Source organism: Streptomyces sp. NPDC057950, assembly GCF_042887295.1.
GTDB lineage: Bacteria > Actinomycetota > Actinomycetes > Streptomycetales > Streptomycetaceae > Streptomyces > Streptomyces kaempferi.
In genome coordinates this window covers 177948-235618 of the sequence record NZ_JBHVPP010000011.1, presented here as the reverse complement: position 1 = coordinate 235618, position 57671 = coordinate 177948, and the positions used below count along the sequence as shown (strand labels likewise).

Here is a 57671-nt window from a genome sequence, read left to right as displayed (position 1 = left end):
CGGCGGGCTGGGGCTGGGCCTCGCCCAATCTGGTCGGTGCGGCTCTCGCGCTGGCGGGCCTCGGCCTGGCCTTCACCGGCGGGTTCATGGACCGGGGCAGCCCTGGCTCCGTAGTGATCACCTCGTCCGGCGGCGAAGAACCGAAGGCGGCCGGACCGGACTCGGCCCAGGGCGTGGACGTGCCGTCCCCCACCGCCCGGTCAGCGGAGGCTCCCCGGAACCTGGGCTAGGGCGTGTTGCGAGAGTCCCGTCGTCCGCCCGCAGGGCGGGCTTCGCGGCGTCCGGTGCGTGCTCTCGGTGTGCCGGGCGGAAGCCCGCGTACGGGACGTACCCGGGTTTTGGCCCGGTGCGGCGAGTGGGGGCACCTCCCACGCCCTCGAGGCAGTGGGGGAGCGTGCCGGGCGTCGCGAGGCAGGCGGGACACCACCACGTGAACGAGGTCGATCCGGCGTCGTGACCGGGAAGCTCCACCCGCGCGGGTCGGCCTTCGGTAGACCGGTCCAGGACCGGTGTCCCGACGACGGCCTCCACCATATTGCGGGGAGGACCGGCCTCGACGAAGCAGCGGGGCCGGGTCCTACGCCCGCTGCCCCGGCGCCCGGACCGCCAGCCACGCGCACAGCGCGGCCAGCGGCAGCTCGGCGCAGAGCGCCATCGCTGCGGCCGTGGCGAGATCGCTCCCCGCGGCCGCCGTCGTGGTGTCGAACCAGGCGTCGATCACGAGCAGGGTGGCGACCGCGGTGGCCGCCAAGGGATGCCGCCGGTCGCCGCGGGCAGCGAGGACGCCGGTGGCGATCAGGCCGACCGCCTCGAGCGCGTCGAGGCCCACCCACGCGACCGGCCAGTGCGCAGCGGTCGCGGTGTCCGGCAGCCCAGTCGCCAGCACGTACAGCCAGGGCAGCAGAACGAACCCGCACACGACCAGCAGCCACCCGGCCCGGCCGACCAGCCGCGAGCCCGGCTCCGGCCCGTCCTCCGCCCGCTTCGACACATCCGGCCCGGCCTCCGCCCGCTTCGACACCTCCGGCCGGGCACAGCCGTGCGGCGGAGCAGCCTGCGCACACGCGTCGCCTTCTGTTCGGCTGGCAGGAGGACGACGCCGTGTACGCGGGCACCGCGCACCGTGCGGTCCAGCGGCTGTCGAAGGCGACCGGCACGATCGAGGCCACCTACACCTGCGACAGCGCGGTCTACTCGTGCGCCACCTCGCCGAGCGGACGTTTCGTCTTCGCCGGTGACGCGGCGTCGTCCGTCTACTGCTTCGACCGGGACGGGACACGACTGTGGAAGCTCGGCACGGGCGGTGGCTCGGCGCTGTCGATGCAATACCGCGACGAGCGGCTGTATCTCGTGACCACGGACGGCTCGTTGGTGTGCGTGGACGCGAGCGAGTCCGCGGTCGCCGCGGCCCAGCAGGGGACGGTGCCGGTGGCACGGGACGTCAAGCTCGCCGCGGCCCTGCCGGCTTACGCACCGGCCACCGCCGTGGACGCGGTGACCACCGTCACCCATGCCCCGCCCGGGGCGATCGTCGTCGAGTGCGTGAGTACGAGCGGCCGCCTGCGCGTGCACGTGGTGTCCGAGGGCTACGACACGTCCTGGAACGTGCAGTTCCCGCGGACCATACGGGAGCCCGGGGCGCGCTACGTCGTGGACGCCCTGCACACGGCGGCGGGCGGCTTCTACCGCGTCCGCGGAGACATCAGGCGACTGCTGTGACCGGGGCCCGCCGAGTACCTCGGGCGAGCCCCCGTTGTCAGTGGTGCCTGGAATCCTGGGGCGTATGGACAGGGACGAGGAGTTGCTGCGCGGCCGGGTCTACGGCGTGGACCACGACGATCCCCGGCGGGGCCCTCGGCCGGGCCACGTCTACGGCCAGCTGGTCGGCGGTCCGCTGGACGGGCTGCTGCTCGACATCACCGGCTGGACACCGGAGGAGACCGGCACCGGCGTCGCGCTCGAGACGGAGCTGGGGCGGTTCGGTGCCGGCGGGCGCGCGATATACGACCCGCGCCCCGGCGACGGTACCCGCTGGGACTGGTCGGGCGACACTCCCTGACCGCGATGCGGTCTTCGCCCGAGCCGACAGGAGCCCGGCCACGCCCACCCGCGCCCGGCCACGCCCACCCGTGTCTGCCGCGTGGCCAGGCTCCCTCGCGGCCGGGACGGGCGGTGGGGAGCGCCTGTTAGGCTGAAGAGCAGCGAAGGGGAGTAGTCCCGAGAACCGCTGGTCGACACACTGGGAACCCTAGGGAGCCCCGGCCACCGGGCCACCGCACTCAGTGCGGGGCGGACGAGACCTTCGGCCAGGCATGACCAGGCCCGCATCCATGTGGGCCGCTCCGTCGTGCCGGGCCGAGTGGTTCCTCCCGTCGCCCCGTGGGTGCCGTACGAGCCGTCGGCCCGGCCCCCAGCAGAAAGCAAGGGAATGACCTTCGACCCCCTGGCGCTCATCACCGCCTTCGGGCTGATCTTCCTCGCAGAGCTCCCTGACAAGACCATGTTCGCCTCACTGGCCATGGGCACCAGGATGCGGCCCCTGTACGTGTGGTTCGGCACCTCCACCGCCTTCATCGTGCATGTCGCCATCGCCGTCGGCGCCGGCAGTCTGCTCGGCATGCTTCCGGGCATGGCCGTCAAGCTCGTCTCCGCCGCCCTGTTCGCGTTCGGCGCGTTCGTCCTGCTGCGTGGGGGAGACGATGACGACGAGGACGGCAGCGCGAAGACCGTGACCGGCTTCTGGCCCGTCTACACCACCGCCTTCATGGCCGTCTTCATCAGTGAATGGGGAGACCTCACCCAGATCACCACGGCCAACCTGGCCGCCACCAACGGCTGGCTGCCCACCGCCATCGGCTCGGCCCTCGCCCTGATGTCGGTCTCCGCGCTGGCCCTGCTGGTGGGCCGTTTCATCGCCCAGCGCGTCCCCCTGAAGAACGTCCAGCGCGTCGGCGCCGTGTGCATGGCCGGACTCGCCGTCTGGACCCTGGTCGAAGCCTTCACCGGCTGAGACATCCGCCGGACGGGCGAGCGGGACACCGGCCGGGGTTCAGGCGGCCGGTCGTACAGGAGCGGCCGTCCAGGAGGGGGTGCCGTCGGACACGCGTCCCGACCCACCCCCTCTGCCGGAGTCGGCCGGTCGGTCACGGTCGGTCACGACCGCAAGGCGGCCGGTGGAGGCCGCGCGATCGCCTCACAGGACCAGGTGGCGTTGGAGGTCCTGCGGACGGGAGCCTTCGCCGCGCCCCTCGGAGACCTGCCCGCGGGTCACGTCATGCGCGCCCACATCGCGACGTTCCTCGAGTTCCGCGACGGCCTGATCGTCGCCCGGCGCAACTACGACTGCTACGAACCCCTGAACCCGTCGGGCGCGCCCTGACCAGGCACGGGCTCGGGAGGGACCGCGCGGACCTCCCCGCGTCGAGCCCCCGCGGACGCCGGAACGCGCGGGCCGTCGGAAAGGGCCGGGGTTTCCCTGCGCCGAACCGGACGGCGGCTTCCCGGTGACGCCGGGAAGCCCACCGCGCCGCCGACGCCGTACGGCCGCGAGGAGACCTGACGTCGCGCGTTCGCGCCGGGCACAGGCATACTCGGGGCCCTGCGGGCGCATCGGCGTCCGCTGGCAGCAGGAGGTGGGCGATGGTCTCGTCGTCGGTGTCGGGGGAGCCCCGGAAAGTCACGATCCATGACGTCGCCCGGTCCGCCGGGGTGTCCCGGCAGACCGTGTCGAGGGCACTGAACGACAAGGACGAGATCGACGGTTCCACCAAACAGCGCGTCCTCGACGCCGCCCGCGCGCTCGGATACCGGCCGAGCCGGTTCGCCCGTGGTCTGGTCCGGCAGGACACCACCACCATCGGGCTGGTCATACCCGACCTGCTCAACCCCTTCTTCACCGAGGTCGCGGCGGCCGCCCTGGAGGCGGCCCGGGCACGCGGCTGGCACGTGGTCGTGTACGACACGGCGGACAGGGCCGAGGAGGAACGCGGCACACTCCAGGTGATCAGCTCGCAAGTGGACGCGGTCGTCGGATACTTCAGCTGCCCCGAGGACGAACTCCAGTTGTTCACCCGTGGCATGCCGGTGGTGCTCATCGGCCGTGAGCATCACACCGCGCGCTTCAGTTCGATCCGGATCGACGGCGAGGAGGGCGTCCACGCCGCGGTCGCGCATCTGGTCGCGGCGGGTCACACACGGATCGGCATGCTCGACCACCACGGTCGCGTCGACCCCAGCATCCGGCGCGAGTGGTTCACGACCGCCGCGGTATCGCACGGGATCGACGCTGACGTGGTCGTGGGCGCGGACCAGTCGGCCGACGGCGGTGGAGCGGCGCTCAGGGCCCTGCTCTACGCCCATCCCGACGTCACCGCCGTGTTCACCTTCAACGACATCATCGCGATCGGCGTCCTGCGCGAGGCGCGCCGGCTCGGCAGGAGCGTCCCGCAGGATCTGGCCGTGATCGGCTTCGACGGCCTGCAACTGGGCGCGCTCGTCGAACCCCCGCTCGCCAGCGTCGCCCTGGACACGCGCAAGCTCGGCGCGCTCGCCATCGAGCAGGTCGCACGGCTGCTGACCGGAGCGGACCCGCTGGCGGAGGACGAGCTCGTCGTCCGCGCCGAGCTGCGACTCGGCGGTTCCGCTTAACCTGCCGGACTCGTGCGCGACTCGAAAGTCTTGACACTCGAACACGCCGGAGCGCACACTTCCGAACACTTCACCGCGTTCCCGTGAGCGCTCCCGTGAACGTTCACGGGAACGCTCACGGGGCGCGTTGCAAGGTTGCTGAGTCCCACCACGGCGCCCGGCGTTCAGCGTCGACACCGTGATGTCCCACCATTCCAACCAGAAGGCTTCACGCCTGAGGTGTCAACGTCGACCCGCCTAGCGCCGTCGCTAGTCGTTCTCTGGAACGGAAGATATGAGCAACACAGTCACGCGCAACCGCCTCGCCGTCGTCGCTGCGGCAGCCGGTGTCGCCGTACTCGCCGGGTGCTCCTCGCCCGCTCCGTCGAGTGATGCATCCGCGGCCTCCTGCGAGCCCGCGAAGGGCAAGGTCACCCTCCAGTACTGGAACACCGTTCCGGGCATGGACAAGGTCGTCGCCCTGTGGAACAAGAAGAACCCGGACATCCAGGTTCAGATGAAGAACATCTCCAACGACCAGTACGGCACCATCGGCAACGCCCTCAAGGCGGGCAAGGCGCCGGAGCTCGCCCAGGTCGGCTACGACGAACTTCCCTTCCTGCGCACCCAGAACGCCTTCGTGGACGCCTCGGCCTGCTCGGCGGCCACGGCGGCCAAGTCGCAGTTCGTGCCCTGGACCTGGTCCCAGTCCAGCTTCGGCGGCACCGGCGTGTTCGCGTTCCCGCAGGACACCGGCCCGATGGCGCTCTACGTGCGCAGCGACATCTTCAAGAAGCACGGTCTGGACATCCCCAAGACCTGGGACGACTACGCGGCGGACGCGCAGAAGCTGCACAAGGCGGACCCCGGACTCAGCATCACCTTCTTCGATCCGAACAACGCCGAGGCGTTCAACGGACTGCTCTGGCAGAACAGCGCCCAGATGTACAAGTACGCCGGTGACAAGTGGCACGTCTCGGTCGCGTCCGACCAGAGCAAGCAGGTCGCCGACTACTGGCAGAAGCTGATCGACGCCAAGCTCGTGCGCACCGACCTCGCCCACGGTTCGACCCAGATGTACACGGCGTACCAGAAGAACCAGATCGCCAGCTACGTCGGCGCCGCCTGGGGCTACAGCATGTTCCGCGACAACCTGCCCGACCAGGCCGGCAAGTGGTCCATCGTCCCGATGCCGACCTGGGGTGCGAACGCCGCCTCCGGTGACTGGGGCGGTTCCACCGTCGCGTTCATGAAGGGCAACAAGCACCTGTACGAGTCGGTCAAGTTCAACTCCTGGCTGAACACCGACCCGGAGGCCCTCGCACTCGAGAACAAGCTGGGCGGCCTCTACCCGGCGGCCACCGCCGGTTCGAAGCTTCCCGCGCTCTCGCAGGGTGTCCCTTACTACAACAACGAGAAGATCTTCGACGTCTTCGCCGACTCGTCCAAGAACATCGACACCGACTTCTCCTGGGGCCCCACCCAGAAGACGGTGAACCTGTCGCTCCAGGACGCGATGGCCAAGGCGGCGGCGGGCAGCGGCACGCTCGGCGACGCGCTCTCGGCCGCCCAGGCGACGGCGCTGAAGTCGATGAAGGACCAGGCGATCCCGGCGACCGCGGGCAAGTGACCAGGGAATGACTGACATCGCACCTCGCGCGACCCGCGTGGTGGCGTCTACGGGGGGCCGCCGCCGTCACCGCGGCGGCGGCCCCCGGGGCCGCACCATCGCCGCGTTCCTGACCCCGTTCTTCCTCCCGTTCGTGCTCTTCTACCTGGTCCCCGTCGGCTACGCGATCTGGCAGAGCTTCCTTGTCGTGCGCCGCACCGGAGGCCAGTACGGCACGTCGTACACGACCTTCGGCGGCTTCGAGCAGTACACGAAGGTGTTCCAGAACGACGAGTTCTGGTCCAGCATCGGACGCATCGGCCTGTTCGGCATCGTGCAGGTCCCGGTCATGCTGTTCGTCGCGCTGATCATGGCGCTGCTGCTCGACACCCCGTTGCTGAAGCTCAAGTCGTTCTTCCGCATCACGGCGTTCATGCCGTACGCCGTGCCCGGTGTCATCGCGGCGATCATGTGGTCCTATCTGTACTCGCCGCAGATCAGCCCCCTGGTCGACGGGCTGAAGAGCGTCGGTCTCCACCCCGACTTCCTCGGTCCCGGCGCCGTGCTGTGGTCGGCGGCGAACGTCTCCACGTGGCTCTGGACCGGCTACAACATGCTGATCATGTTCTCGGCACTGCAGTCGATCCCGCAGGAGCTGTACGAAGCCGCCAAGCTCGACGGCGCGAGCAACTGGGCGATCGCGTGGCAGATCAAGGTCCCGATCATCGCCCCGTCGATCATCCTCACCACGGTGTTCTCGATCATCGGCACCCTTCAGCTCTACGCCGAGCCGGCCGTCCTGCGGCAGATCTCCTCGAACATCTCCAGCACGTACACACCGAACATGCTCGCGTATGCGGTGGCCTCCGGAAACAACTACCAGCAGGCAGCAGCGATCTCCGTGGTCATCGCCGTCATCACCTTCGTCCTGAGCTTCGGTTTCATGCGACTGACCTCGAAGAAGGCCGGACTGTGAGCAACCAGAACATGATCCGCGAAAGCCGCGCCAGCCGGACCGCCGTCATGGCGCTGATGTTCCTCCTGGCGATCTACTTCCTGCTGCCGGTCTACTTCCTGATCGTCGCGGCGACGAAGCCGCAGCGCGACCTCGCCTCCACCAACGGACTCGCGTTCTCGCACTTCGACCTGTTCAACAACCTGGGCACCCTGTTCAGCCGCAGCGACGGCATCTTCGTGCAGTGGGCCCTGAACAGCGTGATCTACGCGGTGCTGGGCGCCGCCGTCGGAACCCTGATCTCCGCGCTGTGCGGCTACGCGCTCGCCAAGTTCACGTTCCGGGGCCGCGAGTTCCTGTTCTCCGTCATCCTCGGCGGCGTCCTCGTACCCACCACCGCGCTCGCGCTCCCGCTCTTCCTGCTGTTCTCCGCGACCGGGATCGTCAACACCTACCTCGCGGTGTTCCTGCCCAGCATCGTCAGCCCGTTCGGCGTCTACCTCGCCCGCATCTTCGCCTCCGCCTCCGTACCCGAGGAGATCCTCGAATCGGCGCGGCTGGACGGCGCCGGTGAGTTCCGCACCTTCTTCTCGGTGGCGATCAGGCTGATGGCGCCCTCGCTGGTGACCATCTTCCTGTTCCAGTTCGTCGCGATCTGGAACAACTTCTTCCTGCCGATGGTGATGCTGCAGAAGGAGTCGCTCTTCCCGATCACGCTCGGCCTCTACGAGTGGAACGGCCAGACCGCCCGCGCCCCGCTCCTGCAGGAATCCGTGATCACCGGCTCACTGGTCTCGATCGTGCCCGTGATCATCCTCTTCATCCTCCTCCAGCGGTTCTGGCGTACCGGACTCGCCTCCGGCGCCCTCAAGTAACCGCGCCCCCCACTCGCCTCCCCCCTCCGCGTCACCCGCCAAGAGAAGGTCGCTCGCGCTATGCAGAACTCCGCCGACTCTGCCGTTTTCGTGCCCCATTTCCACTGGGACCGGGAATGGTACGAGCCTTTCCAGGTGTTCCGGCACCGCCTCGTCACCGCCCTCGACACCGTGCTGGAGACAGCCGAGGCGAACCCTGACTTCCGGTTCACCGTCGACGGGCAGATGGCCGCGATCGAGGACTACCTGGAGATGCGCCCGGAGAACCGCGACCGCGTCGTGGCCCTGGTCGCCGGCGGTCAACTCGCCATCGGGCCCTGGCTCATCCTGCTCGACGAGTTCCTCTGCTCCGGCGAGACCATCGTGCGCAACCTGCGGATGGGCTGGGAGGCCGCGGCGGACCTCGGCGGCTCGATGCCCATCGGCTATCTGCCCGACATGTTCGGCCACGTCGCGCAGATGCCGCAGATCCTGGCGCGCGCCGGGATCGAGCACGCGGCACTGTGGCGCGGTGTGCCGGGCTCCGTCGACGGCCACGCCTTCCGCTGGCGCGCCCCCGACGGCTCCGAGGTACGCACCGAGTTCCTCTTCGACGGTTACGACAACGGCCTCGACGTCCTGCTGGTACCCGACCAGATCGGGCGCGCGCTGGGCGAGTACGCGGAGATGACGGCCGGGCGGTGGGGCGGCGACCCGCTGCTCGCGATGGCCGGCACCGACCACAACGCACCCGACCCGCAGCTCGCGGCCTGGCTGCGGCGCGCGTCGAGCGAGGAGCGCGCCATCACCATCGCGACGCTCGACGAGTACATCCGCGAGCACGTACGCGACGAGGTGTCCGCCGTCGTCACCGGTGAACTGCGCAGCCATGTACGCGGCAACATCCTCCCGGGCGTGCTCTCCGTGCGGCTCGCGCTCAAGCAGCGGATGGCCGTCGCCGAGCGCACCGTCGACCACGCCGAGCGGATGAACGCCCTGTGGTCCCAGCGGGACGACTCGCCCTTCCTCTCGCTCGCCTGGCACAAGATCATCGAGTCGTCCGCGCACGACTCGGTCGTCGGCTCCGGCACCGACGAGACCTCCGACCAGGTCGAGGCGCGGCTCGCCGAGGCAGCGCAGACCGCCCGCGCCGTCCGCGACGCCGCCCTCGCCGAGCCCGCCGCGCGGGTGCCGAGCGACGGCTACCTGGTCGCCAACCCGCTGCCCTTCCCCCGTACGGCCCTGGCCGAGGTGGACGTCGTGGCCCCGCCCGAGGGAACCGTCCTCGTCGCGACCGCCGACGACGGCTCGGCCCACGCCGTGCAGCTCGTCTCCCAGGCCCCGACCGTGCTCGCCGACGAGCGCATGGACGCCTCGCAGCTCGAACGCGTACTGCGCCGCATCCACCGCCGCGAGCTCTTCGGCCGTCTGATCGACCACTACGAACTCACCCCGGGGTCCTTGGTCTTCCACCTCGCCGAAGTGCCGAGCAGCGGACCGTTCGACCTGCTGATCCTGCGCCGCGAGGTCGCCGCCGCGGCCGCCGCGCACCCGGGGGAGTGGCGGGTGCTGACCCTGGAGGAGGCCCGCGCGACCGCGCTGGTACCCGTGGACGTCCCCGCGTCCGGGCTCACGAGCTTCCGGGTCGCGCCGAGCGACAGCGCCGCCGCGCACCCGACGGCGTCCGCCCCCGCGACGGCGACCGACCGCACCCTGTCGAACGGACTGGTCGAGGTCACGGTCGCCGCCGACGGCACCCTGGACGTGACCGGGGCCGACGGCACGGTACTTCGCGCGGTGGGCCGTCTCGTCGACGGCGGTGACCGGGGCGACAGCTACAACTACGCCCCTCCGGCACAGGACGTACTGGTGTCGGAGCCGACGGAGGTCGCCACCGAACTCCTGGAGGACGGCCCGCTGCGCTCCAGGATCCGCGTCACCCGCGTCTACGAGTGGCCCGCCGCGCTCTCCCGCGAGCGCGACGTACGCGACACCCGCACCGTGCCGACCCCGGTGGAGACCCTCGTGGAGGTGCGCGCGGGCGAACCGTTCGTGCGCGTCTCGACGTCGTTCCTGAACCAGTCCGCCGACCACCGGCTGCGCTTCCACGTGCCGCTGCCCGAGCCGGCGGCCGGGTCCGCGTCCGCCGGACAGTTCGCCGTCACCGAGCGCGGGCTCACCGCCGAGGGAGGCTGGGGCGAGTACCCGATCCCGACCTTCCCCGCGAGCGCGTTCGTGTCGGCCGGCGCCGCCAACGTCCTGCTCGACCACGCCACCGAGTACGAACTCGTCGGCGACGGCTCGGAACTCGCCGTCACGCTGCTGCGCGCGATCGGCTCGATCAGCGTCAACATCCATCCCCTGCGGGACGAGCCCGCGGCGAGCGAGATTCCCGCACCGGGCGCACAGGACCTCGGCGTGCGCGTCGAGAACCGATTCGCCGTCGTACCCTCGGCGACCGGGTGGCAGGGCGCGAACGCGGTCGCCCTCGCCGAGGAGTTCCGCAACGACGTGCTCGTCACCCGCGGGACCGCACCCGCCGAGGACCGGCTTCCGGCCGCCGCGACCGGCGTGCGTGTCGACGGCAGGGACGTCCTCGTGTCGAGCGTCCGCCGCGTCGGCGACGACGACCGCGGACCCGGCACCGAGATGCGGTTGGTGGCCATGAGCGACACGGGATCGGCCGTCCGTGTGACGGGCGCGTTCACCGAAGCCACCACGGTCGACCTGCTCGGCCGCCCGCTGTCCACGACACCGGCCGCGGACGGACTCGAACTCGCCCTCGGCCCCTGGGAGATCCGAACAGTCGTGGTCCGGTAGCCCACGACCGCGTGCGAAGAGGGCGACCAAGCCCCGATCAGCGGAGCCGGCGGACGCCGCCGGCGTTCGGACCCCCAGTCCAGTTCAGCAAGAAAGAGTTGTGACCTCGTGCCCTCCCAGAACTCCGCATACATCTCGGACACCGCCCCGGGGCGTGGCGCGCTGCGTGCGGCGCGCTCGTGGCTGCATTCCGACGCCCCCACTCGCTCGCTGAACGGGGACTGGCGGTTCCGGCTGTCACCGACGGTGCCGGTGGCGGCGGACTTCGCGGCCGAAGGCTTCGACGACGGCGACTGGGACGCCATCCCGGTGCCGTCCCACTGGGTGCTCCAGGGCGACGGAGCCTACGGCCGGCCGATCTACACGAACGTGCAGTACCCGTTCCCGATCGACCCGCCGCACGTCCCGGACGAGAACCCCACGGGCGACTACCGCCGCCACTTCGACATGCCCGCCGACTGGTCGGGGGCCGAGCGCGTCGTCCTGCGGTTCGACGGTGTGGAGTCGCTCTTCAGGCTGTGGGTCAACGGCGAGGAGATAGGCGGCGCGAGCGGCAGCAGGCTCGCCCACGAATTCGACGTGACGTCGGCCGTGCGTCCGGGCGACAACGTCGTCGCCGTGCGCGTGCACCAGTGGTCCGCGGCCAGCTATCTCGAGGACCAGGACCAGTGGTGGCTGCCGGGCATCTTCCGCGACGTCACCTTGATCGCACGGCCGGCCGGAGGCATCGAGGACGTCTGGCTGCGGGCCGGGTACGAGCGCGGGCGGGGCCGGATCGAGGCGGAGATCACCGCCGGCGCGGCCGCGTTCCCGGTCACCGTCCGCCTCCCCGAACTCGGCATCGAGCAGGTCTGGGCCACGCCGGCCGACGTGGTCCCGTTCGACGTCGGCGCGGTGGAACCCTGGTCGGCCGAGCAGCCGCGCCTGTACGACGCCACCGTGTCGAGCGCCGCGGAGAGCATCGCCCTGCGGGTCGGGTTCCGTACGGTCGAGATCCGCGGCGACCGGTTCCTCGTCAACGGCCGGCGCGTCGTGTTCCACGGGATGAACCGCCACGAGACCCACCCCGAGCGCGGCCGTGTCTTCGACGAGGAGCACGCCCGCGAGGACCTGGCCCGCATGAAGCGGTTCAACGTGAACGCGATCCGCACCAGCCACTACCCCCCGCATCCCCGACTGCTCGACCTCGCCGACGAACTCGGCTTCTGGGTCGTCCTCGAATGCGATCTGGAGACGCACGGCTTCGACAAGGTCGACTGGGCCGGCAACCCGAGCGACGACCCGGCGTGGCGCGACGCGTACCTCGACCGCATGCGGCGCACCCTCGAACGGGACAAGAACCACCCCAGCGTCGTGATCTGGTCCCTCGGCAACGAAGCGGGCACCGGCGGCAACCTGGCCGCGATGGCGGCGTGGGTCCACGCCCGCGACACCGGGCGGCCCGTGCACTACGAGGGCGACCACACCGGCGAGTACACCGACCTCTACTCGCGGATGTACGCGTCGGTGCCGGAGACCGAGCGCATCGGAAGCGACGACTCACGGTCGCCGCTGATGAACTGCACTCCCGCACAGAGCGCCCGGCAGCGCACCAAGCCGTTCCTGCTGTGCGAGTACGCCCACGCGATGGGCAACGGGCCGGGAGCGCTCGACCAGTACGAGGCGCTGGTGCACGAGCATCCCCGGCTGCACGGCGGCTTCGTCTGGGAATGGCGCGACCACGGCATCCTGACGACCACCCCCGACGGCACGCCCTACTACGCGTACGGCGGCGACTTCGGAGAGACCGTGCACGACGGCAACTTCGTGATGGACGGAATGCTCCTGAGCGACGATGTCGCGACGCCAAGTCTCCATGAGTACAAGGCGGTGGTGCAGCCGGTCCGCTTCATCTTCGACGCCGAGGCCGGCGAGGTCGCGGTCACCAACCTGCGGCACTCGGCCGACACCTCCGACCTGCGCTTCGTCTGGCGGGTCGAGCACGACGGGACACTCGTCGACTCCGGGGACATGGAGGTTCCCGTCGTCGCGGCGGGCGGGTCGGGGCGGGTGAAGCTTCCCCCGGTCACGGTGGCGCACGACGCGGAGACATGGCTCACCGTCGACGCCGTCCTGGCGGCCGACACCGCCTGGGCGGGCGCCGGGCATGTGATCGCCACCGCCCAGCTCGACCGTTCGGCGCGTCGCCCCGCGCCCGGTGTCCGACCCCGTACCGACTGGCGGCACAGCGACGGAACGCTGACCCTCGGCATCGCCGAATTCGTCGAGGGGTCCCTCGTACGGCTCGCCGGCCGGCCCGTGGCGGGCCCGCGCCTCGAACTGTTCCGCGCCCCGACCGACAACGACGAAGCCGCGTCCGAGGAGGTCGAGGAGAGCGACGCCGCCGTGCCCGGGGTCTCCCAGGCCGCACTGTGGCGTGCCGACGGCCTCGACCGGCTGACCGTACGGCAGGTGTCCGTGGAGCGCACCGCCGAAGCCCTGCGCACGATCTCCAAGGTCTCCGCCGCGAACTCCGGATCGTCGGTGACGGTGGAGACCGTCTGGTCGGTCGAGGGCGACGAACTCGAACTGCGGGTGGAGATCGAGCCCTCGCGCGGTTGGCGGACGGTGTGGCCGCGGATCGGGATCCGCTTCGACCTGCCCGACGGCACGGCGCCCGTCGACGGCGCCGAGTGGTTCGGCCTCGGACCACTGGAGTCCTACCCCGACAGCCTGCGGGCGGTACGCACCGGGCGTTTCTCCTCCGCCCTCCGCGACCTGTCCGTCGACTACGCGCGCCCCCAGGAGACCGGGCACCGCTCCCAGGTGCGACAGCTGACCCTGACGAGTGCCGGCACCGAGGTGCTGCGTCTCGCGACCGTGCCGGACACCCGAGGACGCCGCCCCGGGTTCACGCTCAGCCGCCACACCCCGCAGCAGATCGCCCGAGCCGCACACCCCTTCGAGCTGCCGGATTCGACCACGAGTCACCTGATCGTCGACGCGGCCCAGCACGGACTGGGCTCACGCGCCTGTGGACCGGACGTGTGGCCGGAGTTCGCGCTGCGCCCCGAATCCCGCACCATCAGGCTGCGCCTCTCGGTGGGCTGACGAAGGGGCGCTCGAACAGCGCGCGGACGCCACCGGCGCGGGCGACGGTGGGGCGGGACCGACACGGGCCCGCCCCCGTCGGCCGTGCCGGCGACGGGGGCCGCAACGTGATCAGGGGAGCCCGCGATCCGGAACGGGCCGCCGCCACCGCGCTGGGCACGGGATTCGTCGGATCGACGTCACCGACGACGCGTCCGTGGCCGCCGCGGCGGCCGACGTCGCCGCGCACGAAGGCGTGATCGACGTCCTCGTCGACAACGCCGCCGATCCCGGCCGCACGGCGACCGATCTCAACGGCGGCGGCCCCCCGGACCGCCACCGGAGGCACCGGCGCGATCGTCCGGCCCGTCACCCAAGGACCCTGCGCGGGCTCGGGACGCCTCATCGACCGCACAGGCCCGACCGGCCTGATCCGACTCCGGCATCACGGCCCCGTCAGGTGAACCCGGGGTGAAGTGACGGCGTACACCCCGTACAACCCTTCGCGCCCCTTGCGGGTCAAGGTGGTTGCCGAGTGTGCGCGAAGCACGGCCCACCCTCCAGCCCAAGGGGTTCACCTTGTCCTCTCGAAGATTCCACCGGTCCGCCGCCACCGCGGCCGCGGCCGTCGTCGTCGCCGTGACGGGCGCGAGTCCCGCGGTGTCCTACGGCGAAGCGGCCTTCTCCGGCGCTCCCGCGGCCGGTGCCGCGGGCTCCGTGCGGGCCGACTTCGACGGTGACGGATACACCGACTTCGCGATCGCCGCTCCGGGCGGCACCGTGAACGGCAGGTCCGGAGCCGGATACTTCACCGTCGTCTACGGCATGGCCGACGGCCCCAGGGGCGTCAAACGCCAGGTGATCAGCCAGGACCGCTACGGGATACCCGGTACGGCGGAGACGGGTGACCACTTCGGCAGCGACCTCACGGCGGCCGACCTGGACGGCGACGGCTTCACCGACCTCGTCGTCGGAGCCCCGGGCGAGGACATCGGCGGCGTGCGGGACGCCGGGCGGCACACGGTCCTGTGGGGAAGCGTGGGCGGGCTCATCGACGCCTCCGTCATCGGCGAGGGCCGGTCGGAGACCAGGGCCGGTGACTTCGACGGGGACGGGCATCTCGATCTGGCGACGACCGACCGCATGCGCTACGGGCCCTTCGGCCGCACGGGCGAAGCGGCTCGCACCGGGCCGCTCGTGGACCTGGACGCCCGGCTCTACGGGATGGCGGCGGGCGATGTGGACGGCGACGGCAGGACGGACCTGGTCGTCAGCAGCGGTCCGCGGGACCCGGTCGCCGGGGGCAAGGTCCCGCCGCCGCATCTGCAACTCCTCCGGGGCACCAGGAACGGCCTGGTGGCGGGGCCGGTCATCGCCTCCCCCGACACCGTGTCCGCGGACAGCATCGCCCTCGGCGACGTCAACGGCGACGGTCGCCAGGACGTCGTCTTCGGCCGCAGCACGGCGGCGGGCGGCGGTCTCGTGGGTGTGGTGCGGGGCACGCCGAGCGGGCTCGCGTCGCGGGCCACGCTGATCGGCCAGAACACCGCCGGTGTCCCTGGGACGGGGGAGAGCGGCGACGGTTTCGGCACCGGTGTCTCGGTCGGCGACGTCACCGGCGACGGGTACGCGGACGTCGTCGCGGGGATCCCCGGCGAGGACCTCGCCGGCCGGACCGACGGAGGCACCTTCGCCGTCCTCAAGGGAAGCGCGTCGGGTCTCACCGGGACCGGCGCCCAGGTCTTCAGCCAGAACACGGCCGGTGTGCCCGGTAGCGTCGAGAACGGTGACCGGTTCGGCAGCCGCACCGCCGTCGTCGGCCGGTACGTCGTCGTCTCGGCGCCGCGGGAGAACACCGGTTCCGGCGCGGTGTGGGTCTTCGCCACCAACGCCTCAGGGGTCACCGCGACCGGGTCGGTGAGCTTCGGACCGGGCACACTCGCCGCCCCCGTGCCCGGCGCGCTCCTCGGCTCCGCCTTCCATCACTAAGACAAATACACGGATACGACGAGGCGTCCGATCGCGACCCGCCGCTGTAAGGACGCACGGGTCGCCCCCGGTCGCGGAACGCTCGCGGTGCGGAGCCCCGCACCCGGGGCGCCTTCGACGCCGGTGGCGCACCCGCCGGGGAGCCGGAGGGCGCGCCGGCCACGTCCGCGGGACCACGGGGACGACGGGGGTTCGGCTACTTGCCGGTGCCGGTGCCGGTGCCGGCAGGCGCGTACAGCGCGTCGTGCAGCGTCGCGCCGGCCTGGGCGACGGCCTCCTTGGCGGCCTCGGTGCCCGCCAGCGCGTTGAGCATCATGAAGTCGTGGGTGACGCCGCCGTGGTGGGACGAGGTGACCGGCACACCGGCCGAGCGCAGCTTGGCGGCGTAGGCGTCGGCCGCGTCGAGCAGCACATCGGAATCGGTGATCATCAGGGCGGGCGGCAGTCCGCGCAGCTGGTCGACGGTGGCCCGCAGCGGGGAGGCCAACGGGTTGCCGCGATCGGCCGCGCGCGGCGCGTAGGCGTCCCAGAACCACTTCATGGCCGGCCGGGTGAGCCAGCAGTTCTCGGCGAAACGGTTGTAGGAGGCCGTGCCGAAGTCGGCGTCCGTGACGGGGTAGAGCATGACCTGCTGCCGGAAGTGCGGGCCGCCGCGCTGCTTGGCCATCAGGGTGACAGCCGCGGTCATGTCTCCGCCCACCGAGTCGCCGGCGACCGCCAGGCGGCTGCTGTCCACGCCGATCTCCCGGCCGTGACCGGCCAGCCACTTGGCGACGGCGTAGGCCTGCTCGACCGGTACCGGGAACTGGGCCTCGGGGGAGGGGGTGTAGTCGACGAAGACGACAGCGGCGTGGGCACCGTCGGCCAGCTGCCGGACCAGGCGTTCGTGGGTCGTGAAGTTGCCCAGGACCCATCCGCCGCCATGGATGTAGACGATGCCGGGCAGGTCGCCCTTGACCCCGTCGGGACGGACGACGTGAACGGAGACCGGGCCGGTCGGGCCGCCGGGCACGGTCCGCTCGCTGATGCGCGCGGGCAGCATGTCCACCGGCCCCGCCTGCAGCTTGTTCAGCACTTCGCGGGCGGCGTTGTACGACATCTCGTACAGTGGAGGGCCGCCGGCTGCCGCCAGCCCGTCGAGGAAGTCCTGGTCGGTCTTCTCGAGCGTCACCGGCGGTGTGCCGCAGGCGACGTACTTGGCCTTCATCTGGTCGCCCACGGCGGCCGTCAGCGTCGTGCTCTTGTCGGAGGCGCGATCGCCGCCGCAGGCGCTCAGCGCAGCGCCGGCGGTGGCCAGGAGGGCGACCAGGACGCAGACGCGGGTCCTGCGGGATATCGGCCGTCGTTGCGAGGCTGTCATGTGTGCGGATTCCCAACGTGATCGTAGGTTCCCCCAGGTCAGCCTGTTCGCTTCGACGGTCACCGACCAGCCGGGTTAGGCCGCCGGAGTGTCCTGCGGCGAGGGGCGCCGGAGGGTGCGTCCGGCGGGTGACCGGCTCCGGCGCCGTCGACCTGTCCAGGACGGAGCCCTGCGACCGGAGGTGGCGGACACCGGTGACGTACGGCGTGCCGCCGTCGGCCGGGCCTGTCCGGGGTCGGCGGCGACGGTCCGGGGCCGGGGGCGACGGTCCGGGGCCGGGGGCGACGGTCCGGGCGGGGCCGGGTCGGCGGGGCCGGTCCCGGCCGGTGGGAGGCCGTCGCCCTGGATACGGGCGGGGACACGCGCCGGCCTCGTGGCGCACCGCCCTCGCCGCACGGGGACCGCGCCCCCGTCACGCCCTCCACGGGCCGGTCGGCCCGCCAACTCCGCGGCCACGGAGTGCACATGAAGCGGCGTTCCGAGGCACGCAGGTCAACGGCACCGTGCCACGATGGGGGTTGACCCGCAGCGCACTCCACTGGTTCAGTGGCTCAGCCACTGAACGAATCGGGCACTCACCGGAGGAGGAACCGTGGAGGCGCTGCCCCGCGAGACCATCGTGGACGTCCTGGAGGGGCGACTGCGCACCGACATACTCGACGGCCGTCACCCGGCCGGGAGTTACCTGCCACCGGAGCGCCAGCTCGCCGACGGTTACGGAGTCACCCGCACCACGCTCAAGCACGCCTTCGGGCGGCTCGTCCAGGCCGGCCTGCTCGAAACCCGGCACGGTGTCGGGACCCGGGTGCGCGACTACGCGCGGCTGGGCGGAGCGGATCTGCTGCCCATGCTCGTCCGGCACGACGCGAAATGGGTCCGCGAGATCTTCGAAGTGCGGCGCAGCATCGGCGCGTTGATCGCCGAGCGGGCCGCGACGCGCGCCACTCGGGCCCAGCGGGCGGAGCTTCGCACGCTTCTGGAAGCCGTACGAGAGGCGGAGGGCGCCGACGCGGTGCAGCTCGCCGACCTCGAAGTGCACCGAGCCCTCGCCAGGGCGACCGGAAACCGCGTCTACGTCCTGCTGACGAACACGCTGTTCAACGCCTACCTGCCCGTCCGTTCCCTGCTCAGGGCCCCCTTCACCGACCCCGCGGCGGCCCATGAACGGCTGTCCCCCGTAGTGGAGGCGGTGCTGGCCACGGATGCTCCCGGGGCACACGCGGCAGCCGACGCCTACCTCGCGGCCACCGAGCGCATCATGCTGGACAACCTCGCATGAGGGGCACCGTGTTCACCGAGACGATGCTCGGCACGGTGCGGCTCGACACGGACCCTCGGGAGCGCCGCATACGTCTCGACCTGCGCGCCGAGACCGAGGAGGTGCTGCGCCCGCACCGTACGACGCGGGCCCGCCTGACCGGCCGGGTCCGGATCACCGGTCTCGCCGACGCGCCCTGCGAGGACGGCGAGTTGGAGATCTCACCGCTGGCCCGGCGGCGGATCCGCTACCGGCTCACCTTCACCGCCGACGGCCGCACCCTCGTACTGGACGGCTGGAAGTCCGTCACGGCACGCTGCCCGGTCGCGTCGATGACCGTCCTGCCGGTCACGCTGTACGAGGACGGTACGCGGGTCGGCGAAGGCGTCCTGCGGTTCCCCCTCGCGACCGGGCTGGCGCCGTTCCTCCTCAGCTTCCGCTTCCCCCGCCGCGAGGACCACGCCGAGCACTTCGCACCGCGCTGGAACGGCACACCGGGCCGCACCGAGGTCTGGTACACCACGCTGACCGACCCGGCGAGCGGCACCGGCGTATGGCTGCACCACGAGGTGACCGCGCCCGCCGACGGCTCGGAGGCGTTCGCCCACGGATGGGTCGCGGCGTTCCCCCGCGAGGGAGAGGTGCGGCACGCCCGCTTCGGGCCCGTCCCCTGGACCCGGCCGACGGACGGATTCGAGGGAGGCTCCGTCACCGCCGCTCCCGGACAACTGGCGGGCAGCGCCGACGACTTCCAGTGGAAGATCACCGAACGCCCGCAGGGGGCGAGCCTGTTCACCTTTCCGCGCTGGTCCTGGCGCCGGCCGCTGCTCCCCGCCGCCCAGATGCTGCCGGCCGCGCGGGCCACCTACGACGGCGTGTTCTCGTACGGGCAGGACACCTTGACCCTGCGCGGCGCACCCGGCGCCTCCGCCCGCATCTACGGGCACGGCAACGCGCACCGGTGGACGTGGCTGCACGCGGATCTGGGCGGCGGCGACGTCCTGGAGATCGTCGCGGCCGTGTCCACCAGGCCCGGTCTGCGACGGCTTCCCCCGCTCGTCTTCCTGCGCCTGCGCCGGGGAGACCGGACCTGGCCACGACGGGCGGAGCGGTCCGCCATCGGCTGGCTGGGCCTCGGACGGTTCCGCGCCGGATTCGGGCTGCCGCGATGGACGGTGACCGGCCGGACAGCGCTGCGCCGCATCCGGGTCGAGGTCGAACAGCCCGCCGAGCGGACCCTCACCCTGGAGTACCGCGACCCGGACGGTGCCCGCGCGGTGTGCCGCAACAGCGAGTCCGCCGACGCCCGTGTCGTACTGGAACGCTGGTGGGGCCGCTGGCGCCCCGAGCAGTCCTGGGTGCTGGACGGCACCGCGCACGCCGAGGCGGGCGAGCGATGACCGCCGAGGGACTCATCGCCGCGCTGCTCGCCGACGACGGCGAGCAGGACTGGCCCGCCCGCGTGCCGCGCCGCCTCGACACGGTGCTCGCCGCGCTGCCCCGCCCGGCCAGGGCCGGGGTGCACACCGCCGTCGCGGCCGTGGAGACGTACGCCCTGCTGCGCACCGGCAGGCGGCTGGCCGTACTCGGCCCCGACGAACGCGAGGGCGTGCTGCGGTCGCTCGGCGCACACCCGCGTCTCGTGCCCCTGCTGGACGTCCTCAAGGTGCCGGTCCTGCTGGCCGCGGGCACCGAACGCGGGCCGGCCGTGCCGGTTCCCGTGTCTGCTCCGCAGGATCCTCCCCTCGACTGCACTCCGGCGCACGCCTGGCCCGCGCGCTCGACCGCCGACGTGGTGGTCATCGGGTCCGGAGCGGGCGGCGCCGTGGCCGCGCGGACCTTCGCGCGCGCCGGGATGAGCGTCGTCGTCCTGGAGGAGGGCGAGCACCACTCGACGGCATCCTTCGGACGCCGGGCGCCGCTCGACCGTTTCACCGAGCTGTACCGGGACGGCGGTGCCACCGCGGCGCTGGGCAACCCACCCCTCCTGCTGCCGGTCGGCCGCGCGGTGGGCGGCACCACCGTGGTCAACTCCGGTACCTGCTACCGGACCCCGGAGCATGTGCTGGCCCGGTGGCGCCGTGTGTACGGATTCGGTCTCGCGGAGGGCCTCAAAACCCGTCTCGACGAGGTCGAGCGCACCCTCCGCGTGGCCACCCAACCCCTCGACGTACTGGGGAACAACGGCCTGCTGGCGCTCGCCGGCGCCGAACGGCTCGGCTGGCGGGCCGGTGCGCTGCGGCGCAACGCCCCCGGCTGCAAGGGCTCGTGCCAATGCGTGGTCGGTTGCCCCACCGGCGCCAAGCAGAGCGTGCAGCTGTCCGTCCTGCCCGCCGCGTGCGCCGCCGGAGCCCGCATCGTCACCGGTGCGCGGGTCCGGCGTATCCTCCTCGACGCCGACGGGCCGGGAATCCCGCGCGCGGCCGGCGTACGGGCGCGGCGGCCGGACGGCAGCGAACTGGAGATCCTCAGCCCGCTCGTCGTGACCGCGGCCGGCGCGCTGGGGACCCCGCCGCTGCTGCGCCGCTCCGGACTCGCCGGACACCCGCGGCTCGGCCGCAACCTCAGCGTGCACCCGGCCACCAGCGTCGCGGGACGCTTCGCCGAGCCGGTCACCGCCTGGCGGGGCGTCCTGCAGAGCGCCGGAATCGAGGAACTGCACGACCAGGGCATCCTCATCGAGGCGACCGCGAGCCCGCCCGGCATGGGAAGTTTCGTCCTCCCCGGTCTCGGACGCGAGTTGCGGCGTGAACTGGAGGACGCGGAGCGCCTCGCGACCCTCGGCAGCATGATCGCGGACCGCCCCTCCGGGTGGGTCCGGGGCCGGGACCGTACCCTCGTCCGCTACGACCTGGACCCCCGCGACGGGGCGCGACTGATGACGGCCGTGCGCGCCATGGGCCGGGTACTCTTCGCCGCCGGCGCCGAGGAGGTCCTCACCGGCGTCCCCTCCGCCCCGCGCGCCCGCTCGCTGGCCGAACTCGACGAACTGCTCACCCGGGTGTCCGCGCGGAATCTGCATCTCTCGGCGTTCCACCCGACCGGCACGGCCGCCGCGGGCGGCGACCCGCAGCGCGCCCCCGTCGACCCCGAGGGCCGGCTCCGCGGCGCCCAGGGGATCCTCGTCGTGGACGGCTCGGTCCTGCCCGGCTGCCCCGAGGTCAATCCGCAGCTGAGCATCATGGCGGTGGCTCTGGCGATTTCGGAGAACTGGCTGGAGACAACGGGCTGAACACTCCGACGCCGTGACCGGTCGGCGCGGCGCGTGGGCGGCGGACCCGGCGGGCAACGGCACACGGGGATGACCCGGTTGGCGTCGCGACACATGAACTGCCCACCGGTCCGGCGCACTTGACGATTACGTGTACACGACGAAGAATGATCGCGCTCCATGCTTTGACAACGTTGTCCAGGCTTTGAGGAGGCGTTCCCGCCCATGAGATGGACTCAACGGCTGCGCGGCGCGGGGATGGCGGTGGCGACCGCCATGCTCCTCGGCAGCTCCCTGGCGGTTCCGGCGGCCCGCGCGGCCGCCCCGCCGAGCTCCCCGCTCACCGATCTGGTCAATCCGTTCATCGGAACGGAGAACGAGGGCAACACCTACCCCGGTGCCGCCGTGCCCTTCGGCATGGTGCAGTTCTCGCCGGACACCGGCCACAACACCGGCTACGACTTCTCGCAGAACCACATCCGGGGCTTCTCCCTCGTCCACCTCTCGGGCGTCGGCTGCGGCCTCGGAGGCGACCTGCCCGTGCTGCCGACCACGGGTGACGTCACCGAGACGGACTACGCCAAGTACGAAGCGGAGTTCAGTCATGACAGCGAGCGGGCCACCCCCGGCTCCTACCGGGTCGGTCTGAAGACCGGCATCGAGGCCGAACTCACCGCGACCGCCCGCACCGGTGTGCAGCGCTACACCTTCCCGGCCACGGACAAGGCCAACGTCCTGCTCAACGCCGGGCAGTCACTGCACAGGACGATCTCCACCAAGGTCGAGATCCTCGACAGCCGCACGGTGCGCACCGCCATCACCGGCAGCGGCTTCTGCCAGGACACCAAGCCCTACACCGTCTACACGGTCACCCGTTTCGACCGTCCGTTCACCACCTCGGGCACCTGGAACGGCGACAGCGTCACCGAGGGTTCCAAGGAGTCCGTGAGCACGGGACGGGGCGGCGCCTTCGTCCGCTTCGACACGACCAAGGACCGGACGGTCGAGGCGACCACCGCGCTCTCGTACGTGGACGCGCGCGGCGCCGCCCTCAACCTCCGCTCCGAGGGGGGCCGTTCGTTCGACTCCGTCCGGCGTGCGGCGCACCGCGCGTGGGAAGCCCGGCTGGGTACCGTACGGGCGCTGGGCGGCGGTGACACTCTGCGCCGCACGTTCTACTCGTCGCTCTACCGGTCCTTCCTCGCACCCAACATCGGCAGCGACGCCGACGGCCGCTACACCGGCTGGGACCAGCGGATCCACCGCGCACAGGGCTTCACCTACTACCAGAACTGGTCCCTGTGGGACACCTATCGCACCCAGTCCCAACTGCTCTCCCTGCTCGCGCCGCGTGAGGCCCGGGACATGGCGATCTCCGTCATCAAGATCGACGAGGACAGCGGCTGGCTGCCCAAGTGGGGTTACGGAACGGTCGAGACGAACATCATGACCGGTGACCCGGTCACCCCGTTCCTGACCAACGCCTACCAGCAGGGACTGCTCAAGGGGGCCGGCGGATACGAGGAGCGGGCCTACCGCGCCCTGAAGAGGAACGCCGACGGGGTGCCGCCCGCCGACTCGCCCGCGGTGGGCCGCGAGGCCAACAAGGAGTACCTCGCGAACGGCTTCGCGCCCTACGTCAAGGACCGACCGCACGCGAAGCCCGGTGACTCGGACTACGACCACGGAGCCTCCGCGACCCTGGAGTACGCGCTGTCCGACGCCATGCTCGGCGCGATGGCACGGGATCTGGGCCATGACGCGGACGCGGCACGCTATGCCGCACGGTCCCGGAACTACCGGAAGATCTTCGACGCCTCGACCGGTTTCTTCCGCGCGCGGGACGCCTCCGGCGCCTTCACCGGACCGGCGGACCCGGCCCTGAGCGAGGGCTTCCACGAAGGTACGGCCTGGCAGTACCAGTGGCTCGTGCCGCAGGACCTGCCCGGCATGGTCGACCTGATCGGCGGCACGCGGGCGGCCAACGACCGCCTCGACTCGTTCTTCGCGTACGACCAGTTGGTGAAGGACCCGGCGAAGACGGCCCGCGAGGTGTGGGTCAACGGCCCGTACGACTACTACAACGCGGACAAGTACAACCCGCAGAACGAGCCCGACCTCATCGCCCCGTACACGTATCTGTCGACCGGACAGCCCTGGAAGACGACCGACGTGGTGCACGCCGCGCTGACGCTGTTCACGGACGCGCCGACCGGCATGACCGGCAACGACGACCTCGGCACGATGTCCGCGTGGAACGTGCTCTCGTCCATCGGGATCTTCCCGGTGCAGCCCGGTTACGACACCTGGGGCCTGTCGACACCGGTCTTCGAGCGGGTCGACCTGACGCTCGACCGGCGCTACTACCCGCGCGGCACGCTGACCGTGAGCGCGCCGGGCAGTTCGGACCGCGACCGCTACATCCGGTCGGCGCGGGTGGACGGCTCCTCCTACGGCCGTACGTATCTGACGACCGAGTCGCTCCGGCACCTGCGGTCGCTCTCCTTCACGGTCGGCGCCGAACCGTCCGCGTGGGGGACGTCCCCCGACGCGGCCCCGCCCGCTGTGCAGCCCGCGGGGTGAGCCGGCACATGGCACGAGTCCGAGGGTGAGGACCGCGGCACCCGTCCACGCGCCGGTCGACGACGCGCGGGGCGGGTGCCGCGACCGTGTTCACGGACCGGGCGGCGGCCCGGTCCGTGACGGGGCGACGCGCCGGATACGTCGGACGTCCGTCGTACCCGTCCCCGGGTACTGGTCCCGCCATTGGTCCTGACCTGCGGCAACGCGGAGCAGTACGCCACGGGCAGTTGCCGACCGGGCCATACGGGACTCATGTGTCGTTCACCGAGGCGTATGAGAGTCCAGGACATCCCATGTACCCACCACGAAGACATTGCTGAGGACACATACATGTGCCTTGACGGACACTGCGAAAGCCACGCGGACATCTTCGAGCCCGAGGCGGGAGGTGACGGCGAGGCGAACGGCTCGCTGGGCCGTCGCCGGCTGCTGGCCGCTGGTGTCGCGGGCGCCGCGGCCATCACCCTCGCCCCGGTCTCGTTCGCGCAGGCGGCCGACGGCACGACCGCGGGCGCGCCGCCGAAGACCGGTGAGGAGACCCGTGTCATCACCGGGCTGCTGCCCACCGGTGTCGCCGACTTCGTGTACCTCCCGGTCGAGGTTCCGCGCGGCGTGCAGAAGATCGCCGTGTCGTACTCCTACGACAAGCCGGCCGTTCCGTCCGGCACGCCCGGCAACTCCTGCGACATCGGCGTCTTCGACGAGCGCGGCATCGAGCTGGGCGGCCGTGGCTTCCGCGGTTGGTCCGGCGGCTTCCGCACCTCGTTCGAGATCAGCAACAGCGAGGCCACCCCTGGCTATCTGCCCGGCCCCGTCGGCCGCGGCACCTGGCACATCGTCCTCGGCCCGTACCAGGTCGCGCCCCAGGGCCTGAACTACCGGGTGCAGGTGACCCTGACCTACGGCGAGCCCGGCCCGGCCGCCGTCAGGAACTTCCCGCCGCGGCGTGCCAAGGGCCGTGGCCGCGCCTGGTACCGGGGCGACTGCCACCTGCACACCGTGCACTCCGACGGAAAGCGCCAGCCCGCCGAGGTGGCCACCGGCGCGCGCGCCGCGGGGCTCGACTTCATGGTCTCCACCGACCACAACACCTCGTCCTCGCACGGTGTCTGGGGCCAGTACGCCGACTCCGAGCTGCTCATCATCACCGGTGAGGAGGTCACCACCCGCAACGGCCACTGGCTGGCGCTCGGTCTGGAGCCCGGCGAGTGGATCGACTGGCGCTACCGCAACCGCGACGACGCGTTCCCGCGCTTCGCCCGCCAGGTGCGCCGCAGCGGCGGCATCGTGGTGCCCGCGCACATGTACTGCGCGTACGTCGCGAGCCAGTGGAAGTTCGGCTTCGAGGACACGGACGCCACCGAGGTGTGGACCGGCCCGTGGACGTACGACGACGAGCACGCCATCAGCACCTGGGACCAGAAGATCGGTGAGGCGGTCCGCAGCGGTGGACGCTGGGTCCCCGCGATGGGCAACAGCGACGCGCACAGCGAGCCGCAGGTCATCGGCATGCCGCACAACGTCGTCCTCGCCGACGACCTGGCCACCGACGCGATCATGGACGGCATCCGCGCCGGCCGCAGCTACATCGCGGAGACCTCCGCCGTCCAGCTGACCTTCACCGTCTCGGGTGACGCCAGGCAGGCCGGCATCGGCGAGACCCTCAAGGCATCCGCCGACGCGCCCGTGGACGTCCGTCTCGACGTGAAGGGCGTGCCCAACGGCACGGTCCGTTTCATCACCGACGAGGGTCAGATGCACCAGGAGTCGGTGGGCGCCTCCGGCGAGGGCACCGTCGTCTGGCGGACGACCACATCGCTCGCCGCGTACGTCCGCGCCGAGGTCCGCCACCCCATGGCGGACGGCACGCCCGGCCAGGGCAACACCATGGGCGCCGCGCTCATGTTCGGTCCGATGGCCGCCCTGACCAACCCCATCTTCCTGAAGAAGAAGGGTCGTTGATCCTGGCCGCGGTCCGCCGGCCGGTCACCGCGCGGTGAGGGACGGCGTATCGCGGCCGAGCCGTGCCCGGGGGGTCCCCGGGCACGGCTCCTTTGGTTCGTGTGGTTCGTGCCGGGTCAGAACTGCTGCACGAAGTACGGCTCCACGGTCATCCAGCCGTTGCCGCGCGCGCCGTAGCGGGTGCCGTTGTCACTCTGGGCGAGGGTGTACCAGGAGTCGACGTAGTCGGGGTCGTCGGTCCACCAGTCGTTCGGAATGGCGTCCAGCACCGCGTTCACCAGGGGGACGTAGGTGCCCTGGTCCGTGATGGTCAGCAAGGCGGTGGCGATGGCCTTGGCGAGGTCGCGGTAGTTGGTGCTGCCGTCCTCCTCCATCATCACGGCGTCGGCCAGGTCGTACTTGTAGTTGGACCAGTTGACGAGGATCTGGTTGGGCCGGTAGACGGTGCCGTCGTTGTCGAGGTACGGCATGTCCACGGGGTCGACCCGCACCTGGCCGTCCTGTCCGAAGCCGGTGACGAGCGTGTAGATCTCGGCGTCGCCCTTCACCCAGGGTTCCTCGTCGTCCGAGAGCTCCACCGCGGTGATGCGGCTGGTCCAGAAGCCCGCGCCGGCCGCCCGCGCCCGCTTGGTCCCGTCCGCCCGCGATGCCGCGGTCGGGGTGGCGGAGTTGAGGCCGTACCGACGGAACTGCTCGTCGAGGACGCCGAGGCCGGCGGCCAGTGCCTTGGAGCCGTCGATGTCGACGACGTACACGGGGTGGGAAGGGGTGTGGCGGGCGTCGAGGGTGTGCGCCCGGCCGTGGCTGTCGTAGGCGACGACGGTGGTGGTGGCGTCGTCGGAGGTGGCCGGGGCGACCCACGGCGCCGTGCCGGAGGTCAGGGCGCCGCGCATGCTGTCGGACCCTAGGCGCAGCCGGAGCAGCGGGCCGACCTTCGTGTCCAGGCCCTTGGCGGTGGCGATCCGGCGGTCGGCCGCGGCCAGCGTGGCCTTCAGGCCACCGCCCGCCCGCCCCGCGAGGGTGGTGACGGGTACCTCGTCGGAGGTGAGGGCGGCGTGCTGGACGCGGGCGCGCCAGGCGGAGTCGGCGAGGGAGCGGGCGATCGCGCGGGCGGCCTGGTCCTGTGTCGCGTCGACCGAGGCCGCGGTGGTGGGAGCGGGGGCGGCCGCGGTCGCCTGCAGGGCGCCGGCGGTCTGGCCGGCGGACAGGACGAGCAGGGATCCCACGAGGGCGGCGACGGTGCCGCGCCGACGGGATTGACGGGGTCTCACTGGGGCGATCCTCCAGGTAGCGGGGGACGGATGGTCGCTGTCAGCGGAGCTGGTGGTACTGGCGAAGCAGGTGAAGCGGGAGAAATGGGGAGAAGCGGGTATCTATGCGAGTAGATACCCGCGGGTAATGATGGCGTGTGCATGCCTAACCAGGCAAGGGGTGTGCGGCTCTCCGTCACATGAACAACCGGCAGACCCGGGTGCGCCGTTCCCGCTAGGCTCGGCCCCGCGCCCGCGATCAGCGGGAAGGTCAAGTCCCCTCGCCGCGACCGGCGTTCGGGCCGTCGCCTCGATCCAGGAGGGCGTCGCCGGACCCCGTACCTCCGAGGTGACATCCGGCGCGCACACCCCACCGTCCGTGCACCGACCCCCACTCGCGGAGGCCCCGTGACAACCCGCAGACTTGGCAAGTACCTGACATTGACCGCCGCGGCCCTCCTGCTGCTGGCCACCGCGCCCGGGGCCGTCGCCGCCACCGCGGAACCGGCGGGCGAACCGGCGGTCCCCGCCGTCGCCCACGCGGCCGCCACATGGCAACCGCCGCTGTCCACCCGCGGGCGCTACATCGTCGACGCCGCGGGAAACCGCTTCCGGCTCAAGTCGGCCAACTGGGACGGCGCTCAGGGCTCCTGGACCGGCAGCGGCAGCACCGCCGACCCGGCCGACCACCACGCAGGCCAGAACTCCTACGGCATCCCGCTCGGCCTGGACCGTGTCCCCCTGCCCCAGCTTCTCGGCGACTTCCACCGGCTCGGCATCAACAGCATCCGGCTGCCGTTCTCCAACGAGATGATCCATGGGACGACGCCCGTGCCGGACGCCGCCGTCACGGCCAACCCGCAACTGCGCGGCAGGACACCGCTCCAGGTCTACGACGCCGTCGTCGCCGCCCTCACCGGGGACGGCTTCGCGGTCATCCTCAACAACCACACCAACACCTCCCGTTGGTGCTGCGGTATCGACGGCAACGAACGGTGGAACAGCGGCCAGTCCACGCAGAGTTGGGCGGACGACTGGGTCTTCATGGCCCGCCGTTACGCCGGGGACCCCGGTGTGGTGGGCGCCGACCTCTACAACGAGGTACGCCGTGACGTGCTGGACGACCCCAACTGGGGCCAGGGCGACGCCCATGACTGGTACGCGGCGGCGCAACTCGCCGCGGACCGCATCCTGACCGAGGCCGATCCCGACCTGCTCATCGTCATCGAGGGGATCAACTGGACCGGCCTGCCGGTCGACGGACTGCCGCACGACCGCCCCACCCTCGCCCCGGCGCGCACGCTCTCGCACACCCTCGTCGCCGCCCACAAACTGGTGTACTCCGCCCACTTCTACGGATACACCGGCCCCCACCACAGTGGTGCCACCGGGATCGGCGAGACCCATGACGCCCGCTACCAGGACCTCACCCGCGACCAGCTGTACCAGACCCTCGACGACGAGGCCCTCTTCGTCGCGGAGCAGGGGGGCCGGCACTTCACCGCGCCCGTCTGGGTCAGCGAGTTCGGCATCGGTGCGGGTGAGACCGGCGCCGCCGCCCGGACGTGGTTCGGCAACATCACCGACTACTTCGCCGACCACGACACCGACTTCGCCTACTGGCCGCTCGTCGGGTGGGAGGGGCACGACGACTGGTCCCTGCTGCGCTACGACACCGCGGGCAACCGGTACGGCATCCTCGACCAGGCCGACTGGCGCGGCACCGCGTGGAACCGGCTCATGACGTCCCCGTCGCGCACCGGACCCGTCGCCACGGTCCCCGGCTGGCACATGCTCGCCACCGACCACGGCGACCACGTGCAGTCGCTGCGGGTGCGCGCCGGCGGCGACTGGAACCCGGGCGCCTACAAGGCCGCCTGCCCGGACGGTCAGCGGCTGACCGGGCTCGGCCACAGCGGCGGTCGCGGACTGTGCACCGACGTCACCACCGGCGACCTGCGCGCCGCGGGCAACACCCAGACGGTCGTCACCGACGAGCGCTACGTTCCCGCCGGCGGCGACTGGGCCTCCGGATACACCAAGTTCCAGTGCCCCGAGGGGAACTTCCTCATCGGCTACAGCCGTCGCGGCGGCCGGACCTCGGCGGACCTGTGCGTCCCTGCCCGCGTCCCGTTGGGGGGCGCCGGGCGAACGGTGTGGTTCGACCGGTCCGACAACCGGCCCGCCGACGCCGCCGGAGGTGACTTCGCCTACGGCGACTACAAGGGCCAGTGCGCCGACGACGAGTACGCCGCCGGGATCGCCTTCACCACCCGGCTGGGCGCCAACCCGGGCCCCGCGGCCCTCCTGTGCCGCAAACTGGGCTGACCCACCCGCCTGTGCCGCACCGGCGCACCTGTGCGTTCCTCGTCGTCCGACGCCCGCACAGGTGCGCCCCGGGCACCTCCTCCCGTCGGCGTCGCCGAATCCCGTTGAGATGCGGCCCTGAAGCAGGGAGAGTCCGTGGGCATGGAGTTCCTCTGCTACCACCAGGACCGGCCCGGCTCCCTCGGGTTGCGTGACGAGCTGCTGGAAGAGCACTGGTCCTACATGGACCGCTACGCGAAGGAGATGATCGCCCGCGGCCCGACCTTCGTCGCCGCCGACGACGACACACCCACGGGCAGTGTGCACATCGTCGATCTGCCGGACCCCGCCGCCGCCCGTGCGTTCGCCTTCGACGAGCCCGGCTACCAGGCCGGTGTGTACCGGGACGTGCTGCTGCGCCGGTGGCGCAACACGCTGGGCCGCACCATGTGGGACTTTCCCGGTGGCCGTACCGGTGGTAACAGGTACCTGGTGCTCGGCCTCGGCACGGGGCGGGCCGTCGATCTCGCCGTGCCGCCCGGCCGGGAGGACCTGATCGCGTACGGGCCGCTGCTGTCCGACGACGGCGCCGGCCGGCTGGGCACGGCGGCGCTGGTCCGGGCAACGGACCCGGACGCGGCACGCGCCGTACTGACGGTGGACCGGTACGCCTCCGTCGAGGTGCATGACTGGCGGTTCGGCGGGCGGCCGTCATGAGCGGTGCGCCGCACCGCACCGGCGGTCTTGGGTAGCCCGGTCGGGTGAAGGCCGGTCGTGGCGGCCGGTACGCCGCCCGGCCCGCGGCACGGGTCCCGCCGTGGCGGCCGACTGCGTGGTCCCGTCGGCCCACCCCTCCCGTGAAGCGTCAAGTACCCACGATGGAAGGGGTGTTGGGCGCTCATCAGGCGCGTTCTGGGCGTCGACGGGCCGGGGTCCGTGCGCCCGTGCGTCCATTCGGGTGTCTGTCGACGAACTCCCGCGTGTCCGATATTGCAGATAAAGGGATTATCGGTACGTTCACTCACAGATCGGCCGGTGCGGCCGACGTCTCAGAGATAGGGAAAAGCGACATGACCACGCGCAACATTGCGGTGACTGCCACCGTTGCGGCCGCTGCGGCCCTCGTCGCCACGGGCGTCACCTACGCCTCGGCCTCCGCGGCTCCTGAGGCCGCTCCCGCCGTTCAGCAGGTTGCCCCCATGGGTGGCGACAGCGGCCAGTCGAAGGGTAACGAAGGAGGAGGTGGGGGCGACCGCGGTGGCCGTCGCCACTACGAGGGTCACATCGACTTCAACGAGCGTACGTACTCCGCTCGCTCCTGGGGTTGCATCACCGTGGTCAGCGGTCTTGGTTCGCGTAGCTTCAACGTGCGCAACGACAGCCACAAGACCGTCGAGGTCTTCCGTGGTGCCACCTGTGACAACGGTTCGCCGCTTGCCACGGTCGGCCCGTGGAGCACCAGCAACGGTGTCGTGCCCTTCCGCGTCCACGGTGGCGTGAAGGTCAGGGACGGCGTCGTGGGCAGCTTCCGTGTCGTCGAGGACCACCACGGTGGCGGCTACGGCGGCGGCGACCGCGGTGGCGACGGCGGCGGCTTCGGCGGCGACTTCGGCGGTGGCGGTCGCGACTAGTCCTCACGGGCAACGTCCGCACCATATGGAGACTCCGGCCCGCTGCAATCGGGCCGGAGTCTCCGGCATGTGGTGGGTGTTCCAGGGGCGTCCCTGGCGTGGAGCCCTGTATCCGTGGGAAGCCCTGCGCCCGGTAAAACCTGTTACGCCATACTAAGTGTTCTTCGGCCGTTCCGCGTGTCGCTGCGCCCGGACCCGGGCATCCCGACTCCTCGGCCTGCCGTCGCCGGCCTCGCCCACACCTCATTCGCGGCACGGAATCGCCACATAGGATGATTGTTTAGCAGACCATATGCGCGTCGAAGTCCCGGGTCGGGATCTGGTGCTATCACTGTCGATGCATTGTCCATCAATCGTGAGAGTGCTATGAAACTACTGTCCAAGGTATTCAGACAGCCGAAGAACTCGGCTGACGAAGTGATGCTGCGGCTCCTCGAGGAAAGCGCCGAGGACGCGGGTTACTGGGCCGGCCGCATGCCGAGGGAAGCCGCCAGGCTGGTACGGAAGGTCCGGATCTACACCCTTGCCTCGGCCGGGCTCAGCCTCACCGCGGGACTGCTCGTCTGGCCCGCGATCGCCGAATCCTCGCAGTTCGGCGCCCAGGTGGTCGTCTCCGCGCTGTCGGGCTTCGCCGCACTCGTGATCGTCGCCCCTCACGCCAGCGGGCTGAGCGATCGCGCCGACGAAGCCATCAAACTGTGCAGTGCCTACAGCGCCGTCTACGGCGACCTTCTGGCGGCGAAAAGCCGCCTCGATTCGGGATCCACGGCCGACTTCTCGCACGCGGCGGAAATCTTCCGCCGGTTCCAGCACATTCAGGAGCGCAAGGACGCCCTCGCACTCCCGGCCGGGAACGGCCGTATGGCCGGTACGATCGCCCGGGTCAAGGGGAACGGCCGACCGGCACGGATCATCACCGGCACGGCGCGCAAGGCCGAACCGCCGTCGACGCCGTATGTCCTGGAGAGCGGCTCGGCGTCGGACCGGGAGGAAAGGATGATTCCCGCCGCGCTCGCGCACCCGTCGTCGAGCCGGCACCCGGCAGGTCGGGAACTGCCCGATCCCAACCCCCCGACGCCCGACCCCGACATCCCCGCCCCGCACCAGATCCGGAGCCGCGGGGCGGCACTGGTGGCGAGCCTGCACCGACGATGACGCGTGGCGCGAGCACCCCGTCCACCGCGACAGGGGTGGAGGCGTGAGGGGCGGCGGCCGGCACCGGACCGGCGCACCTGGCCTTCCCCGCCGTACGCGAGCAGTGGCCGCACCGACCGTAGGACCGAGTGGGGAACCGCTCGTAAGGGCCCCCGTTCAGGCGACGGGGGCCCTGGTCGTGGGGCCACCCCGTACCCCCTCCGCCGGGAGCCGGCGCCGCCGGGGCAGGCTCAGGACCGGGCCGCTACACCTGGTCGAGCCAGAGCACGATCCCCGTCAGGTCGTGGAGCACGGCCGCCACACCGGCCCTGACGGCGGCCGCGCAGCGCCGGTCCGTGAACGAACGCGCGTCGTAGGTCGACGACATGCCGAGGCCCTCGCCCCGGAAGGACGCGCCGGACCAGTCGACGGCCGTCACGTTCCCGGTGGGCTCGGCCAACTCGGCGCCCACGACGAGGAACTGCTGCGCGAGATGGTTCGGGGTGACCATCGCGAGGGGGTCGATCAGATCGTTGCCCGCGCTGATGACGAGGTCCGGCCGCATGTCGAGGGCCTTGGTGACACTCGGGACGAGAGCGGAGGGGTCCGAGGCGGTGATGGTGCGCAGCGAGACGTGTTCGGCCTCGGCCCAGGACTCGACCGCGGTGACGAGCGTCCTGGTGGGGCGGTCGTGACCGGAAGTGAGCAGCACGACCCGGTAGTCCTTCGGCGGGTGCACGCCGTTCCAGGAGCCGGGCCGTGGCGTGGTCGTCGCCTCGGGCTGGGGCCGTCGGGCGGGGTCGACGAATCCGGCACCCAGGGCACCTATGGCGGTGGGCCTGGGGTGCGGACCTGACCAGTCGTCGCCGGCACCGCATCCGGTGACCAGCGCGGCGGCCGCGGCCAGTGCGGCCAGGGCGCTGAGCGGGGGGCGCAAGGTGATCGTCCTTCGGGTGGTGGTGGGTGGAACGCCCCCATCCTGCTATCCCGGGGCGAGGGTTCCGGCCTCGGAAGCCCCGATCGCATGGTTGTTCTTGTGGGGTTCGCCGACGTGGCGGCGCGAGTTCACCGATGGCATGGACGGTGCACGGGAAACCTGAAGGAGCACCATGTCACGACTGTTCCGCCGCGCCCTCCTCGCCCTTGCCGCAGCGGTGATCACCCTCCTGTGCGTGGGCGGCCCGGCCGTCGCGCACGGATTCAGCTCGACCGTGTACGTCCATGTCACCGAAGGGGACGGCGGCCGCCTGCGGACGGCGGTGGACGTCGAGTACGACCTCTTCGTCGTGTCCGCCGCCGACTCCGAGCACGACGACCCGCTGTTCCGTTCCGGCACCGCCGCGTTCGACGCGGGAGACGCCGCCGAGCAGGCCGCGGCCCTGCGCGCTCACCCACGCTCGGCCGTGAAGTACGTGACGGACCGGTTCTCGGTCACCTCGGGAGGGACGGCCTGCCGTGCCACACGCACGGGTGACTTCACGATCGGCCGTCATGAGGGCGTGCCGTACGCGGGGCTGGTGCTGGACTGGTCCTGCCCGGCGGAGAGTGCCGACCACGTCGTACGCAGCACGCTGTTCCCCGACGGGGAGCGCTACGTCCGTGACGCCAAGACGATCGTGACCTACGAGGTCGGCGGCCGTTCGGGGAGCGCGGCGCTCGACGGGGAGCATCCCTCGTTCTCGATCGGGCAGTCGTGGTACGAGCGGTTCTGGGAGTTCTTCCGCCTGGGCGCGGAGCACCTGTTGACCGGCATCGACCACATCCTCTTCCTGCTGGCGCTGATCGCCGGTTCGCGGCGCCCCCGTGAAGTCGTCCTCGCCGCCACGAGTTTCACGCTGGCGCACTCGGTGACGTTCCTGCTCGCCGCCCTCGGTGTGGTGGACGTGCCCCCGGCGGTGGTGGAGCCGGTCATCGCCCTGTCCATCGCGGTGGTCGCGGGCTGGTACCTGTGGCGGGTGTGGCGGCGTGGTGACGCGGCGGCCGACCTCGCGGCAACGGGGGAAGGTCACTTCGGTCTGGACCGCGCGGGCTGGACCCGGCTGGGTGTCGTGTTCTGCTTCGGTCTTGTGCACGGGCTGGGATTCGCGGGTGCCCTGGGCATCCACGACGCGTGGTCGTGGACCCTCCTGTGGTCGCTGCTGGTGTTCAACGTCGGTATCGAGGCAGTGCAGTTGGCCATCATCGGCCTGGTCTTCCCGTTGCTGATCCTGATCCGCCGCCAGGCACCGAGGACCGGTGTCTGGACCACCGGGACGATCTCCGCGGGCGTCGCGGCGATGGGTCTGCTGTGGTTCGTGCAGCGCGTGTCCACGGTGTGAGACCAGCCCAGACATCCTGCGCTGTTCAGTCAACCCGGACGTCGCATTTAACTTTTCTTTACCCTGGGCCGCGAACTTGGCGATCTCCACACCATGCACATCTCCCGTGCACAGAAGGAAAACAGCAATGAGATCGAACCATTCCGCGCGGGCTTCCGAGCCCACGCAGCGCCGTATGGCCCGGGGGGCCGCGGCGGCGTTCCTGGGCCTGACCGTGGCCCTCGGCTCCGGCCTGGCGGCATCCCCGGCCTCGGCCGCCGGCACCGACGCGGTCACCGGCATCGTCCTGGGCGTCGGCGCCAACGAGTCGCAGCGCACGGTCACCTGGTACACCTCCGCCGACACCGCGCAGAAGGTCCAGATGGTCCCGACCGCGCAGCTCGCCGGCGGCGACTTCCCGGCAGACGCGGCGGCCTTCGACGCGACCGGCGCGGCGAACATCGCGACGAGCGGCGGCTTCAACCGTCACGCGACGATCACCGGCCTCAAGGAGAACACCGCCTACTCCTACCGGGTCGGCACCGAGGGCAACTGGTCCTCGGTGTACTCCTTCAAGACGCAGGACTTCGAAGGCAACTACGACTTCCTGTTCTACGGAGACCCCCAGATCGGCTCGTCCGGCGACCTCGCCAAGGACCAGGCCGGCTGGCAGGACACCCTGGACGTCTCGCTGGCCGCCAACCCGAACGCCGAACTCCTGGTGTCCGGCGGCGACCAGGTCGAGACCGCGAACACCGAGTCCAACTGGAACTCGTTCCTCGCTCCCGACAAGCTGCGCCAGTACCCGTGGGCCGCCACCATCGGCAACCACGACGTCGGCGGCAAGGCGTACGAGCAGCACTTCACCACGCCGAACACCGACCGCTCGGGCTCGTACTACTCCAACGGCAACCCGGCGTCGAACACCTCGGGCGGTGACTACTGGTACATCTACAAGGATGTGCTGTTCATCGACCTCAACAGCAACAGCTACAACCCGGCCACCGGGGGCGGCGGCGACGCGGCGCACATCAACTACGTCTCCGACGTCATCAACAAGCACGGCTCCGAGGCCAAGTGGAAGGTGCTCGTCTACCACCACTCGATCTACTCGCCGGCGTCCCACGCCAAGGACGGCGACAACAAGACGCGTCGTACGGACTTCCCGACCACCTTCTCGAAGCTCGGCGTCGACCTGGTGCTCCAGGGTCACGACCACAGCTACTCCCGCAGCTACCTGATCAAGAACGGTGAGAAGGCGAACCCGGCCGAGCAGCCCGGTGCCGCCGACGTGTACCCCGGCCCCGGTGGCGTCCTCTATGTGACGGCCAACTCCGCCTCGGGCTCGAAGTACTACGACATCACCGCTCCGGACAACAGCGGTACCAGCGGCGCGGGCAACGGCGCCGACCCGCTCAACCCGAAGAGCTACTGGTACAACTCGGTCCAGAACCAGGAGCACGTCCGCTCCTACGTCAAGGTCCAGGTGCGCAACGACAAGCTCGTCGTCGAGAACCTGCGCAGCGGTACGTGCGCGGCCCCGAACTCCGAGGTCGAGCACGGTCTGTCGTGCAGCAACACCACCGCCGACCAGCCGGTCGGTTCGGCGGTCGACAAGGTCACCGTGCACCCGTTCCACGGCGACAAGCAGGACCTCCAGGTCAACGTGCCCAACCCGGCCCCGGGTGAGTTCGGCTGGACGATCGACGGCTACAACGGTCTGGTCGACCTCGGCACCGCCAAGGAGCAGGACGGCGACCACTTCACGGCGACCGGCAAGATCAACCCGCTGCTCGTCTCCGACAGCCGCCGTTCGCTCGCGCCCTGGTCCATCTCGGCCAACGTGGGCGACTTCCGGGACGCCGACAAGACGTTCTCGGGTGCGAACCTCGGATGGACGCCGTTCGTCCTCGACGGCGGCGCGGGCGCCAAGGCCGGTGACCCGGTGGCCTCCGGCTACGACGACCACGGTCAGGGCCTGGCCCTCTCGCGGGCGCTCGGATCGGCCGAGCAGGGCCACCCGCGCGGCGAGGCCCGCCTCGGCGCCGACCTGGATCTGAAGATCCCGGACAGCGTCGAGAAGGGCGGCTACCGCGCCACCCTCACGATCACCGCGCTCAGCAGCTGATCCGACCCGTTCCACCGGGCGGGGTGGGCACCTTGCGGGTGTCCGCCCCGCCCCCCTCCCAGGAGATCCCCGACATGCACCCGCCCGTATCGCGCCGTACGACCACGGTCACGGCACTCGTCCGCGTCGTCACCCTGACCCTGCTCACGGCCTGCGCACTCGTCGGCCTGCGGGCCGTCCCCGCCGCGGCGGCCGACGGCGACGTCACCTGGACGGTCAGGACGGCCGCGAACGGGTACGGCGACGACCGCTCCAGTTTCAGCTACGGGGTCAACCCCGGTGGCCGGATCAAGGACGCCATGGTCGTCGCCAACCACGGCAAGACGCCGCTCACCCTCGCGGTCTACGCCGCCGACGGGTTCACCACGGACACCGGTCAACTCGACCTGGTCACCAAGGACAAGAAGTCGGTCGCCGTCGGCAGCTGGGTCCACGCCGACCACGCCACGGTGGTGGTCCGTCCCGGCAAGTCCGTCGAGGTACCGTTCCAGATCGCCGTGCCCGGCAACGCCTCTCCCGGTGACTACGTGGGCGGCGTCCTCACCTCACTGCGGCAGTCCGACGACGCGCAGGGCATCAACGTGGACCGGCGCCTCGGCATCCGGGTCAAGCTCCGGGTCAGCGGTGAACTGAAGCCGCGTCTCGCCGTCGAGGACCTCGGCGTGGACTACACCGGGACGGCCAACCCCTTCGGCACCGGCGACGCCACCGTCACGTACACGATCCACAACACCGGCAATGCCATTCTGTCGGCCCGTCAGACCGTCTTCACCACGGGTCCCTTCGGATGGTGGCGGACGGACGCGGGCACCGTCCCCGCGCCTCCGGAGCTGCTGCCCGGTGAGCACTGGAAGGTCAAGGTGCCCGTGCACGGCGTGGCACCCGGCGTCCGGCTGACGGCGACCGTGAACCTTGTCCCGCTGCTCACCGACGCCTCGGGTTCCACCACGTCGCTCAAGCCGGTCCTGGCCACGGCGGACACCTGGACCGTCCCCTGGTCGCTGCTGCTGCTCGTCGTGCTGCTGGCCGCCGCGGCGGTCGGTGCCTTCCTCGTCGTGCGCCGCGGCCGGGCCCGGCGCAGGCGCCGCGAGGACGCGCGCGTCCGTGACGCCGTCGCGCAGGCACTCAACTCGAAGAAGCAAGAGGTCGGGTGAACGCAGCCGGATCGGTTCCCACCGCGTCAGCGGTGGGAACCGACCCGGCTGCGAACCTCATCCGTCGGGCTGATCGCGCGACTCGGGGCAGCCGCTCCGATCGGGCGATCAACTGCAGGTCAGCAGACCCACCTTCTGCTTGGCGGCCAGGACGCGATGGACACTCTGGTCCATCTGGGTGCGGAAGGCCGAGTTCTGCGCCATCCGCGCCGTCACGGCCTTGGTCATGGCCGGGACCTGGTTCGGTTCGCCGGCCAGCACCAGGTCTCCGCCGGCGGAGAGGAAGTTCAGGGCCCGGTCGGCCGGGGGTACGGACTTCACCGCCACCGCGTTCCCGAGGTCGTCCGAGATGACCACACCCTTGAAGCCCATCGTCTTGCGCAACAGCCCCTGGATCACCGTGGAGGAGAACGCCGCCCGGTGCTTCGAGTCGATCTTGCTGTACGTGGCCGAGGAGATCATGACGAACGGCGCGCCCGCCTTGATCCCCGAGCTGAACGGCGTGAGGCTCGAACTCTTGGTCGTGGTCACCGTGTCCACCACGTTGGCCGTGGTGTCGGTGTTGCCGCGCACGTTGCCGAGTCCCGGGAAGTGCTTCAGCGTGGCCAGCACGTTGGACTGGGCGAAACCCGCGGCGAACGCGTTGGTGTGAGGCGTCACGGCAGCGGCCGTGTGGCCGTACTCGCGGTCGTACCGGCCGATCGGCGCGTTGTTCCTGCCCAGGCTCAGCGGCACGACGTCGGCGACGGGCGCGAGGTTCAGGTTCACACCGGCCGCCTTGAGCTGCTTCGCCCATGTGGCGGCCTGGGCGCGAAGCTTCGAGGTCGACCAGCTTCCCTGCACCAGCCCGCTCGGCATGGTGGAGAACCCGGGGCCGGACAGAACCTGTACCTGGCCGCCCTCCTGGTCCGTGGACACCAGCAGGCCCACACGATGCTTCGACACCGTGTCGGCCTTCGCCTGCAGGCTGTCGACCAGGGACTTGGTCGCCTTCGTGCCGGCCTTGCTGCGTCCGGCCAGGAAGACCGATCCGACGTGGTACTGCCGCAGGACCTGGATCCGCGCCTGATCCGGTTTGGAGGCGGTGACGCTGCCCATGAACAACTGGCCGACGCGTTGCGGCCCGGTCATCGCCGAGTAGACCTTGTCGACGCAGCTCGCGGCCGCCGCCTCGGGTGAGCGCGACGCGGCCGAGGAATGCGAAGGGTACGTCACACCCAGGCTCGCTGTCGCCAGAGACAGGGCCAGCAGGGGGACAGGCCACAGGGCCTTCCTGCGCCTCGGGCCGCGGGACGGCGCTCGCCGTGATCCATGCGTCGGCGCCTGCTGCGATGTCATGCGGAGCCCCTTCCGGTACGCCGGACCGCGGACACGGGCGCGCCATTGCTCGGCCGTCGACGGCGGTCACGCGGCCGGCACAACTGAACCAGCACCACCAAACGTACAACGATCCGATCGCGTTCGCCTCTGCGGTGGTGTACTGGGCGGCTGAGGTGCGGGGACGCCGTGAGGGGCGCGGTGGCCCGGCGACCGGTATTGGGATGATTTGACCAACTCGACCCCGGGCAAGCGGAATCGGGTCCGCGCTCGAAGCGTGGGCGGCCGTGGCGCCGTGATGACTGTCGGGCGTCCGGGGGTCGGTCCCGCGTGGGGCCGGGGGTGTTGGGGTCATGTGCTCGCCGAGGGGCCGGTCGCACCCGGCGCCCCGGGTTCCGTGTGTGTCGACGTTCCCCGTGCTCGACCCGCCAGTCCGGGCCGGGTCGCGGAGGCGTCAACTGCCCGTGCCGAAACACCTTTTGGTGGAGAGTCACCTGGGCGGCCCGGTGGGGGTGAACGGGGTGTGTGCATCCAAACGGGTGTCTGTCACGGGACTTCTGCGTGTCCGATATTCCGGATAAAGGGATTATCGGTACGTTCTCTCGTAGATCGGCCGGTGCGGCCGACGTCTCAGAGATAGGGGAAAGTGACATGACCACGCGCAACATTGCCGTGACGGCCGCTGTCGCGGCTGCTACGGCCCTCGTCGCCACGGGCGTCACCTACGCCTCGGCCTCCGCGGCTCCTGAGGCCGCCCCCGTCGTCAAGCAGGTTGCTCCCATGGGTGGCGACAGCGGGCAGTCGAAGGGCAATGAAGGAGGCGACCGTGGTGGCCGGGGCCACTACGAGGGTCGCATCGACTTCAACGAGCGCTCCTACTCCGCCCAGAGCTGGGGCTGCATCACCGTGGTCAGCGGCCTCGGTTCGCGCAGCTTCAACGTCCGCAACGACAGCCACAAGACCGTCGAGGTCTTCCGCGGTGCCACCTGTGACAACGGCTCGCCCGTCGCCACGGTCGGCCCGTGGAGCAGCAGCAACGGTGTGATGCCCTTCCGCGTCCACGGGAGCGTGAAGGTCAGGAACGGCGTCGTGGGCAGCTTCCGCGTCGTCGAGGACCACCACCGCGACTGGTAGTGAAGGCGTCACCGCGCCATCCGCACCGCATGGAGGACCCGGCCCGCTGCAATCGGGCCGGGTTCTCCGGCTTCAGGCCGGCAGTGACCGCACCGAGGAGATCGACGGCGTCGCCGGAGCGGACCGATGTCGCGATCGAGCGGTTCGCCTCCCGGCCCCCGCATGAACCGACCGTGGCCCGTCCTCCCTCGGGGAGGACGGGCCACGGTGCGTTCGCCCCGGGTCCCCTCGGGTGTCCCTGGGGTGTTCGGTCGGCGGGACCCCTGGGCAACCGGCCGGCCGCCGGGGGAGTGTCAACTCCCCGTACACCAGGCCTCGTTGACGGCAGAGCCGGGTCGTGTTACTCAAGTGGGACGTCCTATTGGACTAGACCTGACTCCATCACTCCATCGCGTCACCGCTCCGCCCTTTCACCGCTCCGCCCCTTCATCGCTTCGATCGTCGAAGGACCCCCCACATGATCCGTTCCAAGCTTCTCGCGATAGCCGCCGCCGCGGGCATGGCCGGCACCGTCGCCCTGCTCGGCACCGGCGACGCCACCGCCGGAGTCCTGGCAGACCCGTCCGTGGCGCCCGGCGGCAATTTCGACCTGTCCGTCTGGCAGCTCCAGGAGCCGGTGGGTTCGCCCGGCTCGCCCACCACGATCCCGTCGTCCCGGCTCCAGGGGGTGAACGGGTTCCAGGACTCGTACTTCTACACCGACACCCGCGACGGCGCGATGACGTTCTGGGCGCCGGAGAAGGGCGTCACCACGCCGAACTCCAACTACGCCCGCTCCGAGCTGCGGGAGATGAACCGCAGCGGCAGCGCGGCGAACTGGTCGCTGAGCGGTACCCACCGGATGAGCGCGACCCTGCGCGTGGTGTCGGTGACGCAGAACGTGTGCGTCGGGCAGATCCACCTCGGCACCGGAGGCAGCTCCACCAAGCCGCTGCTGGAGCTGTACTACCACTCGAACGGGGACATCGTCCTCGGCACGGAGAACTCGCCGTCCGGTGGCCAGACGACCCACACGGTCGGCCATGTTTCGATCGGCAAGACGTGGAGCTACACGATCGGGGTCTCCGGCGGTCACACGATCGACCTGACGGTCAACGGCACCACCACGCACTACTCCATCCCGTCGTCCTTCGACCCGTACAAGCAGTACTTCAAGGCGGGCTCGTACAACCAGTCGTCCTCAGACAGCACCACGAAGGGCGCGCGTGTCGCCTTCTACGGGCTGACCGTCTCCCACAGCTGAGCGGACCGGGCCGACCGCCGGAAGGCGGGGCGCGCCCGCTCCACACAGGCGCCCGGCCGGGGACTCCCGGCCGGGCGTCGCGCGGGTACGGCTGTCACGCCCCGGCCCCGCCCGCCGGGACGTCGCCCGCCGCGCCCGGGGTCCGCCGCGGGGCCGCGGGACCGTCGGTGGTGTCGTCGTCCTCGGCGTCACCGGTCCGCCTCTCCCCGCCGACGAAGAAGCTCAGCGCGGCGGTGAGGACGGAGGCCACGGCCAGCCGTACGACCCACTGGGCGGGGGCGCTGTGCCCCACGGTGGAGGCGAAGGCGGGTATGTCGAACAGGGCGCTGCTCAGGGGCCACGCACCCAGGCAGGCGAGTGGAAAGGCCCACAGCGGAGGCGTGTTGGAGGCCGTCAGGAAGGAAGCCGCGACGATGACGACCACGCTGAGTACGACGGCGAGTGCGGTGATGTCCATGGCCACCAGCATTCCGCCGGACAGCGGACGCGTCGTCGGCATGACGGAGGAGCGGTTCCTGTGTCGGAGGACGGAGGCGACGGTCAGGGCCGCCGGTCGTTCTTCCTCGCGGAGCGGAGGTGTCCCTGGGGCGTGTGGCGACAGTCCCTCTCACGCTCCGGAGTCCGAACGGCGGCTCGCGCCGCGGCCGTCGGCTGCCGGCTCACCCTCGAACCGGCTGGTACCGCAGGGACGTTGCTGCCACGGCCGGTCGGCCGGCCCAGGTCCACGCCGGGAGGCGCCCCCGTCGCCACATGTGTGAGGGTCGTCGACCTCGAACCGGCTGGTAACGCAAGGACGTTGCTGCCACGGCCGGTCGGCCGGCCCAGGTCCACGTCCGGGAGGCGCCCCCGTCGCCACACGTGTGAGGGTCGTCGACGACCGGGCGGTCGTCCGCGCGGGATTCGCCGCCGTCGTCGACGCCGAACCCGATCTGACCGCGGCGCCCCCACCGCCCGCCGTCACCGGCGCCCTCGGCCGACTCACCCCGCGCGAAAGGGAAGTGCTGCTTCGTATCACCGCGGGCCTGGCCGACGCGGAGATCGCGGCGGCACCGGGCGTCATCACCGGGACCGTCAACACCCATGTCAAGGCGCTGCGCAGCCAGCTGGACCACCGTCAGTCCCCGCCCGTCAGGCGTCCGGCGGCACGGTCTCCTCGGCCCGCTCCGCCAGGCGCCGGGTGTCCAGGCGCAGGCGCCACAGGTTGCGCCGGTGCGCGCTGGTCAGTTCCGCCTCCAGCGGGGACGGCGGCACCGCGAGGACCGGGCAGACGGCGTGGGAGAGGCAGTAGCGGCTCACCGAGCACGAACAGAGCCGGTGCCAGCCGCTCCGCCGGCCGGCGCCGACGACGAGGATGTCGTTCTCGCGGTCGGCGCTCTCCACCAGCGCCCGGCCCGCGGTGCCGCGCGCGACGAGGGCGCGCATCGGCACCCCGGGGCCGGAGTGTCCGAAGGCGTCGTCGAGCGCGGTGAGCAGGTTCCGCCGCGCCAGCCGTTGCCACTCGTCGACAAGCACGTACGAGGCCGGCGTGCGGCGGGCGGCGAGTTCGCCACCGGGCGGTTCCCAGGCCAGGACGGGCCACAGCTCGGCACTCCGCCGCCGGGCCTCGTCGGCGGCCCTGCACAGGGCGGTGAGGCTGCCGAGGGAGCCGCTGACCCCCACCACGACACGAGCGGCTGCGGGGGCGCCGGAATCAGACATGACTCGACCGTTCTTCGCACGCGTCCACGGGTCCCTCCCGCGGGTGGTCCGCGGGGGACCGCTTCCCATTGCACTCCCGGCCGGGGCGCTCCGACACCCCGTACGCCCCTTTTTGTCGCGGTCCTGACGGCCTTCCCCCGAGCCCGTCGTCCCCGCGTCAGTACCCCGTCAGCGTCGACTCGACGGCCGTCAGCGTCGCGTCATGAGGTGTCGGCGAACCGCGGGGTACGGGCATAGCTTTCGATGTGAGCGGCTCGACGCCTCGTGTCCGAGGTGTCGAGCCGCTCACCGAACCGTCCCGGATCCTCCAGGAGGCATCCCATGCAACAACTCTCGTGCGGTGAAGACCCCGAGCCCTGCGAACGATTCCCGGCCGGAGCGTTGTTCGTTCCGGTCCGGCCGGGGTCGGCAGGGTGTGCCGCCCGGCTCTTCCGTACACCGCTCGGCGAGCGTACGGCCGTCGGCTTCACCTCGGAGCGCGGACTGACCACGACACTCGGCCCCGAGCAGGCGTGGATCAGGCTCGCCGAGCCCGCCCTGCGCGCGCTGGCCGAGCCGCTGGGAGTCACCAGGGTCACGGTGGATCCCTCCTTTTCCGCACCGGCTCCGGCCGCGCCGGTCACCCCCGAGCGGTTCGGGAACGCCGCCCCCGCGGCGCGGGAGCCGTCCGCACCCCGTACCCGCACGAGCACATGGGATCCGCAGGCTGTCGGGGTGCTGCGGGTGACCGGCGCCGCCGCGCTCGTGTCGGTACTGGCGCTGTGGATCGGTTGAGAGGGAACGCACGATGACCACTGTTCACGAATCCGCCGTCAGCACCACCGGCGACGACCTGTCGGTGTGGCCCGCCTCGGCCACCGAGGCGCGCCGGGGAGACCTGGCCGTGGGCGGCGTCCCGCTCGCCGAGATCGCCGACCGTTTCGGGACCCCCGCCTACGTCCTCGACGAGAGCGAGGTGCGCGAGCGCTGCCGTACCTACCGGCACGCCTTCCCCGACGCCGATGTCCTCTACGCGGCCAAGGCCTTCCTGTGCAGGGGCATGGCCCACTGGGTGGAGGAGGAGGGCCTCGGCCTCGACGTCTGCTCCGCCGGTGAGCTGGAGCTCGCCGTCACCACCGGGTTCCCGCCCGAGCGGATCGTGCTGCACGGCAACGCCAAGTCCCCGCACGACCTGGAATCCGCGCTGCGTCTGGGCGTCGGGCGCATCGTGATCGACAGTCCCTCCGAGATCGCGCGGCTGGCCGCCGCCGTCGGGCCCGGCGGGCACCAGAAGGTCATGGTGCGGGTGGTGCCGGCCATCAGCGCGGGCGGCCACGAGAAGATCAGGACCGGTACCGACGACCAGAAGTTCGGCCTGTCCATGGCCGACGGGTACGCCCAGCACGCCATCGCCCGGATCCTCGACCAGCCACAGCTCGAACTCACCGGTCTGCACTGTCACTTGGGATCGCAGATCAGTAGCGTCAAGCCGTATCTCGTCGCCGTGCGGCGCATGGTGGGGCTGATGGCGCGCCTGCGTGAGCAGCACGGCCTCGTCCTGCCCGAACTGGACCTCGGGGGCGGTCACGGCATCGCCTACCGGCCGGGTGAACAGGCGCTGGACCTCACGGCTCTGGCGCGCCGGGTCCGGAGCGAACTCACCGAGGCGTGTGCGGCCGCCGGGCTCACCGTGCCCCGTCTGATGATCGAGCCGGGCCGCGCCGTCGTGGGACCGGCGGGCGTCGCCCTCTACCACGTCCTCGCCGTCAAACGGAGCGGCGACCACGTCTTCGTCGCCGTCGACGGGGGCATGAGCGACAACCCGCGGCCCGCGCTGTACGGCGTGCGCTACGGGCCCCGCCTGATCGGCCGTCACAGTGTCGCGGAACCGGCCGCGGTGACCGTCGTGGGCCGCCACTGCGAGGCCGGCGACGTGCTCGCCACCGACGTCGAACTCCCCGCCGACGTACGTCCGGGCGACCTGCTGGCCGTCCCCGTCGCCGGCGCCTACCACCTGTCCATGGCGTCGGGCTACAACATGGTCGGCCGCCCACCGGTGATCGCCGTGCGGGGCGGCCACGCCCGTCTGCTCGTCCGCCGCGAGTCCCTGGACGACATCCGCAGCCGCGACGTGGGGCTGTGAACGGGCACCGCCCTCCCCCTACGCCTCCGGGCGGGTGATGACCCGGCCCTCGCCCGGAGGCTCCCGCGGTTCCGGCACCGCCATCCACCATCCGAGCGCACCCCGGGGCGGTCTCGTGGGCGCCGCCGTCGTTCCGCGCGCGTCGGCATCCGCGGCCGTCGGTGTGCCGCTCAGTCGGAGCGGCCGCGTGTGGTGGCGCGCCACTCCTGGTACACGCGCCACAGCCGCTCGGCGCGTGGGCAGCGGCCCGACTCCCGTTTGCAGACAAGGCAGTTGCCGACGTGACTGATGTACACGTCCTCGGGGCTGTGATGCCCCGGCTGCGGATTCGGCATGGCCCCCGGCACCTTTCGGCGTGATCCTCGCGCGCGTTGTCGCTTCTGGTGCCGTACTTCCGGAGCGAGGGGGCTTTCGGATGCGCCGGCCAGGGTGTCAATTCCCTTACGCCGCAGACCTGCACGGTCCGCGGCCGTGTGCGACGCGGTTCCGGACCGCGCAGGCGTCGGTCGGGGGGTGCCCCGGCAGTGGCGGCCGGGGTGCCCGGTGCCGAAGGCGGGTTGACCCTGCACCGGGTCAACCCGCTTGCGACGGTACGGACATGAGGGCCCCCGGTCCGTCTTCGCGGGACGGTGTCCGCGGCAGTCGGGCGACCGTCGCTCAGGGGGCGGTGCGGGAGTGTGTGAGACACCGCGCCGCCTGCCGGTGGTGACGGCGCGACCTGGGCGCGTCCCGGGTCCGTGAGGTGTGTCAGGCGGCGATGACGGCGGCGGTGGTGCGGCCGCCGTCGACGTCGAGCACGATGCCGTGCACGAACGAGGACTCGTCGCCCGCCAGATACACGGCGGCCTTCGCGATCTCGTCGGGAGTGCCCATCCGGCCCGCGGGGGTGCCCTTCATCATGATCGCGGAAGGGCGCTCCTCGCCCGGTGCGGGCGGCAGGACCACACCCGGGGAGATCGCGTTCACGCGCACACCCTGCGGCCCGAACTCCGCCGCCCAGGCCCGGGTCAGCGTCTCCACGGCTCCCTTGGTGGAGCTGTAGAGGGCGCCGACCGGAATGCCCAGGCGCGCGATCCAGGAGCCCAGGTTGATGACGGCCCCGCCGCCGGCCTCCGCCATCGCGGGGGCGACGGCCGCGGTCAGGAAGAAGGGGGCCTTCACGTTCACGGCGTAGACCTGGTCGAAGGTCTTCTCGTCGGTGGCCGTCGTGGTGTCACCGGGGTAGATGCCGGCGTTGTTGACCAGGACGTCGATCCGGCCGCCGAGGACCCGCGTCGCCTCCTCGGCCAGCGCCCGCGAGGCGGCGGCGCTGCCGTCCAGGTCGGCCCGGACGAACTCGGCGCGGCCGCCGCGCGCGCGGATCCCGTCGACGACCTCCTGGCCCCGCTCGGCGCTGCGGCCGGAGACCGCGACGTGTGCCCCCTCGGCGGCGAAGGCCTCCGCGATCGCCCGTCCGATGTTGCTGGTCGCCCCGGTCACCAAGGCGGTCCTGCCCCCAAGACGCTTCGACATGATCCACTCCGTTGTCTGGTTCTCCACCGTGAACCCGCTCGGCCGAACGCGCACTGCCCGCGACCGGACGGGGGCCCTGGACGGCCAGGGCGTGAGGTCCACTGTGCGATCGAAAAAATGGACCTGCAAGTCCAGAATTTGGGGCTCGGACACGCGGACACCCGGACACGCGGACGCTCGCTCACGTGGCTCACGTGGCTCACGTGGCTCACGCGGCTCACGCGGCTCACGCGGCTCACGCGAGTGAACGGCGCAGGACGGACGGGGACGGAACCGGTGCTGCCGGCCGTCTCTGGCACAGACGGGCCGTGATCGCGGCCCCGGCCCGCTGGGCGATGTCCGCGAGCGGTTCCAGGCGTGGGAGACCGTGGTCAGGACAGACGGCGCTCCGACGGCGCAGCCACCCGCGCCCAGCAGCGGCAGCGCCGCGCAGCAGACCCCCTCCACGACCTCACCGCGGTCGAGGGCCACGCCGCGCAGCAGACCCCCTCCACGACCTCACCGCGGTCGAGGGTCACGCCGCGCTCCCGGATGGCCGCCGCCTCGCGGGGCCAGGAAGCGGGCGCGTCCGGGCCCGGGTCCGAAAGCCCGGCGGCCTGGACCTTGCCCGCCGCCGTGAACCACGGCCAGGAGGCCGCGTCCAGCAGCGGGGCGAGCGCCGTGTCCTGGCCGGCCGCCCAGTCCAGGACGAGAGTCCGCCCCTCCCTGAGCACGTTGACTCCCACGGTCGCCCCCGTGGCCGCGACCGGACGCTGCACGGGTTCCCGGGCCGCGGTCCGCGGCCCCGGATACGGCTGCCATCCCTGCCCGAGCCGGAACATCCGAGGCCCCAGCCGGTAGACGTCGGCCCGCGTTCCACGGCGCCCGGTTCGGCCAACTGCCCCGGGAGCCGGTACACCGTCGACTTCGGCAGTCCGCTCTGGGCCGTGACGCTGGTCAATCCGGCCTGGCCGGCCTGGTCCAGCACCGCCCTCACCTGGAATGCGCCCTCCAGCACACCGCGTCCGCCCTGCCGCGTGGCCGGTGCACGCGTCCCTCCCCGATGCGTCTCCCGCGGCCCGGGTAACTCCGCGAAACCCTGCCCGGATCCCTGTCCCATGGGTGATCCCTCCGTCGTCGCCACACGAGCACCGTGGACGAGTCCGGCGGGCGGCGGATCGGTAGCCACTACTCACCGGCTCGTGCCCCCTGCGAGCGGCACCGCGGAGCACACCCGGCACGCCGGGCACGCCGAACCGGTCCGGGCCGGATCGCGGGGTTACTGTCGGCGGCATGGACGGTGTTCGCCGAGGGTGGCGCCAGTGTGTGCTCGGCGGGGCGGTGTTCGCGGTGTGCATGGCCGGCACCACGCTGCCGACCCCCCTCTACAACCTCTACCAGCTAAAGTTCGGGTTCTCCGAGCTGATGGTCACGGTCGTGTACGCCGTGTACGCCTTCGGAGTCATCGGCGTGCTGCTGCTGGCGGGCAACGCCTCGGACGCGGTGGGCAGACGACCGGTGCTGCTGTGCGGCCTGGGCTTCGCGGCGGTCAGCGCCGTCTGCTTCCTGTGCGCCACCGGACTGGGCTGGCTCTACGCGGGACGGTTGCTGTCCGGACTGTCCGCCGGTCTGTTCACCGGCGCCGCCACGGCCTACGTGATCGATCTGGCACCGCACGGCAGCGGCTCCCGGGGCACGCTCGTGGCGACGGCCGCCAACATGGGCGGCCTCGGCTGCGGTCCGCTGCTCGCCGGACTGCTGGCGCAGTACGCCCCCCGGCCGCTGTACCTGCCCTTCGCCGTACATCTCGTCCTGGTGGCCTGCTCGGCCGCCGTGCTGCTCCGGCTGCCGGAGACCGTGGGGGAGCGGCGGCCGCTGCGCACGGTACGGCCGCAACGGCCCGGCCTGCCCGCCCAGGTGCGGGCGGTCTTCGGACCGGCCGCGATCGCCGCGTTCGTGGGGTTCGCGCTGTTCGGGGTGTTCACCGCGGTCAGCCCGGCCTTCCTCGAACACTCCCTGGACGTGCACAGCCGCGCCGTGAGCGGACTGGTCGTCGCGCTGGCCTTCTTCGCCTCCACCGCGGGACAACTCGCCGTCGGTGTCATCGGGCCGGGTCGATCGCTGCCCGTGGGCTGCGCCGCGCTCCTCGCGGGGCTCGCGCTGCTCGCTGGCGCGCTGCGGTGGGACCTGCTGGTGCTGGTCGTGCTGAGCGCGATCGTCGGCGGGGCCGGGCAGGGGATCGCGTTTCGCGGGGCGCTGTCCGCGGTGGCCCAGGCTTCCCCCGACCACCAGCGCGCGGCGGTCATCTCCCTGCTGTTCGTGGTGGCGTACGTGGGCATCTCGTTGCCGGTGATCGGCGCGGGAGTACTGGCGGACCGGATCGGGCTGGAGGGCGCCGGGCTGGTGTTCATCGCGTGCATGGCCGTCCTGGTCGCCGTCGCGGGCCTCTACCTGCTCCGGCGGCGGACACCGGCCAGGACGTAGGCGCGCGGGGACACGGCGACGTTCCGGGGTCAGGTCCTGCCGATCCGGTCGTAGCGGCCGGCGAGGGTGTCCTCGGAGGTGGAGTTGCCCAGCAGACCGAAGTCCGACCCCCGAGAGAGCAGTCCGCTGATCCGCTCGCCCTGACGCAGCTCCTGGTCGGGGCAGCGCAGCGCCTCCTCCAGGGTCTCGGCCATCTCCCACTCGGCGTCCCGCACGGGTCGGTGCGCGGTGACCACGGCGGCGACCCGGACCGGGCCCTTGCCGTGCTCCGCGGGCAGTTCGCTGTAGCGGGTGAGGGTGGCGAGCACCGTCGGGGCGGGGACTCGCACTGCCAGACGCAGTGTGTGTCGAGCACGGGCCGGTTCGCCGGGGCCGCTTTCGCACGGGGTGCGTCTGACGAAGCCGGGCCCCAGTCGACGGGTGCCACCGCGACGGCGCGGGCCAGGCGTACGCCCTGTGCGCGGGTGTGCGGCGCGTGGCCGGGATCGGGTCTGAAGTCGGGCCGGGTGGTGCTGGGGGCCGGGGCTGAGGTGGCGCCCCCGCCGCGGTTCGCGGTCGGGTTCCGGGAAGCGGTGGGTCCACCGGTGTGCCCGTTCCCCGGCCCCGAAGAGGCGGCCGGCAACAGCCCCGTGGCGACGACTCCGCGGCACAGCCACACCGGTCTCCGGTGCGCCGTGGACGTCCCCCATCCGCACGGATGTTCCCCTCGAGGAGCGTAGTGACTATGCCTCCGGGACACTACGACGTCGTCCGAGCCCGTACCCGCGGCCGGGAGGCGGGCCTGCCTCCCGGCCCGGTCACGCGGTGCTGTTGGGGCGGGCGAGGCCCAGGTCGTAGGCGAAGATGACCGCCTGGACCCGGTCGCGCGCGCCGATCTTCGCGAGGACCCGGCCGACGTGGGTCTTGACGGTGGACTCCGACAGGACGAGGCGCGTGGCGATCTCCCCGTTGCTCCAGCCCCTGCCGATGGCCACCAGGATCTCCCGCTCGCGGTCGGTGAGGGAGCGCAGCCTCGGGTCGGCGTCCGCGTCAGGTACGCCCTGACCCGGCAGATGCTGGGCGTACGCGTCGAGGAGACGCCGGGTCAGGGCGGGGGCGATGACGGCGTCCCCCGCGGCGACGGCGCGGATGCCCGCCAACAGCTCCTCCGGACGGGCGTCCTTGAGGAGGAAGCCGCTCGCCCCGGCGCGCAGGGCCGCGTGGGCGTACTCGTCCAGGTCGAACGTGGTCAGGACGAGCACCCTGGAGCGGCCGCCCGTGGCGATGATGCGGCGGGTGGCCTCGATGCCGTCCATGCCCGGCATCCGGACGTCCATGAGGACCACATCGGGGCGCAGTTCCGCCGCCTGGCGCACGGCCTCGGCACCGTGCGCGGCCTCGCCCGCCACCTCGGTGTCGGGGACGGACTCCAGGAGCATGCGGAAGCCGAAGCGCTGCAGGGGCTGGTCGTCCACGATGAGCACGGTGGTCAAGAGGTGCCGCCTTCGGAGCCGGGGAGCGGGGTGAGGTCGAGGGTCGCCCGCACGGCCCATCCGCGGCCGGGGCGGGGCACCGGCCCCGCGTCGACCGTGCCCCCGTAGAGCGCCGCCCGTTCGCGCATGCCGGCGAGCCCGTGCCCCTCCTCGTTCGGGGGACCGGCCGGCCGTGTGCCGTCCGGCGGCCCGGTGTCCTGGACGCGGATCCGTACCCGCGCGCCCTCCACCCCGATCGCGAGATGGACCCGCGTGTCGGCGCCGGCGTGCTTGAGGCTGTTGGTCAGCGCTTCCTGGACTATCCGGTAGACCGTCAGCTGTACGCCGCCGTCCAGTGCGTCCGTGTCACCGGCCGTCCGGTAGGTGATCAGAGGGCCGGCGGAGCGGATGCGCGCGCAGAGCGCGTCGATGTCGGCGATGCCCGGCTGGGGACTGAGCGCGGGAGCCTCGGCCTCCTCGCGCAGCACGCCGAGCATACGGCGCAGCTCGCCCAGGGCCTGGCGGCCGGTGTCGCCGATGAGCAGCAGCGCCTGTTTGCCCCGTTCGGGGGTGACCTCGCAGGCGTACGCACCGGCGTCGGCGAGGGTGATCATGACGGCGAGGTTGTGGCCGACGATGTCGTGCATCTCGCGGGCCACCCGGGTGCGTTCGGTGGCCGCCGCCAGCCTGCTGCGCTGGTCGCGTTCGATCTCCAGCCGGGCCGCGCGCTCCCGCAGTCCGGCGAGCTGGGCCCGTCGGATGCGCACCGCCATCCCCATGGCGACGGCCGCGATCGCGGCGCTGAACAGGAAGAACAGCGCGTCCCAGACGGACACCACGGCGGAGGCCCGCACGGCGACCAGGACCAGGCCGACGGCCGTGACGGCACAGGCCCACGCCAGATGCCGCAGCGTTCCGTGCAGCGTCAGGCTGTACAGGGCGATCAGCAGCGCCACGTCGGCGCGCAGCAGCACACCGAGCGACCACTGGAGGAGGAAGACCGCCATGATGACGGCGAAGGCCGCGGACGGATTCCTGCGCCGCCACAGGAGCGGCAGCACCAGTCCGGCCTGAAGCGCCAGCATCCCGGCGAGGGGCGGGCGGGTGAACCTCGCGGCGAGTTCACGCCGGCCGTCGTGCCCGTGCACCAGGTCCGCCAGACAGAACATCAGGAAGACCAGCACGACCACGGCCGTGTCCAGCACCCACGGACGCGCCCGGTCCGCCTGCCGAAGCCACTGTCCGCCGCGGGTCAGCCGGGCGAACAGCGGGCTCATACCGGCGGTGTCGTCGGCGGTCACGGGTGTCACCTGTCCATCGTGGGCGAGGCAGTGCGGCGCGGCACCCGGATGAGCCGGGCACCGCACCGACAGCGGACGATACGCGGGGTGCGCGGACCGTCAGGCGTCGCTGCGCACCAGCCGGTAGGCGGCGCCCGCCAGCGCCAGCACCGTCCAGCCGAGGAAGACGACGAGCCCGGCGGTGGGCGACAGGGTGGTGCTGTCGTGGGTGAGGGCGAACATCGACTCGCCCGCGTTGCTGGGCAGGTACGGGCTGATGTCGTCCTGCCAGGAACTCGGCAGGAGCGAGATCAGGCCGGGGACCAGCATCAGAGCGCCGACCAGCACCGAGATACCGCCCGCCACCGAGCGCAGCAGCGCGCCGAGGGCGGCGCCGATCACACCGACCAGACCGAGGTAGAGGCCCGCGCCCAGCAGACTGCGCACCACACCCGGGTGCGAGAACGTCATGGCCGCGCTCGTACCGGACACGATGCCGCTCGCGAACAGGAAGGCGACGAACGCGCCGACCGTGCCCACCGCGAGGGAGACCAGACCGAACACGGCCGACTTGGACCAGAGCACCGGCAGCCGGCGCGGCACCGCGGCCAGCGTGGAGCGGATCATGCCGGTGGAGTACTCGCCCGCCGTGACGAGCACGCCCAGGACGCCCAGCGCCAGTTGCGCGAAGTTCGTGCCGAACAGCGACAGGCTGACGGCGGTGGAGTGGGCGAAGTCCGGGTCCATGTGGTGGCCGGAGTTGATTCTCGACTTGAACTGGGCCGCGGCGATCAGGCCGAAGGCCACCAGGAAGAGCAGGCCGAGGCCGAGCGTGATCCAGGTCGAGCGCAGGGACCACAGCTTGGCCCACTCGGAGCGCAGCACGCGGCGTCCGGTCACCCGGTAGTCGGGGCGTGCGGCGGGTGTGGGTAGGGGAGCGGAGGTCTCGGTCGCGGTGATGGTGCTCATGCGGCCCTCCCGGGGGTCTCGACGCCGGCGCCGGTCGCGGTGGTGGAGCCGTGGTACTCGACGGCATCCCTGGTCAGGTCCATGAACGCCTCCTCCAGTGACACGGACTTCGCGCTCAGTTCGAACAGCGCGATGCCGTGCTCGGCCGCCTTCAGCCCGATCTGGCGTGCCGTCACACCCGTCACGTGCAGTTCCTCGGAGCCCGCGTGGCCGGTGATGTCGACGCCCGGACCGGCCAGCACCTCCCGCAGCCGGGCCGGATCGGCGGTGGCCACCTTCACGGTGTCGCCTCCCACCTCGCGGATCAGGTCGTGCACGGTGGTGTCGGCCAGCAGCCGGCCCCGTCCCACGATGATCAGGTGGTCCGCCACCAGCGCGACCTCGGTCATGAGGTGCGAGGAGACGAAGACGGTACGGCCCTCGGCGGCGAGCTCGGTGAGGAGGTTGCGGATCCAGAGGACACCCTCGGGGTCGAGACCGTTGACCGGCTCGTCCAGCATGACCGTCTGCGGATCACCCAGCAGGGCCGCCGCGATGCCGAGGCGCTGGCCCATGCCGAGCGAGAACGCGCCCGCCCGCTTCCTGGCCACGCTGCCCAGCCCGGCCAGTTCGATGACCTCGTCGACCCGGCGGCGCGGGATGCCGTGGGTGAGCGCCAGCGCGAGGAGGTGGTTGTACGCCGAACGTCCGGGGTGGATCGACTTGGCCTCCAGCAGCGCGCCGACCTCCTGCAGGGGAGCGGCGTGCTGGGCGTAGCGGCGGCCACCGACGCGTACCGAGCCACTGCTCGGGGCGTCCAGCCCGACGATCAGGCGCATGGTGGTCGACTTCCCCGCGCCGTTGGGTCCCAGGAAGCCGGTGACGGTGCCGGGCCGGACGACGAAGTCGAGCTGGTCGACCGCCGTCTTCTCCCCGTACCGCTTGGTCAGCTGCTGTGCCTCGATCATCGCTCATCCCTCGCGTCCGGGCGCCACACCGGTTCTGGAGCGCCTCACCTGCGACGTTAGACGCCAGGGACCCCGCGAGCCGTGGTACCGGGGGGTGAACTACGGCCATCGGGTGGTACCGCGGTACTACCCGGCACGGTCCGACCGTGATCGAGGGCGGTGGATCCGGGCAGTGGATCAGGACGGTGGATCAGGACGGTCGATTCGGGTGGTGCGTGCGGCCGGTGGCGCCGCTGCCGGCGCCACCGGCCGTGAGCCGGGGTCAGTCCGTCGCGGTCATCCGAACTGGCCGGGCTGGTAGTCGCCGGCGGGCTGGCGCACGATGACGTTCAGACGGTTGTAGGCGTTGATGAGGGCGATGAGGGACACCAGCGCGGCGAGCTGTTCCTCGTCGAAGTGCTTGGCGGCGTTCGCCCAGACCTCGTCGGACACGCCCCCGGCGGCGTCGGCGATCCGGGTGCCCTCCTCGGTCAGTTCCAGGGCGGCGCGCTCGGCGTCGGTGAAGACCGTGGCCTCCCGCCAGACCGCGACCAGGTGGAGACGGAGGGGGGACTCACCGGCGTGCGCGGCGTCCTTGGTGTGCATGTCCGTGCAGAAGCCGCAGCCGTTGATCTGGCTGGCACGGAGCTTGACCAGTTCCTGTGTCGTGTGGGGCAGTGCCGAGTCGGAGACGGCCTTGCCCGCCGAGTTGATGTGCCGCGCGAACTTGGCCGTGAGGGGGCTGGCGTAGAGGTTGAGACGGGCGTCGGCGTTCATGGTGGTCTCCTCGTCACGTCGGTGGATACACACCCTTGACGGACCGGATCGGCGGGATGTGACATCGGGGCGGTGCGGCCGGATGTGACCTGCGTCTCCCGGTAGGACGGGCGCAGCGGATGCGGTGGGGAAGGGGCGGTCGCAGCATGAGAGGCAGAGGTCTCGCCTCAGCGCCGAGCCGGGGGACACCTCGTGCCCTCGGCCCGATACGGCGGCTCAGGCCGCGGAGGTGCCCGATGGCTCCACCCGACGCGACGCCCGGCCCCGGAGGGCCGCGGCCCGGCAGGACCGCGCCGCCCGGCGGCGCGGGGGCGGGTCCGGGGCCCGGTCCCGTACCGCGCGTGCCGCCCGTGACCTGCGGGGACCGGGCGCAGGCCGGGTCCGGGTCCGTCACACCCGCGCGGGCCGACGTGTCCGGCCGCGCACCCGACGCCCGTCCGACGGGGTGACCGGTGAGCCGCACGAAGTGGTGCCCGGCACACGTCCGGGCGCAGGCGCGGGCCCCTGCCCGGGGGCGCCCCCGGGGCCGTGGGGACGCCCGCATTCCGGGGAAGGGGCCCCGCACGCTAGGGTGAGCGGCCATTCGTGCAGGTGAGGGGCAGGGGAGTCGGATGCTGGATCACTCGGAGGACAGGCTTCTGGAAGAGGCTCTCGGCGCGATCGCCGGACAGGGGCGCCTCGGTGCGAAGTTCGCGGCCAGGTTCCTCAAACACGACGTCCACGAGATAGAGCTGCGGCTGCCGCTGAGCTTCGATCTCGCCCTCGAACGCGTCCGCGGGAGCCTGGTCGAGTCGACGGGCGGTACGGATCCGTCGGTGCTGCGGTCCGGGGCGGACGGGGCGGCGCTGCGCGTGATGTCGGGGGCGGGCTTCGCGGCGATGAACCCGGTCGTGGTCACGGTCACCCTGACCCGTGTCGAGGAGGACAGCACCGCGATACAGGTGCGGGCGGTGGCCAAGGAAGGCCTGATCAAGCAGCACGCGGGGGAGAAGACCGCGCAGCGTGTGGCGTCGGCGCTGGAGGACCGACGGGAGTGACTCCGGCCGGCCCCGCCGGGCGCGCGTGCCCGTGTCCGCGCCCGTGCGAGTGCCGCTCGCCCGCGCGGGCGAGCGGCGGGGGAGAGGTAAAGATTTCGCCTGGTCTAGTCCAAAGGGGAATCTGGTCTAGGCCAATCCATTGACATGACCGCAACAGCATCACGAAGCTGGGGCGAACCCCCCTCTCCCCCTGGAGGCACCCAGTGAGACGTCTTCGCGCATGTCTGGGCGCGGTCGCCGCCGTCGGACTGGCCGCGGCGGGCACGACCGCACTGATCGCGGGCAGCGCTTCCGGCGCGACCTCCGCACTCGCCAACCGCTGGTACGCCGCGGCTCCCTATCTGATGCCGCTCGACAACGACCCGCCGGACGCGGCCGCCATCATGGACGCCACCGGCCTGAAGGCGTTCCAGCTCGCCTTCGTCCTCGCCCCCAACGGCGGTGGCTGCAGCCCCACATGGGGTGGCACGGCCGCGGTCTCCTCGGACACCGCCGTCCAGTCGGTCGTCAACACCATCCGTGCCAAGGGCGGCGACGTCTCCGTCTCCATCGGCGGGTACGGCGGTACGAAGCTCGGCCAGGCGTGCTCGGACCCGGCCGCCACGGCGGCGGCGTACCAGCAGGTCATCACCAAGTACGGTCTGCACGCCATCGACTTCGACCTCGAGGAGCCGGAGTACGAGAACACCGCCGCCATCAAGAACGAGATCGGCGCCGCCAAGATCCTCCAGCAGAACAACCCCGGCCTGTACGTCTCCGTGACCACCGCGGGCACGGCCGACGGTACCGGCTGGTTCGGCAAGCAGATGCTGCTGGAGGCCAAGTCACAGGGGTTCACCCCGAACAACTTCTCCATCATGCCGTTCGACGGCGGTTTCAACGGCGCGGCCTCGCAGACCGGCGCGCTCACCAACTTCAACCAGATCCTGCAGTCCACCTTCGGCTGGGACCAGGCGACCGCCTACGCCCACGAGGGCTTCTCCGGCATGAACGGACGCAGCGACGCCGGCGAGTACTTCACACAGGCCGACTTCCAGACCGTGCTGGACTACGCCACCGGTCACCACATGGACCGCTTCACGTTCTGGTCCCTCAACCGGGACCGCCAGTGCACCCCGGCCGACAACGGCGGCCGTACATCGGGTACTTGCTCCAGCGTGGCGCAGAACTCCTGGGACTTCGCGAAGTATTCGGTGAAGTTCGCCGGAGTGACACCGCCCACCTCGACTCCCACCCCGACCCCGACTCCCACGCCGCCGGGCACCGGGTGCAAGCCGGCCTGGAGCTCGACCGCCGTCTACACCGCCGGCAACGAGGTGTCGTACGGCAATCACAACTGGAAGGCCAAGTGGTGGACCCAGAACGAGACTCCGGTCGCCTCCGACTGGGGCGTCTGGCAGGACGAGGGCGCCTGCTGAGGCCCTGACGCAGACGGTGGGGCGGGGGTGGCGGTGACCGACGGCCGGGTCCCCCGCCCCCCGGCGGGAGGGGCGACGGGCGGGTACCCCGGGGGGGGGGGCACCGGGGGGCGGGCGGGGTGGGGGC

Annotated in this window: 46 protein-coding genes and 3 pseudogenes (1 of these 49 only partly in view); 32 read left to right on the top strand and 17 right to left on the bottom strand. The window is 71.5% G+C overall.

The annotated features are described in order from the left end of the window. Nucleotides 1–230 carry the final stretch of an MFS transporter gene (locus tag ACFVTC_RS20195; protein WP_390128767.1) on the top strand. It extends 1042 nt beyond the left edge of the window, so the window shows 230 of its 1272 coding nt (coding positions 1043–1272); its start codon lies off the left edge, out of view; it ends in the stop codon at nt 228–230. A 347-nt stretch (nt 231–577) separates the two neighbouring features. Here ACFVTC_RS20195 and ACFVTC_RS20190 read toward each other — a convergent pair whose 3' ends face one another. After that, entirely contained in the window at nt 578–991 is a 414-nt protein-coding gene (locus ACFVTC_RS20190; RefSeq protein ID WP_390128764.1) for a hypothetical protein, read from the bottom strand. Between the two features lie 80 nt (nt 992–1071). Between ACFVTC_RS20190 and ACFVTC_RS20185 the strand changes: the two are divergent. The 11 genes and pseudogenes from ACFVTC_RS20185 to ACFVTC_RS20135 form a co-directional block, all read left to right on the top strand. Beyond that, a pseudogene (locus tag ACFVTC_RS20185) lies at nt 1072–1719 on the top strand (PQQ-binding-like beta-propeller repeat protein); the annotation flags it as partial. Nucleotides 1720–1783: 64 nt separating this feature from the next. Beyond that, entirely contained in the window at nt 1784–2059 is a 276-nt protein-coding gene (locus ACFVTC_RS20180) for a hypothetical protein (RefSeq protein ID WP_390128762.1), read from the top strand. A 369-nt stretch (nt 2060–2428) separates the two neighbouring features. Then, nucleotides 2429–3010, top strand: a complete 582-nt coding sequence (locus tag ACFVTC_RS20175) for a TMEM165/GDT1 family protein (protein ID WP_390128761.1) — start codon at nt 2429–2431, stop codon at nt 3008–3010. A gap of 195 nt (nt 3011–3205) precedes the next feature. Next, entirely contained in the window at nt 3206–3379 is a 174-nt protein-coding gene (locus ACFVTC_RS20170; protein WP_390128759.1) for a hypothetical protein, read from the top strand. Between the two features lie 260 nt (nt 3380–3639). Beyond that, the gene (locus ACFVTC_RS20165) at nt 3640–4647 is read left to right on the top strand and encodes a LacI family DNA-binding transcriptional regulator (RefSeq protein WP_168531458.1); all 1008 of its coding nucleotides are present in this window, start codon (nt 3640–3642) and stop codon (nt 4645–4647) included. 274 nt (nt 4648–4921) lie between these two features. Beyond that, complete coding sequence (locus ACFVTC_RS20160) at nt 4922–6256, top strand: ABC transporter substrate-binding protein (RefSeq protein WP_390128757.1); 1335 nt, start codon at nt 4922–4924, stop codon at nt 6254–6256. Between the two features lie 7 nt (nt 6257–6263). After that, the gene (locus ACFVTC_RS20155) at nt 6264–7211 is read left to right on the top strand and encodes a carbohydrate ABC transporter permease (protein ID WP_390128754.1); all 948 of its coding nucleotides are present in this window, start codon (nt 6264–6266) and stop codon (nt 7209–7211) included. A gap of 11 nt (nt 7212–7222) precedes the next feature. Beyond that, nucleotides 7223–8065: a carbohydrate ABC transporter permease gene (locus ACFVTC_RS20150; RefSeq protein WP_390128887.1), complete on the top strand. Its 843-nt coding sequence runs from the start codon at nt 7223–7225 to the stop codon at nt 8063–8065. 60 nt (nt 8066–8125) lie between these two features. Then, nucleotides 8126–10864 (top strand): alpha-mannosidase, encoded by a 2739-nt coding sequence (locus tag ACFVTC_RS20145; RefSeq protein WP_390128753.1) that lies wholly within the window; start codon nt 8126–8128, stop codon nt 10862–10864. 108 nt (nt 10865–10972) lie between these two features. Next, on the top strand, nt 10973–13954 hold the full coding sequence (locus ACFVTC_RS20140) for a glycoside hydrolase family 2 TIM barrel-domain containing protein (protein WP_390128751.1): 2982 nt from the start codon (nt 10973–10975) through the stop codon (nt 13952–13954). Nucleotides 13955–14512: 558 nt separating this feature from the next. Continuing rightward, the gene (locus ACFVTC_RS20135; RefSeq protein ID WP_390128749.1) at nt 14513–15922 is read left to right on the top strand and encodes an FG-GAP-like repeat-containing protein; all 1410 of its coding nucleotides are present in this window, start codon (nt 14513–14515) and stop codon (nt 15920–15922) included. A 196-nt stretch (nt 15923–16118) separates the two neighbouring features. On the opposite strand, the gene ACFVTC_RS20130 is transcribed toward ACFVTC_RS20135, so the two are convergent. Then, entirely contained in the window at nt 16119–17282 is a 1164-nt protein-coding gene (locus ACFVTC_RS20130) for an alpha/beta hydrolase (RefSeq protein ID WP_390128747.1), read from the bottom strand. Nucleotides 17283–17874: 592 nt separating this feature from the next. Between ACFVTC_RS20130 and ACFVTC_RS20125 the strand changes: the two genes are divergently transcribed. The 5 genes from ACFVTC_RS20125 to ACFVTC_RS20105 all read left to right on the top strand — a co-directional run bounded on the left by ACFVTC_RS20125 (nt 17875) and on the right by ACFVTC_RS20105 (nt 26296). Next, nucleotides 17875–18561: a FadR/GntR family transcriptional regulator gene (locus ACFVTC_RS20125; RefSeq protein WP_390128746.1), complete on the top strand. Its 687-nt coding sequence runs from the start codon at nt 17875–17877 to the stop codon at nt 18559–18561. Further along, complete coding sequence (locus tag ACFVTC_RS20120; protein WP_390128745.1) at nt 18558–19940, top strand: hypothetical protein; 1383 nt, start codon at nt 18558–18560, stop codon at nt 19938–19940. Before ACFVTC_RS20125 ends, ACFVTC_RS20120 begins: the two co-directional genes overlap by 4 nt. Then, the gene (locus ACFVTC_RS20115; RefSeq protein ID WP_390128743.1) at nt 19937–21772 is read left to right on the top strand and encodes a GMC family oxidoreductase N-terminal domain-containing protein; all 1836 of its coding nucleotides are present in this window, start codon (nt 19937–19939) and stop codon (nt 21770–21772) included. Before ACFVTC_RS20120 ends, ACFVTC_RS20115 begins: the two co-directional genes overlap by 4 nt. Before the next feature lie 204 nt (nt 21773–21976). After that, complete coding sequence (locus tag ACFVTC_RS20110; protein WP_390128741.1) at nt 21977–24334, top strand: GH92 family glycosyl hydrolase; 2358 nt, start codon at nt 21977–21979, stop codon at nt 24332–24334. Nucleotides 24335–24664: 330 nt separating this feature from the next. Then, entirely contained in the window at nt 24665–26296 is a 1632-nt protein-coding gene (locus tag ACFVTC_RS20105) for a CehA/McbA family metallohydrolase (RefSeq protein WP_390128738.1), read from the top strand. A 116-nt stretch (nt 26297–26412) separates the two neighbouring features. On the opposite strand, the gene ACFVTC_RS20100 is transcribed toward ACFVTC_RS20105, so the two are convergent. Continuing rightward, on the bottom strand, nt 26413–27567 hold the full coding sequence (locus ACFVTC_RS20100) for a DUF3103 family protein (protein ID WP_390128736.1): 1155 nt from the start codon (nt 27565–27567) through the stop codon (nt 26413–26415). A gap of 387 nt (nt 27568–27954) precedes the next feature. Between ACFVTC_RS20100 and ACFVTC_RS20095 the strand changes: the two genes are divergently transcribed. The 4 genes from ACFVTC_RS20095 to ACFVTC_RS20080 all read left to right on the top strand — a co-directional run bounded on the left by ACFVTC_RS20095 (nt 27955) and on the right by ACFVTC_RS20080 (nt 32639). Continuing rightward, a complete protein-coding gene (locus ACFVTC_RS20095; protein ID WP_390128734.1) occupies nt 27955–29874 on the top strand; it encodes a glycoside hydrolase family 5 protein in 1920 nt (639 codons plus the stop codon). Nucleotides 29875–30015: 141 nt separating this feature from the next. After that, nucleotides 30016–30570 carry a YciI family protein gene (locus ACFVTC_RS20090; RefSeq protein WP_390128885.1) on the top strand — a complete coding sequence of 185 codons (555 nt, stop codon included), beginning with the start codon at nt 30016–30018 and terminating at the stop codon, nt 30568–30570. A gap of 353 nt (nt 30571–30923) precedes the next feature. Continuing rightward, nucleotides 30924–31484, top strand: a complete 561-nt coding sequence (locus ACFVTC_RS20085) for a hypothetical protein (RefSeq protein ID WP_390128732.1) — start codon at nt 30924–30926, stop codon at nt 31482–31484. A gap of 366 nt (nt 31485–31850) precedes the next feature. Beyond that, the gene (locus ACFVTC_RS20080; protein WP_390128731.1) at nt 31851–32639 is read left to right on the top strand and encodes a hypothetical protein; all 789 of its coding nucleotides are present in this window, start codon (nt 31851–31853) and stop codon (nt 32637–32639) included. 244 nt (nt 32640–32883) lie between these two features. Here the strand turns inward: ACFVTC_RS20080 and ACFVTC_RS20075 are convergent, their stop codons facing one another. Further along, entirely contained in the window at nt 32884–33555 is a 672-nt protein-coding gene (locus ACFVTC_RS20075; RefSeq protein ID WP_390128730.1) for a hypothetical protein, read from the bottom strand. 172 nt (nt 33556–33727) lie between these two features. On the opposite strand from ACFVTC_RS20075, the gene ACFVTC_RS20070 reads away from it, so the two are divergent. From ACFVTC_RS20070 to ACFVTC_RS20060, 3 genes are all read left to right on the top strand, one after another. After that, a complete protein-coding gene (locus ACFVTC_RS20070; protein WP_390128728.1) occupies nt 33728–34936 on the top strand; it encodes a HupE/UreJ family protein in 1209 nt (402 codons plus the stop codon). Nucleotides 34937–35063: 127 nt separating this feature from the next. Further along, complete coding sequence (locus ACFVTC_RS20065; RefSeq protein ID WP_390128726.1) at nt 35064–37043, top strand: fibronectin type III domain-containing protein; 1980 nt, start codon at nt 35064–35066, stop codon at nt 37041–37043. A 74-nt stretch (nt 37044–37117) separates the two neighbouring features. Then, complete coding sequence (locus ACFVTC_RS20060; RefSeq protein WP_390128724.1) at nt 37118–38197, top strand: WxL protein peptidoglycan domain-containing protein; 1080 nt, start codon at nt 37118–37120, stop codon at nt 38195–38197. Nucleotides 38198–38305: 108 nt separating this feature from the next. On the opposite strand, the gene ACFVTC_RS20055 is transcribed toward ACFVTC_RS20060, so the two are convergent. Further along, nucleotides 38306–39535: a glycoside hydrolase family 3 N-terminal domain-containing protein gene (locus ACFVTC_RS20055; RefSeq protein WP_390128723.1), complete on the bottom strand. Its 1230-nt coding sequence runs from the start codon at nt 39533–39535 to the stop codon at nt 38306–38308. A gap of 630 nt (nt 39536–40165) precedes the next feature. Here ACFVTC_RS20055 and ACFVTC_RS20050 point away from each other — a divergent pair. Further along, nucleotides 40166–40648, top strand: a complete 483-nt coding sequence (locus ACFVTC_RS20050) for a hypothetical protein (protein ID WP_390128721.1) — start codon at nt 40166–40168, stop codon at nt 40646–40648. 457 nt (nt 40649–41105) lie between these two features. Next, nucleotides 41106–41891 carry a polysaccharide lyase family 7 protein gene (locus ACFVTC_RS20045; protein WP_390128720.1) on the top strand — a complete coding sequence of 262 codons (786 nt, stop codon included), beginning with the start codon at nt 41106–41108 and terminating at the stop codon, nt 41889–41891. A gap of 94 nt (nt 41892–41985) precedes the next feature. Here the strand turns inward: ACFVTC_RS20045 and ACFVTC_RS20040 are convergent, their stop codons facing one another. Next, nucleotides 41986–42390 carry a hypothetical protein gene (locus tag ACFVTC_RS20040; RefSeq protein ID WP_390128719.1) on the bottom strand — a complete coding sequence of 135 codons (405 nt, stop codon included), beginning with the start codon at nt 42388–42390 and terminating at the stop codon, nt 41986–41988. A 361-nt stretch (nt 42391–42751) separates the two neighbouring features. Between ACFVTC_RS20040 and ACFVTC_RS20035 the strand changes: the two are divergent. Next, nucleotides 42752–42985: pseudogene (locus ACFVTC_RS20035) on the top strand (LuxR C-terminal-related transcriptional regulator); the annotation flags it as partial. A gap of 34 nt (nt 42986–43019) precedes the next feature. On the opposite strand, the gene ACFVTC_RS20030 reads toward ACFVTC_RS20035, so the two are convergent. Beyond that, nucleotides 43020–43589, bottom strand: a complete 570-nt coding sequence (locus ACFVTC_RS20030; protein WP_390128718.1) for a universal stress protein — start codon at nt 43587–43589, stop codon at nt 43020–43022. Nucleotides 43590–43910: 321 nt separating this feature from the next. Here ACFVTC_RS20030 and ACFVTC_RS20025 point away from each other — a divergent pair, with 321 nt between their 5' ends. Then, the gene (locus ACFVTC_RS20025; protein WP_390128716.1) at nt 43911–44363 is read left to right on the top strand and encodes an SAV_915 family protein; all 453 of its coding nucleotides are present in this window, start codon (nt 43911–43913) and stop codon (nt 44361–44363) included. Between the two features lie 13 nt (nt 44364–44376). Next, a complete protein-coding gene (gene lysA / locus ACFVTC_RS20020) occupies nt 44377–45711 on the top strand; it encodes a diaminopimelate decarboxylase (protein ID WP_390128715.1) in 1335 nt (444 codons plus the stop codon). Between the two features lie 170 nt (nt 45712–45881). On the opposite strand, the gene ACFVTC_RS20015 is transcribed toward lysA, so the two are convergent. The 4 genes and pseudogenes from ACFVTC_RS20015 to ACFVTC_RS20000 all read right to left on the bottom strand — a co-directional run. Beyond that, nucleotides 45882–46046, bottom strand: a complete 165-nt coding sequence (locus ACFVTC_RS20015; RefSeq protein ID WP_390128714.1) for a hypothetical protein — start codon at nt 46044–46046, stop codon at nt 45882–45884. A gap of 412 nt (nt 46047–46458) precedes the next feature. Further along, the gene (locus ACFVTC_RS20010; RefSeq protein WP_390128712.1) at nt 46459–47223 is read right to left on the bottom strand and encodes an SDR family NAD(P)-dependent oxidoreductase; all 765 of its coding nucleotides are present in this window, start codon (nt 47221–47223) and stop codon (nt 46459–46461) included. A 371-nt stretch (nt 47224–47594) separates the two neighbouring features. Further along, nucleotides 47595–47948: a hypothetical protein gene (locus tag ACFVTC_RS20005; RefSeq protein ID WP_390128891.1), complete on the bottom strand. Its 354-nt coding sequence runs from the start codon at nt 47946–47948 to the stop codon at nt 47595–47597. Between the two features lie 137 nt (nt 47949–48085). After that, nucleotides 48086–48322, bottom strand: a pseudogene (locus ACFVTC_RS20000) (helix-turn-helix domain-containing protein); the annotation flags it as partial. A gap of 173 nt (nt 48323–48495) precedes the next feature. On the opposite strand from ACFVTC_RS20000, the gene ACFVTC_RS19995 reads away from it, so the two are divergent. Further along, the gene (locus tag ACFVTC_RS19995) at nt 48496–49686 is read left to right on the top strand and encodes an MFS transporter (protein WP_390128711.1); all 1191 of its coding nucleotides are present in this window, start codon (nt 48496–48498) and stop codon (nt 49684–49686) included. 29 nt (nt 49687–49715) lie between these two features. Here the strand turns inward: ACFVTC_RS19995 and ACFVTC_RS19990 are convergent, their stop codons facing one another. The 6 genes from ACFVTC_RS19990 to ACFVTC_RS19965 all read right to left on the bottom strand — a co-directional run bounded on the left by ACFVTC_RS19990 (nt 49716) and on the right by ACFVTC_RS19965 (nt 55089). Then, nucleotides 49716–50015, bottom strand: a complete 300-nt coding sequence (locus ACFVTC_RS19990) for a hypothetical protein (protein ID WP_390128710.1) — start codon at nt 50013–50015, stop codon at nt 49716–49718. 468 nt (nt 50016–50483) lie between these two features. Next, a complete protein-coding gene (locus ACFVTC_RS19985; protein ID WP_390128709.1) occupies nt 50484–51158 on the bottom strand; it encodes a response regulator in 675 nt (224 codons plus the stop codon). Then, nucleotides 51155–52447, bottom strand: coding sequence for a sensor histidine kinase (locus ACFVTC_RS19980; RefSeq protein ID WP_390128708.1), 1293 nt, complete (start codon nt 52445–52447; stop codon nt 51155–51157). The genes ACFVTC_RS19985 and ACFVTC_RS19980 overlap by 4 nt, the downstream gene beginning before the upstream one ends. A 90-nt stretch (nt 52448–52537) precedes the next feature. Continuing rightward, nucleotides 52538–53386: an ABC transporter permease gene (locus tag ACFVTC_RS19975; protein WP_390128706.1), complete on the bottom strand. Its 849-nt coding sequence runs from the start codon at nt 53384–53386 to the stop codon at nt 52538–52540. Further along, entirely contained in the window at nt 53383–54333 is a 951-nt protein-coding gene (locus tag ACFVTC_RS19970) for an ATP-binding cassette domain-containing protein (protein WP_390128704.1), read from the bottom strand. Before ACFVTC_RS19970 ends, ACFVTC_RS19975 begins: the two co-directional genes overlap by 4 nt. Before the next feature lie 276 nt (nt 54334–54609). After that, nucleotides 54610–55089, bottom strand: a complete 480-nt coding sequence (locus tag ACFVTC_RS19965) for a carboxymuconolactone decarboxylase family protein (protein ID WP_390128703.1) — start codon at nt 55087–55089, stop codon at nt 54610–54612. 611 nt (nt 55090–55700) lie between these two features. Between ACFVTC_RS19965 and ACFVTC_RS19960 the strand changes: the two genes are divergently transcribed. After that, nucleotides 55701–56126, top strand: coding sequence for a hypothetical protein (locus tag ACFVTC_RS19960; protein WP_390128702.1), 426 nt, complete (start codon nt 55701–55703; stop codon nt 56124–56126). A 203-nt stretch (nt 56127–56329) separates the two neighbouring features. Then, entirely contained in the window at nt 56330–57544 is a 1215-nt protein-coding gene (locus ACFVTC_RS19955) for a carbohydrate-binding protein (protein WP_390128701.1), read from the top strand. Nucleotides 57545–57671 lie beyond the last annotated feature (127 nt).

Coding starts and splice junctions, on each gene's coding strand:
- ACFVTC_RS20180 (WP_390128762.1), top strand. CDS start 1,784: ATGGACAGGGACGAGGAGTTGCTGCGCGGCCGGGTCTACGGCGTGGAC.
- ACFVTC_RS20175 (WP_390128761.1), top strand. CDS start 2,429: ATGACCTTCGACCCCCTGGCGCTCATCACCGCCTTCGGGCTGATCTTC.
- ACFVTC_RS20165 (WP_168531458.1), top strand. CDS start 3,640: ATGGTCTCGTCGTCGGTGTCGGGGGAGCCCCGGAAAGTCACGATCCAT.
- ACFVTC_RS20160 (WP_390128757.1), top strand. CDS start 4,922: ATGAGCAACACAGTCACGCGCAACCGCCTCGCCGTCGTCGCTGCGGCA.
- ACFVTC_RS20155 (WP_390128754.1), top strand. CDS start 6,264: ATGACTGACATCGCACCTCGCGCGACCCGCGTGGTGGCGTCTACGGGG.
- ACFVTC_RS20150 (WP_390128887.1), top strand. CDS start 7,223: ATGATCCGCGAAAGCCGCGCCAGCCGGACCGCCGTCATGGCGCTGATG.
- ACFVTC_RS20145 (WP_390128753.1), top strand. CDS start 8,126: ATGCAGAACTCCGCCGACTCTGCCGTTTTCGTGCCCCATTTCCACTGG.
- ACFVTC_RS20130 (WP_390128747.1), bottom strand. CDS start 17,282: ATGACAGCCTCGCAACGACGGCCGATATCCCGCAGGACCCGCGTCTGC.
- ACFVTC_RS20120 (WP_390128745.1), top strand. CDS start 18,558: ATGAGGGGCACCGTGTTCACCGAGACGATGCTCGGCACGGTGCGGCTC.
- ACFVTC_RS20115 (WP_390128743.1), top strand. CDS start 19,937: ATGACCGCCGAGGGACTCATCGCCGCGCTGCTCGCCGACGACGGCGAG.
- ACFVTC_RS20110 (WP_390128741.1), top strand. CDS start 21,977: ATGAGATGGACTCAACGGCTGCGCGGCGCGGGGATGGCGGTGGCGACC.
- ACFVTC_RS20105 (WP_390128738.1), top strand. CDS start 24,665: ATGTGCCTTGACGGACACTGCGAAAGCCACGCGGACATCTTCGAGCCC.
- ACFVTC_RS20090 (WP_390128885.1), top strand. CDS start 30,016: ATGGAGTTCCTCTGCTACCACCAGGACCGGCCCGGCTCCCTCGGGTTG.
- ACFVTC_RS20085 (WP_390128732.1), top strand. CDS start 30,924: ATGACCACGCGCAACATTGCGGTGACTGCCACCGTTGCGGCCGCTGCG.
- ACFVTC_RS20080 (WP_390128731.1), top strand. CDS start 31,851: ATGAAACTACTGTCCAAGGTATTCAGACAGCCGAAGAACTCGGCTGAC.
- ACFVTC_RS20070 (WP_390128728.1), top strand. CDS start 33,728: ATGTCACGACTGTTCCGCCGCGCCCTCCTCGCCCTTGCCGCAGCGGTG.
- ACFVTC_RS20065 (WP_390128726.1), top strand. CDS start 35,064: ATGAGATCGAACCATTCCGCGCGGGCTTCCGAGCCCACGCAGCGCCGT.
- ACFVTC_RS20060 (WP_390128724.1), top strand. CDS start 37,118: ATGCACCCGCCCGTATCGCGCCGTACGACCACGGTCACGGCACTCGTC.
- ACFVTC_RS20055 (WP_390128723.1), bottom strand. CDS start 39,535: ATGACATCGCAGCAGGCGCCGACGCATGGATCACGGCGAGCGCCGTCC.
- ACFVTC_RS20050 (WP_390128721.1), top strand. CDS start 40,166: ATGACCACGCGCAACATTGCCGTGACGGCCGCTGTCGCGGCTGCTACG.
- ACFVTC_RS20045 (WP_390128720.1), top strand. CDS start 41,106: ATGATCCGTTCCAAGCTTCTCGCGATAGCCGCCGCCGCGGGCATGGCC.
- ACFVTC_RS20040 (WP_390128719.1), bottom strand. CDS start 42,390: ATGCCGACGACGCGTCCGCTGTCCGGCGGAATGCTGGTGGCCATGGAC.
- ACFVTC_RS20030 (WP_390128718.1), bottom strand. CDS start 43,589: ATGTCTGATTCCGGCGCCCCCGCAGCCGCTCGTGTCGTGGTGGGGGTC.
- ACFVTC_RS20025 (WP_390128716.1), top strand. CDS start 43,911: ATGCAACAACTCTCGTGCGGTGAAGACCCCGAGCCCTGCGAACGATTC.
- lysA (WP_390128715.1), top strand. CDS start 44,377: ATGACCACTGTTCACGAATCCGCCGTCAGCACCACCGGCGACGACCTG.
- ACFVTC_RS20015 (WP_390128714.1), bottom strand. CDS start 46,046: ATGCCGAATCCGCAGCCGGGGCATCACAGCCCCGAGGACGTGTACATC.
- ACFVTC_RS20010 (WP_390128712.1), bottom strand. CDS start 47,223: ATGTCGAAGCGTCTTGGGGGCAGGACCGCCTTGGTGACCGGGGCGACC.
- ACFVTC_RS19995 (WP_390128711.1), top strand. CDS start 48,496: ATGGACGGTGTTCGCCGAGGGTGGCGCCAGTGTGTGCTCGGCGGGGCG.
- ACFVTC_RS19975 (WP_390128706.1), bottom strand. CDS start 53,386: ATGAGCACCATCACCGCGACCGAGACCTCCGCTCCCCTACCCACACCC.
- ACFVTC_RS19970 (WP_390128704.1), bottom strand. CDS start 54,333: ATGATCGAGGCACAGCAGCTGACCAAGCGGTACGGGGAGAAGACGGCG.
- ACFVTC_RS19965 (WP_390128703.1), bottom strand. CDS start 55,089: ATGAACGCCGACGCCCGTCTCAACCTCTACGCCAGCCCCCTCACGGCC.
- ACFVTC_RS19960 (WP_390128702.1), top strand. CDS start 55,701: ATGCTGGATCACTCGGAGGACAGGCTTCTGGAAGAGGCTCTCGGCGCG.